Origin of the sequence: Methylotenera sp. (assembly GCF_013141425.1) — a bacterium.
Classification (GTDB): Bacteria; Pseudomonadota; Gammaproteobacteria; order Burkholderiales; family Methylophilaceae; genus Methylotenera.
In genome coordinates, this window is sequence record NZ_JABFRA010000079.1 from 1 (window position 1) to 40,659 (window position 40,659).

A 40,659-nucleotide genomic window follows, 5' to 3' on the forward strand; every position below is an offset into this window, starting at 1 on the left:
TTAATAATCATCTTGATGAGTTAAAAGTCAGTGAGAGTTTGCAATTGCGTGATGTATTGGATAAAACAGTCATTCGCAATCCTTTGCAGGCTACTTTGCAATCGCGCGAGTCTGTCGTTACCGCAAAAAAAACCATCGCTAACGCAATGCTGCCTTTGGCTCCGGCTATTAGTGTTGGCCATCAGAATGATGTGTTGGGCAGTGGCCGTGGCGAGCGTGAATGGCAGGCGGATTTGGAAGTGCCGGTTTGGTTGCCGAATCAACGAAAAAATCGTCTAAAAGTGGCCGATGCAACGCAGTCTAGCTTGAGTGCAAATCGTGAGAGTTTGAAGTTACATGTGGCGGGTTTGCTGCGCGAGGCGGTTTGGGACATTGCTTTGAATAACAATAATGTTGAATTAACTAAAAATAAACTAGAAGTTGCAATGAAATTGCAAAAAGACGTGGAAAGACGTTATCAAGCTGGCGAAACCGCTAAAACTGATGCCATGCTTGCGCAACAGGAAACACTACGTGCTGAAAAGGAGCATTTGCGTGCAGAGGCGGAATTGATGCATGCGCGGCATCGCTATTATTTACTGACGGGTTTGCGCGAAATTCCAGCGAAAATCGAAGAGCCGCAATCGGTTTTAGAGGATTATAGCCAGTCTTCAATTTGGACGGAAGCCCAATCTAAGGTGGGTTTAGCAGAAACTGAGCGCTCCCTAGCGCAAGTAGAGAGTAAAGAAAATCTACAAGTTTTATTCAATGTACGCAGTACCAAAGGTGCATTTGACAATGTGTCGAATGAAAGCATAGGCGTGAAAGTACGTATTCCGTTTGGGGGTGATTCTCGCGCTACACCCATCAAAGCTGCCGCGGAACTTGGGGTGGGTAATGCTCTCACTGAGCGCGAAACACTTAGAAATACGCTTGAAACGATGATGCATGAAGCGGAGCATAATTTAAGTGTAAGTCGTGCCGAATTGATCATTGCCACAAAGCAGTATGAAATTGCGAAAGAAAGCGTACGCCTGGCTGAGAAATCGTTTCAACTCGGCGAATCTGATTTAGTCAGTTTAATGCGTGTGCAAGCACTTACATACGAGGCAGAGCGCGCCTATACAACCAGAAAAATTCAAGTACAGTGGGATATTGCCCGCTACAACCAAGCAGTAGGAGTTCTCCCATGAATGATGTATCAATTAAAGCTACTTTTTCTGTAGCGAGCCTTTTCACGATTATCGCGACTTTCTATGCTACAGCTCAGGCGGCAGAGGTTGCCTTGGCCGATGTTGTGATGACAAAAACCCAGCAACAGAGCTTGGGTGTGACCGTGTCGCCAGTCGGCAAAAACACTATGCTCAATAGCCGCCGTTTTCCAGCGGAGATTGTGGTGCCAGTGAGTCAGGTGCGGGTTGTGAGCGCACCACAGTCTGGTTTGCTCGATCAGCTTTATGTTGCGGCTGGGCAAGATGTGAAAAAAGGTCAAGTCATCGCCCATGTGTCGAGCCCAGAGATTTTGGGTTTGCAGAAAGACTATTTACTTGCCTTAACGCAAAAGAAACTTGCAACAAAAAGCCTAGCGCGGGATGCCGAATTATTTAAGGATGGCATTATTCCGCAACGTAGATATCTTGAAACTGAAAGTACCCACGCGGAGGCTAGTGCATCGTTTGAGCAAAGCAAGCAAGCTTTACGTTTGGCAGGTATGGGCGAGGCGGCAATCAATAAAATTAGCCCAAGCGCAGGTATGAATAGTGGCATTAGCCTTACCGCTCCGATAGAGGGTCAGGTATTAGAGCAACTGGTCACCACAGGCCAACGTGTGGATATGGCCACACCGCTTTACCGCATTGCAAAACTTAACCCACTTTGGCTAGAAATTCATGCGCCACTGGAAGGTCTGCCTTTCGTCAAAATAGGCATGCCAGTACAAATACCAAAATTACAAGCCAGCGGTAAACTGATTGCGGTTATACGCAATGTAAATAAAGCCGACCAAACCTTACATTTACGTGCAGAAATCACCCAAGGTACTGATAAGTTATCACCTGGCCAAATGGTGGAAGCTGAAATCAGTCTAGGGGCTCAAGCACAGCACTTTAGCGTGCCAAAATCAGCACTTGCACGACAAGGTACCGAGGCTTTGGTCTTTGTACAAACTAAAACGGGTTTCCGTCCAGTGACAGTAAAAGTGATTTCTGAACAGGGCGATGAAGCCGTAGTGGATGCGGCCTTTAAAGGCGATGAAAAAATCGCCGTCTCTGGAATCTCCGCTATTAAGGGTACATGGTTAGGTTTAGGTGGCGAATAATGTTAGCTAAACTTATCCAATTTGCGCTTACGCAGCGCTTGCTGATGCTGATTGTTACGCTTGGCTTGGCCGTTGCGGGTGCATTAGCCTATAAATCATTGCCGATTGATGCGTTTCCAGATGTGTCTTCAACGCAAGTCAAAATTATCATCAAAGCACCTGGCATGACGCCAGAAGAAGTAGAAGCCCGTATTACTGCGCCTATTGAAGTGGAAATGCTCGGTATTCCGCATCAAGCTGGTTTACGCTCGGTTGCAAAATATGCCGTGACCGATATCACTGTGGACTTTGAAGATGGCACCGATATTTATTGGGCACGCCAGCAAGTAGCTGAACGCTTAAATGCGGTTTGGGGCAATTTGCCTACCGATATTTCTGGCGGTATGGCACCACTCACCACGCCTTTGGGCGAGATGTTTATGTTCACGGTGGAGAGCGATACACTCAGTCTGCAAGAAAAACGAAGCTTACTGGATTGGGTTATTCGCCCACAATTACGTACCGTGCCAGGTGTGGCGGATGTGAACGCGCTAGGCGGCTATGTACGCAGCTTTGAGATTGTGCCAGACAATGCGCGTATGTACGCCCGAGGTGTGGCGATTGATATGCTGCAACAAGTGCTAGAAAACAATAACCGTAACGGTGGCGCTGGTAGGCTAAACGATGGAGAAGGCTCACTATTGGTGCGTGCTGAAGGTGGATTTAAAACCATTGAGGATGTACAAAACACGATAGTACGCACCGAGCAAGGGATGTCGGTAAAAATTTCCGATGTGGCCGATGTACGCGTTGGCTCGATTACCCGCTATGGCGCCGTAACTAGTAACGGTAAGGGCGAGGCGGTTGAAGGCTTGGTATTAGGTTTGCGTGGTGCCAATGCCCAGCAAGTGGTGGAGGGCGTTAAAGCTAAGTTAGCAGAGATTGCACCTAGCCTGCCTAAAGGTGTAACGACTAACGTCTTTTATAATCGAGGTAGTTTGGTAGAGCGAGCCGTTCATACAGTAACTAAAGCGCTAGAAGAGGCTGTAGTATTGGTGTTGATTTTACTGGTGTTGTTTTTAGGGAATTTTAGAGCAGCACTGACCATAGCCTTTATTTTGCCACTGTCTGCCTTATTCACTTTTTTACTGATGCGTTATTTTGGCCTCTCTGCCAATTTAATGAGCTTGGGTGGTTTGACTATTGCCATTGGTATGCTGGTCGATGCTGCCGTGGTGGTGGTGGAGAATATTGTGTCGCATCTCGCTCACCACAGTGAAGACGCGCAAAAAAAATCGGGTGTTTTGCCTAGATTGCATATTATTTACCGTGCTGTGCGCGAGGTAAGCGTACCAGTGACGGCAGGCATTTTAATTATCATTACCGTATTTTTGCCACTACTTACCTTGCAGGGCCTGGAGGGCAAACTGTTTGCTCCGGTTGCCTTGACCATTATGTTTGCATTGGCGGGTTCACTGTTTTTGTCGTTAACGGTTATTCCGGTATTGGCCTCCTTCTTACTCAAAGAAGTCAGCCACGAAGAACCTTGGCTGGTAAGAAAGGCACTTGGCATTTATGAGCCCGTGCTCAAGTGGTCGTTAAATCATGCAAAAATTATCGTCATCGGCGCATTCGTCATGTTGGCCATTACTGGCTTGGTGTATACGCAAATTGGCAAAACCTTTATGCCAACCATGGACGAAGGCGACATTATTATTGGGGTAGAAAAACTGCCCTCCATCAATTTGCAACAAAGCTTAACCACAGACATGAGCGTGCAACGTGCCATTTTAAGTCAGGTGCCTGAGGTAAAAGGCGTTTATTCGCGCGTGGGTTCTGATGAGCTGGGTTTAGACCCCATGGGTTTAAATCAAACCGATAATTTTCTGATTTTGAAGCCATCAACGGAATGGCGCATGGAAACCAAAGAAGAATTGATTGATGAGTTACGTAAAGTCATGACAGAAATGCCAGGTTTGGCCTATAGCTTTACACAGCCAATCGATATGCGCGTAAACGAGATGATTTTGGGAGTACGTGGTGACTTGGCGATTAAAATATATGGCCCAGATTTAACGGCCCTAGATGCAAAAGCACAGCAAATCGTGCATATTTTAGAATCCGTGAAAGGTAGCCAAGACGTTTATACCCCGCAAAATAGCGGTGTGCAGTACCTGCAAATCAAAATTGACCGTGTCGCGGCTGGGCGTTTAGGTTTAAGCATTACTGAGATAGAATCAATATTACACGCCCAACTTGAAGGCAAATTGATGGGCGTGGTGCAAGAAGGCCAACGACGTACCCCAGTGCTGATTAGAGGCAGTGCAGACTTGCGTACTTCACCCTCGGACTTTGGTAATTTAATGCTTACGCTGGCGAATGGCACAAATGTACCACTCTCAGCCGTGGCTAAAATTGAGCGTGCCGAAGGTCCGGTTAAAGTGGATCGAGAACGAGGTATTCGAATGGTGGTGGTAACCGCCAATATTCGCGATCGCGATTTAGTCAGCTTCGTCGATGAAGTCAAACAGCGTATAAATACAGAAGTTAAATTAGGTGAAGGTTACTCGATTAAATTAGGCGGTCAGTTTGAAAACCAGCAACGCGCGGCGGCACGTTTGGCCATTGTTGTACCTGTGGCGATTGGCTTAATTTTCTTACTGCTCTTCGCTACCTTTGGCTCTATCAAACAAGCTTTGCTGATTTTGTCTAACATTCCATTTGCCATGATTGGCGGTGTGTTTGGTTTGTGGATTTCTGGCGAATACCTTTCGGTACCCGCCTCGGTAGGTTTTATTGCGCTATTGGGGATTGCCGTGCTAAATGGCGTGGTGATGGTTAGCTACTTTAATCTGCTGGAAGCGCAAGGCATGAGTAAATTAGACATCGTGGTCGAAGGCGCAAAACGCCGTTTAAGACCCGTGTTGATGACAGCGAGTATTGCAGCATTCGGCCTAATCCCACTGTTATTTGCAACTGGCCCAGGCTCGGAAATTCAACGGCCCTTAGCGATTGTTGTAATTGGTGGTTTGGTATCCTCAACCGCACTTACTTTAGTGTTGTTGCCCATCTTTTATCGTCGATTTTTTAAGTAGGAGCAAGCGCATGTCAGAAAATTTAGCGCCGCAAGGCCTGTTGATTTTAATTGTACCGCCAGATATTGAAGAGATGTTGGTAGACGTGCTGCTCGAACAAACTGAAATTACCGGATTTACCAGTAATAAAGTACATGGTCACGGCACAGTGCACGGCGAGGGCGCTAAACTGAGCATTATCGAACAAGTGACGGGTAGGCAGGAGCGAGTGCAGTTCATGATGCATGCAAGCGCGGGGAATCTGAAAAATTTAGTGGGGAGTTTAAAAAGTCGGTTTAGAAGTACCGATATCCACTACATTTTGTTGCCGATTTTAGAGTGTTAATGCAAATTCTAGCTACGTGTTTAAACTATTTTGCAGCGAATAAATAGCATGAAATGCTATTTTAATAATGCGCCTTGCTTGTTTTTTTCTAAGGCGAGTGCGGCCAATATTTTTTCATGATTGGCATTTTGAATCAATTCATGTGCGTGTTTCACGGCCACTTCGGCACTTTCAAAATCACCTTCTGCCAAGGCATGCATGCCTTCAAGAAGTGCATCATTGCTAGCTTGTAGACGCTCAGCTTCTTTTTTGCTTAACCGAATTGCAGGTAAACGCCGTAAATAATGCACAAACCTTAAAATATAATGCAGCACTAAAAAACTCAGCACAATGAGTATCAATAGAAAATTGAAAGAAAATTGCCACCTAAAGGGCGGGCGCACAATCAGTACGTAGCCCTGATTATTACTCGCCAGCCACACGACGCTGATGAGCAGTAAAATCATCAATAGCCACCAAAAAAACTTACCTTTAAGCATAATCACATTATCCAACTAGCTTGCACTAGCCTAATCACTTTGTTCTAGGCTTAATTTGTAACGATTAACGGCCGAAATACTTTCGCTCAGCTGCGGCAATTCAATATCAATATTATTTCCAGAAAGTTTTTTCAAGAGTCTAAATGCCTGAATAGCATTGGGATGTTTTGCATCGTAATACTGATTAATCCAACTGGTAATGGTGGCGAGATCGGTCTTATAGCTGGCTTCATCGTGCTGTAATAAAGCCACTCTGGCGGTGAGTAAACGTAGTTTCAGATTTTCACGGAGATAAAAAGCATGGTCAGCCGAAAGTAAGGGTGGTTCAGGCTTGTCGATACGCTCTACGGTGACTAGATTTTTAATGTCCTCCCAAATGGGATAGGCGATTTTTTCTAGGCGGTTTAGCTTGCCTGCATTGTTGGTATTCTGCTGTTCAGCTTTCGCATTCAGCGTAGGCTGGCGTTCACTGATTAAAGGTAACGTTGCGCACAGATTCGCTAAATCTTCCAATTGTTGACTCATATTAACGATGTCAACTTGTGGCAATTTTCGTAAGTTCTCAATTTCTACAGCAATTGTTTCGCGCAATTGATTGGCACGCGGTAAATTAAGCGGTTCTAAGCGTTTATCTGCGGCCTGAAGTGCTAATAAGGCAGATTTCACATTGCCGATTAATTGTAATTGCTGGTTGGCAATGGTTAAAAGCTGTTCAACTTCAGCCACCGCAGTCGCCTCACGATTTTCTGCCAACTGGTCGTAGAGGGTTTGCAACACGTCTTGCTGGTCGCGCGACTCTCCCAATTTTTGCTCTAAAATTATTGTGCGAGCATTGGCTTGCACGCTTCTCTCCTCGGCTTGTTTTGCGAGCGCTAGACTTTGTTGGTTGATAGCTTGTTGATTTTCCAGTTTTTGGCTGAGTGATTTTTCAATTTCGTTAAAGCGCTGGCGCGTACTCACCCATTGCCAGGCGAGTGTGAGGAGAGCAATAACAACCAGTATCAATGCGGTGTTTGAGAAGAGTGAAGACTTACGTCTGTCGGTCACTTCAATCACTTTTTCTTCAGCCATGTTGCACTACCACTTGTGATAAGCATTTGATCATCGCAGCGTCCCCTGGCGCCTCTGTTACCAAAACATTTAAGCCAAATTGTAAAGGCAATTCAGCAATTCTAGGGTGATTTACACACAGTGTTATGTGCCGAAGCCATTCTGATTCTATTGCCAGAGAGAGTAAGTTACGCATCGCTTCACTGCTGCTTACAATCACGGCATCAAGCTGACCTTGCTGCCAAAGTGAGCTTAGTGCTTGCACATCTGTTTGCGGATTGATGCGGCGATAGCATTCTGCAAAAATCACATGGGCACCGCGTAATTTCAAGGTATCGGCTAATACATCACGACCACCTATCCCACGGAAAATGAATACCGTTTTATTCGCCACATCCTGCATTTCGGCTAGAGCTAGCAGAGATTCACTATCGAAACGTGAATGGGGTGTGAGCACGTCGTGTATGCCGTAAAGCGCAAGTTCTTTAGCGGTTTGGTGACCAATGGCCGCAAATTTAAGGTTAGCAGGCACATTGCCGAATTTCTTGATGATTCTAGGCAGTGAATTTACCACTGCGTTAGTGCTGATAAAGAGCGCCCAATCTGCCTGTTCAAGCAGGGTAATGCTTTGTTCAAATGCACTATAATCTTGTAAAGGTGATATGGCTAACAATGGAAAGAGCGTTGGTTTTCCACCGTGAAGCAATATGGCATCGCAAATACTCTCTGCTTGGTCAATTGGTCGCGTGACTGCAATATGTAGATCTTTTAGTAAATCATCTGCCATGAAAGTTTTCTATGTGTGCCAGTGCGCTTCAGCCGTACAAGTGTTATTTGTGTCCATCTAATGCAGCGAGTATTTCGTTTGCACCTTTTGCTAAGAGTTGATTGGCCAATGTCTTACCTAAAGTATCGGCTTGGTTTCGGTGGCCAGTCGCTGTTTCTATCAGCATTTGCTTGCCATCTACACTCGCTACAAAGCCAGTGATGTGAATATTTTCGCCCTGGCAGGTGGCATAAGCACCTAGTGGCACCGTGCAGCTACCAGCAAGCGCGCGGCTCATGGCGCGTTCTGCTTCAACACATACTTGGGTATCGGCATGATTCAACGGTGAAAGAATAGCAACTAAATCTGGGCGGTTAGCATTAATCTCAATCCCTAATGCACCTTGGCCTACGGCTGGAATACTCAGTTCTGGGGAAATTACATTACGAATGCGCACACTTAAGCCAAGCCGAATCAGGCCAGCTGCGGCGAGAATGATGGCCGCATATTGGCCTTCATCCAGTTTACGAAGTCTTGTTTGTAAATTACCGCGTAAGGATTCAATTTTTAAATGTGGTAAACGTGCTTGAAGCTGGCTTTGACGTCGCAAGCTGGAAGTGCCGACAATGCTGCCCGCGGGCAAGTCTTCAAGCGAGTCAAAATCATTTGAAACAAAAGCATCACGCGGATCTTCGCGCTCACCAGTGGCCGTTAATATAAAGCCCTCGGGCAAGTTCATGGGCACATCTTTCATGCTATGTACCGCCAAATCTGCACGACCATCTTCTAAAGCTGTCTCTAATTCTTTTACAAACAAGCCCTTTCCGCCCACCTTGGCCAGTGGGGTATCCAAAATTTGGTCTCCTGTTGTCGTCATGCCTAAAATTTCGACGGTAGTTTGCGGATAAAGCGCTTGCAAACGGCTTTGAATATGTAGCGCTTGCCACATCGCAAGCGGGCTTTCACGTGAGGCGATTACCAGTCTGTCAGGGGCTTTGAAATTGTAAGAAGCGCTTGGTTTGCTAGATGTATTCATGGGATTGAGGTGAAATTTTAATTAAGTAGACGTATTTTATCACAAGCTTTCAAGGGGCTTTAAGTTGTGCGGATTAAGTGTTGTTGACGTCGGCTGACAGCCACGGTTGCATCGGTGTTTTTTAATATGGCCACCCAGTGCTTTTCGCTACTTTTATTACCTTCTTCATCAAATTCTTGGTAACGCTTTTCATAACCGAGAATATAGGCCTTAGCGACCAAGCAATTCCGGTGCAGGCGAATAAAGATGTTGCCGAATTCTTGCTCCAAATTATTGAGCGATTCTTCTAATAAATACTCTTTTTCGGCCGTGTGTACCGTGATGTATTTAAGCTCAGCACGTAAAAAAATCACCTCGGCTATTGGCACTAATAAAATCCGCCCGCGTTCGGTAATGCTAAAGTGTGTTTTTTTTGGGCTTAATGGTGCCAATGCGTCAAGTTGACTAGGCAATAAGGCACGTGCTTTTTGCAGCGCGGTTTGCAAGCGCTCGAGGCGTATTGGCTTTAATAAATAATCAACTGCATTCATATCAAACGCCTGTATGGCATAAGTATCATAAGCCGTAGTAAAAATCACCGCAGGTGACTTGCTTAGTTTTTGTAAGTGCTGCGCCGCTTCAATGCCATCGATACCAGGCATGCGGATGTCCAGTAACACAATGTCTGGCTGATGATCGTTGGCTAAACTCAGGGCTTCTTGTCCATTTTTAGCCTCAGCTACGATATTTACCTGGCTGATTTCGCCTAAAAGTTCGCGTAGTCGATTGCGTGCTGGTGCCTCGTCATCGGCGATTAAGACTTTCAGGGGATTGAGTGTTGGAACAGTCATTTCGTCGTATGTGGTAAGGTAATGTATACTTGGTATTCACCATTTGATAATGTACTTTTTAGCGTAGCTTCTAAGTCAAAATGTAAAGTTAAACGTTCTTTAATATTTTTGAGTGCCATTTGATTGCCAATATGACGCGTATTTTTTAAGCTATAAGGATTACTTAATATTAAATGTATTTCATCGCGTTTGGTATAAATTTGAATAGTAATTTTGCCGCCAGCCGCCAGTGGTTCAATGCCATGGTATACCGCATTTTCTATCAGCGGTTGCAATAGTAATGGCGGTATAAGAGCATCGGGTGGCATGTAGTCAATTTGCCATTCAACGATGAGTCGCTCCTCTAAACGCAATTTTTCAAGCGCCAAATACTGCCTACAGAGTGCAATTTCCTGTGTAAGCGGCACTAAGTCACGATTATCGGCCATCAGCACACGAAATAAGTCTGCCATGTCCTCTAAGGCCGTTTCGGCTTGTTTTGGTTGGCTACGTATCATTGACAACACAGCATTAATGCAGTTGAATAAAAAATGCGGACGTATCCGCGCTTGCAAGGCTTGCAAGCGCGCCTCATCAATTGCCGGTGAATAAGCGCGTTGTTGCAAGTCAAAATAAAACAGGGTGATTGCACTCACAATAAAAACATAAAAAAGTGCACGCGTGCTGCTGGGCAAATTGTTAAATATCATTAACTGAGAAAACAATTCATAAACGCCACTGCAAGCCAATAATATGATCAGCAGCATCGCAAAAATGCCGCGCTTGTAGTTAAGTTTAATTAACAAAGGATAGCTCACATATAATAACAGCAGACTTAATAGCAGCATGGGTTGCGCTACAGCGGAGATGGAGGTGAAAAGCGCCGAAAATTCCAATAAGCTGCTAGTAAGTAGCACCGCCGCAAATGCTAATGCCACGTTGACAATGACTAATATGCGCAAGTTAACGCCTAAATTACGCATATTCGGCAATCGGTTAGATTTTCTCATGGCCAGTTTTTGTGTTGCGCTGCATCGTTGTCATATTGTTTTGCATTATACTTATGTTATATAAGTATATTATTATTAAACAAGATTTTGCTTTTTAGCCAATAAATAGTAAAAAAGACAAATTCCACAAAATTATAAGCAAAACGATTAAACGAGAAATAGACTGTGACACAAAAAGAAAGCGCCCTAAATAAAAAAAATACCAGCTGGTCAGGTCGATTCAATGAACCTGTCGCCGAGTTGGTGAAAAAATATACCGCTTCAGTGAGCTTTGATCAGCGCCTCGCCGTTTACGATATTCAAGGCTCGATTGCACATGCGCAAATGTTGGGCGCGCAAAAAATCATCAGTTTGGAAGATGTCCAATCCATAGAAACTGGTTTGTCAGAAATTCTTAAGGAAATCGAGGCGGGTCAATTTGAGTGGCTACTCGATTTAGAAGACGTTCACTTAAACATTGAAAAGCGCCTGACCGATAAAATCGGCGATGCGGGTAAGCGCTTGCATACCGGCAGAAGCCGTAACGACCAGGTTGCGACCGATGTGAGGTTGTGGTTGCGTGCAACGACCGATGATGTGATTCTGGGTTTAAAAAAGCTACAACTTAGCTTGCTGGATTTAGCTGACGCAAATTTTGATACGGTGATGCCAGGTTTCACCCACCTACAAGTGGCACAGCCCGTTACCTTTGGCCATCATTTAATGGCTTATGTAGAAATGCTAAAGCGAGACACAGAACGATTTGTTGACACTAGAAAGCGTATTAATCGCTTGCCTTTAGGTGCCGCGGCCTTGGCGGGTACAAGCTACCCTATTGACCGCGAATTGGTTGCAAAAAAATTAGCGTTTGATGGCGTGTGTGAAAATTCATTGGATGCAGTTTCTGACCGTGATTTTGCCATTGAATTTACCTTTGCCTCTTCTTTGGTGATGACGCATCTATCAAGATTATCGGAAGAGCTTATTTTATGGAGCTCTCCAAGATTTGCCTTTGTCGATATTGCTGACCGTTTTTGCACGGGTTCATCGATTATGCCGCAAAAGAAAAACCCCGATGTGCCAGAGCTGGTGCGAGGTAAAACGGGCCGTGTTTACGGGCATTTAACCGCATTGCTTACTTTAATGAAAGGCCAGCCGCTCGCTTATAACAAGGATAATCAAGAAGATAAAGAGCCGCTATTTGATACGGCAGACACTCTGCTTGTTACCTTAGAAATTTATGCGGACATGATGCGTGGCATTACGGTGAGTAATGAAAACATGCGCCAAGCAGCCAGTGAAGGTTTTGCAACAGCAACCGATTTGGCTGATTATTTAGTGAAAAAGGGCATGCCATTTAGAGATGCGCATGAGGTGGTGGCTTTGGCAGTGCGTTATGCCGTAGATAAAAAAGTAGATTTAAGTAATTTGCCATTGGTGACGTTACAAGAGTTTGCAGCAGAAATTAGCGACGATGTGTACGCAGTATTAACCTTAGAAGGCTCGCTCAATAGCCGTAATCATATTGGCGGCACTGCGCCAGCACAGGTGAAAGCAGCAATAGCGCGTGCTAGAGCATTAATTAACTAAAATAGTGATGAACCCATTTGATTTTTAGCGATAAAAAATATAAAAAACTGAACCTAGTATTGGCTTTTGCCATTGCTATGCACAGTAATTTATTACTCGCTGAAGATATATTGCAAGAAGCATCGCCCATTTCCAATAGCGCATTACAGGCACCAGAAACTGCATCAGATCAAGAATCCAACAATATTACCTGGCCATTGTTGTCTGGTGAGAGTGTGCAAAGCCTAGCAAAACTGTTTTACCCAAAAAACAAAAGAATGCAGCGCTTGTTTATACGTAAAACTTTGCAGCTTAGCCAAGAGATTCGGCCAAATCTTAACGCTTATACCACGACCAATCAGGCCAGCCTGATTATCATCCCTCATATTAAAACACTGGCGAAGCATAGCGGTAAAATCAAGTCCGCGCGCCCTAAAAAGGCAAGCGTCAGTAAGCAGCCAAAATTGCACATGAGTTATGGCCTGAAGGATGCTGAAAAATACGCACTTAGCCCGCAAATGCAGGCCGATTATGAAGCGTTAGTGAAGAAAAACGAGCAACTCAAGCAAGATTTAGACAAGCTCAATGCGAAATTAGCTCATTTGCAGCAGGTGATGGTTGCGCTAAATGATGAAATAAAGCGTACTCCAATTGCACCCGTAACAACCTCAACCCCCATCGCTGAGGTGCCTGTGCCAACACAAGCACCTGCAGCAGTTGAACCGCCAAAACCAGCAGAATCTTTAGAACAAACGCAAAGCTCGGCGATTCAAACCCCAGCGATTAAAGAGGCGGATGTTAAAGAAATAAATGCACAGGCGTCTAATCCACAGGCCGCTAATGTTTTAGAGTCAGTTAAATCCGCTGCGCCAGAAGCCAAGCCTGCCGAGACTAATATCACAGTTGAGCCATCGGCTTCTTTCAAGCCACCTGTTGCACAAAGTCCAGCACCTAAACCAGCCGTTGTGCAGCTTGCAGTAGAAGACACAGCACAAGAATCAATTATTGCTAAGTATCTATTGGAAATCATTACCTTACTCATTGTGTTGGCTATTGCGCTCGTTATATTTTTGTACAGACGTAAGCAGGCTAAAACTTTCCGCTACTTTAGCTCAGACAGCTTGCAGCCAATGGATAAGAGTGAATTTGTTAGCACTTTTGAACCCGAAGAGGATAAAAAATCTTCAGTAGATGTAGTAGAGTTGACACAAACGCCGAGTGAGTTTTCTGCCAGTGCTATGGAAGGTGATTTAAACACCCTCATGGCAATGAAAAATAAAGAAGAAGGCGACATGGTGTTGGAGCAAGCCAAAATCTACGTCAACATTAATCGCGAGAGAGAAGCGATTATGTTGTTGAAATCGCAAATTCAAGCTGCACCGAAGGCTTCATTGCCCCATTGGTTAGCATTGTTAAACGTCTACCGCAAAACCAATCAAAAAGCCGAGTTTATGGATTATGCAAGGCAACTGCATCAAACCTTTAATGTGATGTTGCCAACATGGGATAGCGGGCCCTTGCCTATGGTAGTAGCCACAAGCCTAGAAGAATTTCCGCATATTATTGAGCAAGTGATTAAACTGTGGGCAGATTGTGACGCTGGTGAAGATCAACTCAAAGCAGCTAAATCTTATCTCAATACGCTATTAACGGATAACCGCGATAGCGAACGTGCAGGCTTCGGCTTAGACGTAATACAAGAGATTATGCTATTGCGAGATTTGCTGGATGTGCGTGAGAGGCTGGCGCGTGAAGAGTAAGTACTTTTGTTTTTAAAATTAAAAAATTATTTCATTATCACTGAAATTCTTCGACAAATAGGTCAAGCAATCTATTTACAACAGGTGCAATAGTCAATATCGCGATGAATACGATAGGCCATGCTGTAAAAAATGCAGTAAACCATTTCACCATAAAGCCAGTATGTCCTTCGAAATGCAAATAAATAATGATGCCAGACACTGTCAATGCGGCGCTTGCTGACATGATTAACGCAAATAAGAACATATGATAACGATAAGTAATTTTAATCGCCATATTTTTTAGCTCTAATCGTAATCAACGAGCCAATACAAGTTCAATCAGCTTACTGGGGTTATCCACAAAAGCAAAATGTCCAGTATTCGCAACAGTGTTGATTTTTACATCACCTAATTCTTTCGCAGTACGCTTACGTTCATCTAAAGTTGACCAATCATGTTGACCATATATGAGTTTAACTGGCGCTTTTACTGTGCTATATAAAGTGCGAGCCTTACTCCATGAATGCCACGCTGCAAAGGTGCTACGTTCAACATAACGGTAACCTTTGCGAAACCCCGTGTTGTTAAATTCGGTAAGTAATTGATTCGGCATCCATTGTCTTATTTGCAATCCGCCACGCAGAATAATGCCAAGCAATAATTTATTTTCAAGCTTAGCGAATACTGCCCCAAGAACAGGGATAGCGAAATGGCCAAGAATAAAGTTTGCAATGAAATTTCCACGACGCACGCCATCAGCATAACGTGTATCGTAGTCGTAAGTATTCGATGCAACTACTGCTTTGATGCGTTCTGGTAATGAGCTGGCAACGGTTAAGGCTAATACCGCCCCAATTGATTCGCCTACCAGAGTCACATTATGCAGATTGTATTTTTCAATAAAGGCAACGATAGCACCGCGGAAGTAAGGCTCATCATAATTGGCATTGGTATCAATTGATGAGTAACCATGACCAGGTAAATCTATTGCATAGACGGTGTAATGCTGCGCTAGCCTGGGAATGGCCTCTTCAAAATAATCTAATTGCGTGCGTATGGTATGTATTAAAATTAATGGCTGACCAACCCCCGCTTTTAAAAAGCGTAGCGTTCTGCCATCGCCTATTTGAAACTTGACCAATACCGCTTAAGACACGCATTTTTATATGCTCCTTCTATGATATTTGTTGGTGTGGTTCGGCTAGAATCTTACCAAGGCAAAGTCTCACCTTCGTGAAAGAAGCCACCACTCGGCCCGTCAGCATCTAAGGTCGCCAAGCGTGCACTTGTTTTGCTACTATCTGCAACTTCCATTGGCGCATTTGCGCCACCAAGCTCAGTTTTCACCCAACCAGGATGGGCTGAATTTACTTTAATATTGGTATCGCGTAGCTCATGCGCTAAATGTATGGTGTAGGAATTAAGCGCAGTTTTAGAGGCGTTGTACGCAAAAGCCTTTGCAGGATTGATGGGTGAATTGGGCATGCTATGCAAAGTTAGCGAACCTAATATGCTTGAGAGATTGACGATTCGACCTGCGCTAGATTTTTTAATCAATGGCAATAGCTTCTGGGTGAGTGCAATGACTGCAAAAAGGTTAGTTTGAAATGTTTTATGTAAGACATCTTCACTGATTAGGCTGCTATTATTGAATCCCATTAGCTGTTCCAAGCTGATGCCAGCATTGTTGACTAAGATATCCAACTTTCCATGATTTTTAGCTATATAGTCAAAAGCGCTATTAGCAGATTCCGCCTGATTTGCGTCGTACTGAATGACTTCTGCTTTATATCCAAGCGATTGAAGTTCATTTACTGCGACTTGGCCTTTTTCTATATCACGCGTTCCAAGAATCACAGTAATTCCGAGCTTGCCTAAACTTCTAGCTGTTTCAAAACCAATGCCACGATTTGCACCTGTAATGAATGCAATCTTTTCTGTTTGTTTTTCCATTTTCCATATTCCTTGAAGTCATAAAATTAAATTTTTATATTCATACCGAACGGTAAATAAATAATAAATGAGTTAAAATAATTTGTCAAATATATTTATACTAAATGGTACAATATTTACTTGTATAGAAAATAAACGCTTATGAATGAATCAGATAAAACAAAAGACCTTGTTAAACCACTTACAAAACCACGTGGTCGTCCATTGGGTTTTAAGCAAGATGAAGCGCTAGACAAAGCATTAGAAGTTTTTTGGTCGCATGGCTATGAGGGGACTTCTATGGCGGAGCTTACTGATGCACTTGGTATCAATAAGCCTAGCATTTATGCGGCTTTTGGAAATAAAGAGGCGTTGTTTCGTAAGGCGTTAGCGCGCTATACAGGGGGACCAGTTGCATTTGTGGGTGAAGCCATGAAAGCACCCACAGCACGCCAAACTGTTGAAAGATTATTAACAGGCGCCGCAGAATTTTTTAGTGACAAAAGTACGCCTAATGGTTGCATGATTGTGCAAGGCGCACTTACCTGCGGGCAGTCTTCACAGACTATTCAGCAAGAATTAATTGCTTACAGAAAAGGTTTTGAAGTAAATCTTTCTAAACGTTTTGAGCTAGCGAAACAACAAGGTGATTTACCACAACATGTAAATTCCCAACAGCTTGCAAAATATATAGCGACAATACATCAAGGCATGTCGATACAGGCAACTAGTGGCGCAACAAGAGAAGAATTACTTGCGATTGTTGAAATTGCACTGAAAAACTGGCCAGAAAGCTAGCAATTAGTTTAGTCACACAAATAACTTATCCAACATTAATGTGTATACTATTTCGCCCACCAATATAACTAATTAATCCAAAAATAATTCCAGCAGTTCATTTAAAAAGCGTTGGCCCAACAGAGTTGGTTGCAATTTGCCATTTTCTACCAGTAACAAACCTTTGCTTTGTGCATTTTTAATCGCCGATTCTAGCACTTGAATATTCAGGCCTGTGCGCTGTTGGAATAATGCGATTGGCACACCGTTAATTAAGCGTAGGGCATTCATAATAAACTCAAAGCCAAGTTCTTCTTGTGAGATGCTCCATTCGCGTTCGATAGCGTTGCCCTGCGAGGCTTTTTCCATATAGGCTCTTGGGTGTTTTGGGCGAGTCTCGCGGGTGATTTTGTTGTGATAGCTAAGCTTGCTATGTGCACCCGCACCGATGCCTAAATAATCGCCAAACTGCCAATAATTAATATTATGTTTTGCTTGTTTTCCCTTTTTTGCAAAGGCGGAAGTCTCGTAATGTATGTAGCCACCCTCTGCTAATAAGGTTTCAATGGCAATTTGCATGTCGCTACTCGTATCATCATCTGGTAGGCTAGGGGGTGTGCGGTAAAATGGCGTATTCGGCTCTAAGGTTAAATGGTAAAAAGATAAATGCGCAGGACCAAATCGTACGGCTGTTTGAGCATCTTGCAAGGCATCTTTTAAAGTTTGATTGGGCAAGCCGTACATGATGTCGCAATTGACTTGCTCGAAGTTGTTCATTGCAAGCTCAACCGCTGCAAAAGCTTGCTCGCTATCGTGAATGCGCCCCAAAGCTTTTAAATAATCCGTATTAAAACTTTGTATGCCGAGTGATAGGCGATTAACCCCAGCTTGTTTGTAGCCGACAAAGTTAGCGGCATCGACGGTGCCAGGATTAGCTTCTAGTGTAATTTCTGCATCAAATTCTAGTGGCGTTAGCATGCGCACCTGACTCAAAATGCGGTCTATCGATTCGGCAGAAAATAAGCTAGGCGTTCCGCCACCAAAAAATACGCTTTTAATTTTTCGCCCCCAAACTTTGGGCGTGGCAAGCTCTAAATCGGTGATGAGCGCATCGACATATGCTGCTTCTGGAATTTCGCCCAATTTATGTCTAATTTCATGTGAATTAAAGTCGCAATAAGGACATTTTTTGACGCACCATGGAATGTGAATGTACAGGGAAAGTGGTGGTGGGTTTGTGAGGCCAGATAAAGTTGCGGTACCTTCAAGAGGCGCAACAGCATTGATGGGCTTTGCGTTTAATATGGCCGCAGCTTTAATTTCAATTATTTTTTTTATAAGGGTTCACCAGTGCATCAACAAGGTGGTGCAGTGCTTCGCGCATCTGTGCCTCACTAACTTCCATCAATAAGCCATCTTCAAACGCATCTTGCGTGATCTGTCTAATCTCATCAAAGTTTTCGGCCATGACTTTAACTTTTTCCGTACACGAAACCACGGTTTTATCGTCGCGCAACCATTTTGGCCAAGCGGCTTTATGAGCGTTACTCATGGCTGAGTCGCTCCAGTTTTTGTAATAATTTTGCCATGGCATGACCGCGATGGCTAATACGGCATTTGATTTCCAGCGGCAATTCGGCAACGGTTTTACCAGTTTTGTCGTCTAAAAAAAGTGGATCGTAACCAAAGCCATCGTTGCCACGGTATTCAGTAAGAATTTCGCCGTGCCATTGCCCTTCTGCGATGATAGGTTCTGGGTCATGCTCATAGCGCACCAGTACCATCACACAGTAGAAATGGGCATGGCGATTTTTTTCACCAACAAGCACATTTAGCAATTTTTGATTGTTAGCTTCATCCTGCTCATCTTTTGGTAGGCTAGGGTCACCTGCGTATCTGGCCGAAAGCACGCCAGGTGTGCCTTGCAGGGCATCTACACACAAACCAGAATCATCGGCAAGCGCTGGCAAACCTGTATGTTTACTGGCATGGCGCGCTTTAGCGAGCGCATTTTCAATGAAAGTACAAAATGGTTCTTCGCACTCTGGTACGCTAAGCGCGCTTTGTGGGATGACTTCAATATCCAATGGCGAAAGAATGTGCTCGATTTCGCGCAACTTGCCTTTATTGCCGGTGGCGATAACGAGCTTGCTAAACATTTAACACCTCATTTTGTTTGGCAATGAGCTGCACAATGCCATGTGCTGCTAAATCTAGCATGGCGTTCATGGCCTCGCGGCTGAATGGTTCGCCTTCTGCTGTGCCTTGAATTTCCACAAACCCACCATCTGCGGTAAGAACGACGTTCATGTCGGTATCGCAGTCGGAATCTTCAATGTAGTCTAAATCCAGCACAGGTGTGCCTTTGTAAACACCTACGGAAATTGCCGCTACGCCTTGTTTTAATGGGCTTTGCGCAAGCTTGCCACTTTTTAGCAAGGTGGAAATTGCATCATGCAAGGCGACATAAGCACCCGTGATGCTGGCGGTGCGGGTGCCGCCATCGGCTTGAATCACGTCACAATCTAAATGAACACTACGTTCACCCAGTTTTTCTAAATCAATAATGGCACGTAATGAGCGACCAATTAAACGTTGAATCTCTTGCGTGCGGCCAGACTGTTTACCCTTTGAAGCTTCTCTATCCATGCGGCTGCCCGTTGAGCGTGGCAACATGCCGTATTCCGCCGTTACCCAACCTTGGCCCTTGCCTTTTAAAAAGCCGGGTACTTTTTCCTCGACACTAGCAGTGCAAAGCACATGCGTATCGCCAAATTTAACCAGCACGGAACCTTCAGCATGCTTGGTGTAATGGCGGATAATTTCTACATCGCGTAATTGGTTATGAGCACGTTGGCTTGGTCTAATGTTGTTACTTGCTGGCATACGGTAAATCCTGTTTTGTGAATGACTAATTTGACTTGGTTTATTTGCGATTGGTTTTTAATAGCGCACGTTGAATTTCTAAGATGGTATTTTCAATCTCATCGTCAGTTAAGTCTACTTCTGTTTGATCATCGGCAGTATTTTGCAGATTAGGGTGTGTAATCGGGTTCATAATGGTGGTGGTAGCGCCCATCGGCATGGTGATGGTAGAAACCGCTAGACCAGTACTTTGTTTATCGCCCCATTGTAAACCGATAGCGCTCATGTTGTCGCCTTGTTCTTGGCTGACTTTATCGGCCTGATTCAGCAATGCCGTAATGCCATCGGTGATGGATGGCTTATTGAGTATGTGTTTGATTTGGTCGTCGGAGACTGCACCCCAAACACCGTCAGTACACAATAAAATGGTATCACCTTCAAGCAGTTCTTGTCGGTCAGAAAGGTCAATCTTGGGTGGAACATCTCCGCCCAAGCAGCTAAACACTTTGTGGCGGTAAGGATGTGTCGACATGTCGCTTTTATTGATCATGCCTTTGTTGTACAAAGATTGCACAATCGAGTGGTCTTCGGTGCGATACAACAAATGGCCATCTCTAAAATGATATAACCGAGAGTCGCCAACATGCGCGCAGTATAGAAAACCGCGTTGTACCACTGCTGCAACAATTGTAGTGCGGGGAGACTCCAACATTTCACGCTCTTGTGTGAGCTGATCAATCATGTCATGTACTTGTTGAATATGCTCAATTAGAAATTTTGCTGGGGAGGATAAAGTCGGCACCGCCAAACGCTGAAATGCGTCCGTCATGGTGGTCACGGCAAGTTGCGCTGCAATTTCTCCATGCCGATGGCCCCCCATGCCATCTGCCACAACCAGCAACAGGGCATCTTTGCTGTATGAGTAGGCGAGTCGATCTTGATTATACTGGCGTGGGCCTTGCAGGCTATTTTGGTAAATAGTAAATTTCATGGTGATTTATTTAAGTTGCGTATGTTTATTCAGGGTCGGTTTATGTGGTGTTTGTTTTGATGGTGTTAGTTTGGTAGAGCTCGATTTTATGGTAATTGGTGTATTCAGTACATCGACAATCTTATTCACCAGCGTGGTTTTTCGCTTAGGTTCTGGCTTGGAATCTAGCAATGATTTTTGCAATGAAAACACGCTTTGCGGACGCTCAAGATAATCAAGACTTAAGCATTTATCGATTATTTCTAAAAGGCTTTGCGAGTAATTATCTTTACCTACCCTCACAGCAGGTATCAGCAAATCATTCTTAATACGCTGATTGGCCGCGGGCGGTGAGGTGCGTGTTAAGCAAGAGTACATGGTGGCCCCAATACTGTAAATATCGCTCCAAGGCCCCAGTAATTTTCTATCGTAATATTGCTCGGGTGAAGCAAAGCCTGGTGTGTAGCTGGGCGAGAATTTAGCCAGATTCTCACTAAGCGCTTGCCTTGCGGAGCCAAAATCGAGCAGCACGGGTGAGCCATCTAAACGTATGTAAATGTTGGCAGGTTTAATATCTAGGTGCAAAAGCTTGTGGGTATGCACCTCACGCAGGCCGTTGGCAAGCTCACTAAAAACGCGGCGGATAAACTGCTCAGAAACTAAAGTCGTTTGGCCTAAAATATATTCTTGTAGTGATTTACCGCGCTCGTACTGCATCACCATATAGACGGTTTCATTGGCGCGAAAAAAATTAAGCACGCGTACGATATTTTTATGGTCAATTTTGGCAAGCGCCAAGCCTTCATCAAAAAAACATTTCAGTCCACGCCTAAACAGCACAACATCATCTGCATTCGGTACCACGGTGGCGCTGTCGGTGCGTAAGGCGATGGAGGTTGGTAAATACTCTTTGATGGCAACGGTATTTTTGTCTTTATCACGCGCCAGATAGACAAAGCTAAACCCACCAGAGCTTAAGACTTTTCTAATTTCATAGTCTTGTAACTGGTAACCAGTGGGCAGTGCAAAATTCTCAGTAACTGACACTTTGTATCGGTTGGTGCTCTATCTGTTAGTTTTAATTGTGCCTCATCAAGCAAACGCTTGCTTCAAAACTTAGAGTGCATTCGGCAATATAGCGCGTAATCGATTGTAATTAAAGTTATTTATACTTTTTATTCATGTTTAATTTTGGCATTAAGTGGCTTGAATTTGATACCATGTAGCTATTCTGTTGGTTTAAATTAGGATTTTATAGCATGACATTCAGCATGACTGGCTTTGCAGCACTGGAACAACCCATCGATAATGCGACACTGATACTGGAGTTGCGAGCAGTAAACAGCCGTTATTTGGATTTGCATTTTAAATTGGATGAAAATTTAAGAAGCTTAGAGCCTACTATTCGTGAATTGATTACGGCACAACTGAGTCGCGGCAAAGTTGAATGTAAACTCAATTTAATTCAACGCGCACAAGCAAATCATGCACTACAGCTTGATGAAACTTTAATGCAACAATTGGCGGCGATGCAGGAAAAAGCACTGTTAAGTTTTCCACATGGTTGTCAATTAAGCATTGCTGATATTTTGCGCTGGCCAGGTGTGGTGATTAACGATGCGATTAGTACCGATAAGCTAGCGGAAGACGTAAAGAAGCTTGTCCAAAATGGTTTGCGTGATTTGAATGCCTCACGGTCACGTGAAGGTGAAAAACTAAAAGCCTTGATTTTGGATAGACTGAGTCAAATTGAAACTCTAGTGATAAAAGTAAAGCCGCTATTGCCAGCACTTACGAAAGAATATCAGATTAAACTTGAAAGCAAGCTGCAAGAAAGTCTGAAAAATATTGACCAAGAACGCATCGCGCAAGAATTGGTCTTGTTCGCACAACGCATTGATGTAGATGAAGAACTGACTCGCTTAACCGCGCATATCTCTGAAGTCAGGCGTATATTAAGCAGTGACGCACCCGCCGGAAAACGACTGGATTTTTTAATGCAAGAGTTGAATCGTGAGGCAAATACCTTAGGCTCAAAATCGGTTTCTGTGCAAACAACGCAGGTGTCAATGGAATTAAAGGTGCTGATTGAGCAAATGCGTGAGCAGATACAAAATGTGGAATAAAATTTAGCAGACTTAATGCGATGGATTCCGCTAAATTTATCGTAAAATAGGCACATGACTATAGGTAACTTATTTATTATCACCGCCGCTTCTGGCGCAGGCAAAACAAGCTTGATAAAAGCTTTGCTGGCCAAAGACGAACATTTAAAACTTTCAATTTCACACACAACGCGCAATCCTCGCCCCAGTGAAGTGAATGGCGTCGATTATCACTTTGTGGACGACGCTACATTTTTAAAAATGCTGGGTGAAGCGCAATTTTTGGAGAGTGCAGAAGTGCACGATGCACGCTATGGTACGTCACACTCAGCCATCAAGGCTCCCTTAGCAGCGGGCTTTGATATTGTATTAGAAATAGATTGGCAAGGCGCCGCCCAAGTGCGTCGATTGTATCCACGGGCAATCAGTATTTTTGTATTGCCGCCTTCTATTGAAGCCTTAGAACGTCGGCTTAACGGCCGAGGTCAGGACAGTGCTGAGGTGATTGCTAAGCGGGTTGCAGCGGCGCGCACTGAAATGCGCCACGTGGCAGAGTTCGATTATGTTACAATCAATGATGATTTTGACGTTGCCTTACAAGACATTAGCGCCATTATTCGCGCGCAACGGCTTGCAAGTTCAGTTCAACTGCAACGTTACGCAGGTTTGATTCAAACACTTACCTAGTAATTTATCTTAAAGCTTACTGTTCAGGGCTTTATTTTAGATACTTTAATGCTTTATACCCAATTTTTGTAAGCCTTTTAATTTTTAGCTAAAACAGGAAACCCTATCATGGCACGAATTACTGTAGATGATTGCTTAGACCAAATCCCAAATCGTTTTCAACTGACACTAGTCGCAGCTTACCGAGCGCGCCAACTGCATAACGGTGCTGAACCACTTATCAATACACAAGGTTTGCGTGACAAGTCAACGGTATTGGCATTACGTGAGATTGCAGCGGGTAAAATTGGCGTAGAAATCTTAAATCGTACGCACTCATAAGTTTTATAAGTCAGATTTTACAAGTTAAATACATCCGTTATTAGATTGTAAGCAGTGAAGGCCCGATGCAAAAAACCGCACCAAATACTCACGCGGATTCACCAAAGCCTAATTCGGCGCAATTAGGCTCGGCCCCTTTGCTACCTGCGGATAGCGAAGAGTCAGCCCTCAGTATTCGTCTTAAGCAATACCTAAAACCTCAGGATGTAGAGCAAGTTTGGAGTGCTTATCGGTTCGCCTTTCAGGCCCATGAGGGTGTCGTACGCAAAACGGGTGAGCCTTACATTTCACATCCGGTCTCAGTAGCCTGTGTATTGGCTGATTTGCATATGGATGTGCCAACTATATTAGCCGCCTTATTGCATGATGTGGTGGAAGATACCGACGTAACAACGCAAGAAATTTCAGAAAAATTTGGTCCGCAAGTGGCCGAACTGGTAGACGGCGTAACCAAGCTGGATAAAATCGAGTTTCAAAGCGCCAGTGTGGCGCAGGCAGAAAATTTCAGAAAAATGCTGCTCGCCATGTCGCAAGATGTGCGCGTCATTTTGGTGAAATTGGCAGACCGTTTGCATAATATGCAAACGCTAGAGGCAATGAAGCCAGAAAAACAAAAACTCATCGCGCAAGAAACGCTAGAAATCTATGCGCCGATTGCTAATCGCCTAGGTTTAAATGATATTTACCAAGCGCTGGAAGATTTAAGTTTTCAATATCTATACCCCATGCGATACCGCGCTATCTCTAAAGCCATATTGGCGGCAAGAGGAAACCGCAAAGAAGTTATCAGCAAAATACTCGATTCAATTAAGCAGCAATTGCTTACCTTGAATATTGAAGCAGAAGTGTCTGGACGCGAAAAGCATCTTTACAGTATTTACAAGAAGATGAGTGGTAAAACGACGACGTTCTCGCAAATTTACGACATTTATGGCTTTAGAGTGGTAGTTAAAGATTTGCCCAGCTGTTATTTGGCTTTGGGTGCATTACATGGGCTTTATAAGCCTATTCCAAGTAAATTCAAAGATTATATTGCTATACCCAAAGCCAATGGCTACCAATCGTTGCATACCACTTTATTTGGTCCGTTCGGTACGCCAATCGAAGTGCAAATTCGCAGCACGGAAATGCACAATATTGCAGATGCTGGCGTGGCTGCGCACTGGTTATACAAATCCAGTGATGCTCAATTAACCGCCTTGCAACAACAAACGCATCAATGGCTGCAGCGCTTGCTAGAAATTCAAAGTGAGAGTTCCGATTCGCTGGATTTTCTTGAGCACCTTAAAATTGATCTGTTTCCAGATGAAGTTTATGTATTCACGCCAAAGGGGACGATTTTGGCTTTGCCTAAAGGAGCCACTGCGGTTGATTTTGCCTATGCGGTGCATTCTGATATTGGCAATAGTTGTGTGGCGGTGCGCATCAATCATGAATTAGCGCCGCTGCGCACAGAGTTGCATAATGGTGACCATGTTGAAATTATCACGGGTTCACTGGCTAAACCTAACCCGGCTTGGTTAAATTACGTAGTGACTGGGCGTGCTAGGGCGCATATTCGCCATTTCTTAAAATCACAAAAATCGATGGAATCGGCACAGCTAGGTGAGCGCATGCTTAATCAGGCTTTGCGTGCTTTGCACGTGGAGCCGAACCAAATTACCGATCAGCAATGGCAAAAACTCATACGCGATTATGGTTTGAAAAAGAAATCAGAAATCTTGACGGATATTGGTTTAGGCAAACGTCAAAATGTAATGGTGGCGCATCAATTGTTAGCGTTGGGTGAGGTGCAAGAAGAACCATCAGAAGGCACGCTAGGCAAGTTCTTTGGCAAAATTTTTGGAAAATCAACCAAGAAACCGTTAGATACCATCACCATCCGCGGTTCAGAGGGCATGGCGGTGCAATTTGCACAATGTTGTAGACCAATTCCGGGCGACCCTATTTTAGGGTTTATCAATAAAGATAAAGGCTTGGTGGTGCACACTCACGATTGCCCCGCAATACGCAAATTCCGCTTAGATCCAGACAAATGGCTGGATGTAGAATGGGAGCCTGAAAATCAGCGTTTGTATAAAACCAATCTAAATTTAACGGTGGCCAATCAGCCTGGCATGCTGGCTAAAATCGCCTCGGGCATTGCCGATGCAGGTTCTAATATTGATAATGTGAGCGTTGAAGAAGAAGACGGTAGCGCCTATGCAAATCTATACTTTACCGTGCAAGTGAGAGACCGCGTGCATTTGGCTGAGTTAATGCGAGGTTTACGTAAGATACCAGATGTGGTGCGCATTAATAGAGCCAAAGGTAATACCACTGGCAATGGCACAAAGAAAACTTCTCAATAAGCTGCAGCTTATCTAGTAATCAGTTTAACTTGTGGCAAATCTCTCTGAAATAAAGTCATTCAGCAAGCCTTTACTTGCAAATCTAAATAAACTGGGTATTCACACTGTTCAGGCTTTGCTTCTGCACCTTCCCCTCCGTTATATAGACGAAACACACATGACTTTGGTACGTGACTTGCGGTTAGGCGAACCTGCGCAGGTAGAGGGTGAAATCATTCATGCAGAAGTCAGTTATAAGCCACGCAAAGCGTTAATTGCCAGACTTGAAGATGCAAGTGGGCAGCTGACATTACGTTTTTTGCATTTTTACCCAAGTCAAATTGCTGCACTTAAAGTGGGTAACAAGTTGCGCGTTTACGGCGAAGTACGCAATGGTTTTTTTGGTTACGAGATGGTGCATCCTACCTGTAAAACAATAGGCGAAAAGACCACGGTCGCTGAAACTTTAACCCCAATCTATCCGACAATTGCAGGGCTTACGCAGGCGAGCTTGCGTAAAGCCATCGCTGTTGCTTTGAATCAAAACATACTGGGTGAAACATTGCCATCAAGTGTGTATCAGCAGTTTCACTTTCCAAGTTTTGCCGCAAGTTTAAAAGCCTTACATAACCCAGCGCCAGATGCTGATTTACAAGGCTTAGAAGATAAAACCACCCCAGAATGGCAACGGCTTGTTTTTGATGAATTGCTTGCCCAGCAACTTTCCATGCGCAAACATTATGCGCGCCGACGCAGTGTTGATGCGCCGCAGTTTCAGCAATCCAAACAGTTAGTTTCTGCCTTACTCAAAAGCCTGCCGTTTGCTTTAACACAAGCGCAGCAAAAAGTTGCCTTAGAAATTCAGAGCGATTTAACACAACCGCATCCTATGCAACGTTTATTGCAGGGTGACGTGGGTAGCGGTAAAACCATCGTCGCGTGTATGGCGGCATTGCAAAGTATCGAAAGCGGCTGGCAAGTGGCGCTGATGGCGCCTACCGAAATTTTGGCAGAACAGCATTTTCGCAAAATGATAAGCTGGCTAAACCCACTGAATATTCAGATTGCCTGGCTCACCGGTAGCCAACCTAAAAAAGACCGGGAAGCCGCTTTGCAATCCATTGCAGATGGAACCGCGCAGCTCGTGGTTGGCACGCACGCCCTTTTTCAAGAAGCGGTGCAGTTTAAAAAACTAGGCTTAGCCATTATTGATGAGCAACATCGCTTTGGTGTGCAGCAACGTTTGGCCTTACGACAAAAAGGTCAGCCAGAGCCGCATCAACTAATGATGACTGCTACGCCGATTCCACGCACTTTATCCATGAGTTATTACGCCGATTTAGATGTTTCGGTAATAGATGAGTTGCCCCCTGGCCGCACACCAATTGTGACCAAGTTAATCTCCGACGTTCGCCGAGATGAAATTCTGCAACGCGTGCGCGAAGCCTGTGCGCTAGGCAACCAAGCCTATTGGGTTTGCCCGTTGATTGAAGAGTCGGAAGCTTTGCAATTAGCAACGGCTAACGACACTTACGCGCTAATGCAAAACGAATTTCCTGAATTAAATATAGGGCTAGTGCATGGCCGCATGAAGCCAGCCGAAAAACAGGCCGTGATGGCAGCCTTCAGCGCGGGTGAAACGCAATTGCTAGTGGCAACCACGGTGATTGAGGTTGGCGTAGACGTGCCCAATGCCAGTTTAATGGTCATAGAACACGCCGAACGCATGGGGCTGAGTCAACTGCATCAGTTACGAGGGCGCGTAGGCCGTGGCGCCGCAAAAAGTACCTGCATCCTACTTTATCAAAACAAGCTTTCAGAAACAGCAAGAGCGCGACTAAAAGTGATTTATGAAAGTAACGATGGCTTCGCTATTGCCCAAGCTGACCTGAACTTACGCGGCCCAGGTGAATTTTTAGGCGTGCGGCAAAGTGGTGTACCGATGCTAAAAATCGCTGACTTGAATCGGGATGTGGATTTGTTGAATGCGGCTAAAAACATGGCAGATAGTTTGATTCAGCAATATCCATCTGCGGTGGAGCAGCATTTACAGCGATGGATGGGCCGTGCCGATGAATTGGTTAAGGTTTAGTGCTAAAAACACCTGCCCTGCGACCCGCATGGATACAAGGTGAATCAAACTCATAGAGTGAGTTTGAGAGAAGGTGCCCTGGGATATTGGCTCGCAGGGCATCTCATTTATGCGATAATTCTCACGTGAAAATCAAACAAAACCCGATAAGCCCACGTCTGCGCTGGCTAAATAAGCCTATTCAAGCAAACCAAGTGCAATCTTGGTTGATTGACAATGGTTCGCTCACGGCACTTTTGCAACATCGTTATAAAAATTTTGCTGTAATACCGCTTGCCGTCAACTACGCTAAACCCATTCAAGATGAAGCGGTTTTGCTGCATCAAGCAAGCTATAAAACCGCTTTAATACGTGAAGTGTTACTCATGGGTGACAATCAGTCAGTCGTGTTTGCGCATAGCGTGCTACCTAGAGCTAGTCTGCGAGGCGCATGGAATGGACTTGGCAGACTAGGCAATAAACCGCTTGGGGCGACATTGTTTGCAAATCCAAAAGTAAAGCGTACGTCATTAAGTTTTAAAAAACTCACGCCAAACCACGCGCTTTACAAACACGCAACCCAGCATTTAACGCAAAAGTCTGAGGTGAAGAAACCCAGTTACTTATGGGCGCGGCGTTCTATTTTCAGTTTAAATTGCGCTAATATTATGGTGACTGAGGTGTTTTTACCTCAACTGCTACTTGAAGATGCGGTGCAAAATTAAACGCCCCGTTATTCTGGCCTAAGCGGGAATGACGAGGGAGAGTTAGGCATTTACTTATGAATATACAAAACATCACTAATAAACTAGATGCCTATGAGCGCTTAATGCGTTTAGATAAGCCAATCGGTATTTTATTGCTGCTATGGCCAACGCTATGGGCGTTACTGATCGCTGGCCACGGCAAGCCCGACTGGATTATTGTCTTAATATTTGTCACAGGCACGGTGTTGATGCGTAGCGCGGGTTGCGTAATGAATGATATTGCAGATAGCAAATTTGATGGCTTAGTGGAACGCACAAAAAATCGCCCCTTAGCAACGCAGGAAGTGAGCAAAAAAGAGGCTTATATTTTGACGCTAGTGCTGAGTTTTGTGGCGTTTGGCTTGGTGTGTACGCTGAATGCGCTGACCATTAAATTATCTTTCATAGCTTTGTTGTTGGCGGCTACTTATCCATTAACCAAACGTTTTTTTGTAATTCCACAGGCCTATTTGGGCATTGCTTTTGGTGCTGGTATTCCCATGGCGTTTGCCGCAATTACAGGGGAAATTCCGACAGAGGCTTGGATTTTGTTGTTGGCGAATGTGTTTTGGGCGATTGCGTATGATACCGAATATGCCATAGTAGACCGTGATGATGATTTAAAGATTGGTATTAAATCTTCAGCGATTACCTTTGGTCGGTTTGATGTATTGGCTGTAATGGCTTGTTATGCCATTACATTATTGTTACTGGCGATTGTAGGCGCTCGGCTCGCATTCAGCTATGCCTATTATGGCGGGCTCATTATTGCCGCAACAATAGCGGCATTTGATTATTATTTGATTCAGACGCGTAATAAAGCTAAATGCTTCCAAGCTTTTTTACACAACACTTGGTTTGGTTTTGTAGTGTTTGCGGGTTTAGCTACACAATATTTAATTCAGTACAATTCTTGATTATTTATCTTTTTTAGGACTTATTTCAGGCAAATCCCACTCAATTTCATTTGATTCAGTTGCCTTGTTAGCGATGGGTTTTGCCTTCGTTTTAGCTTTTGGTTTGCTTTGAACAGAGTTCTCTTTTTGGTCTTTTTTTGTTGTATCTTCAGCCGCCCTCTGTTCGATTGGCGTATTTTCGAACGGAAAATCGAGCGAGAACTCTAGATCTATATTTTTATCAGTCGCTTTTTTTGTAGTGGCATATTCAACTTTTTCAGCAGGAATGCTGAAGTCAATTTCTTGTACTTTAAAGCTGTTATCAAACCCAGTGCTAGCAATTTCAGGGTTGGCAGGCTGTGGCGAAAGATTAAATGCGGGTGCAGTAACTTCGTCATCTTCAATCACGCTGACTTCATAAGCGCTGTCACCTAGATAAGGTGCAGCTTCGATGTCAAAGCTAGCCTTGGTCACCTCTTTTTTAAATGCAACTGGTTGGCTACTTGAGCCTGATGATTCAAGTTTAGGCGCCACTTCAAATTCTAAAGTGTTATCAATCAGGCTATTTTTTTGTACAGTTTCTGCACTGTTAAATTCATCGCTTATGTCAGCCGCATCTACAGGGTCAATGTCAGAAAATAAGGCATCATTAAAAACAGTATTCGCGATCGAGGGATTCGTGACGGTAGGAGAATTGGAAGTTGTTTTATAGACAGAAGGATTTGCGTATTCCAGATTTTTAGCAATATTCTTTAAGAAAAATAAATCTTCAAAAGCCCCTTGGTTCAAGCCTTCTCTAGGTTGCGAGCGTTTGTTGTTAATTAAATCGTTAAGAAAACCTACGGCGTAAGGTGAGCCCCACACGCCTTCTAAACGAGTGATGATATGCGGGTAATCTTCAATGGATGAATCGTCTTTTTCGGAGGTGCTACCAAACTTGGCGGCTTTAATATTGAAGTGCTTGTTGCACTCCACAACAGCCGCATCATATTCAGCTTCTGTGCCTTCGTGAGAGATAAGATTGAGTAATTTAAGCCAGACAGCAGGGGATTCAGCGGGTGAATCACTGAGATGATTTTGCAGTAATTGAATGGCTAGCGCTGGCCGGCCATGCTCAATGAATACATCTGCATCGTCAATAATGCTGACATGCTCTTCTTTTTCAGGAGGCGCGGTGTTTTTGTTTGCAGAAATATCCGATTGACTTGTTACTAGGGAATAACTGGAGTTAGAGAAGGCAGAAGCTTCTTCGGCGTCCTCTTCAAGTAAATTTTCTGAGGTTTTGGAAAATAATTTGGATTGATTGGAATCTGAAGTTGGTTTATCCACATCAAATCGTTTGGTTTCAAACCAGGAGTCTTGATCGTTGGCTCGTCTATTGGTTAATTTGCGGCGTAAGAATTCCGCAGCAATTAAGCTTAAAAGTATACCTAGTCCGATTTCAAAAATTAGCAACCAGTCAGTTTTGGCGTTTTCCGATTTTGCTTTTTCAGCATCTGATAAAAGTTGAGCATTTCGCGTTTGTAATGTGGCAATTTGTTTTTCCAGATGTGACAAACGGTTTGCCATGACGGTGACTTCATCTAGCGCATCAGTCGTAGCTGTAGGCGCAAAATCAGCTTCTGGCCGGGAGAAATCAATTTCAGTAGCAAGGCGTAAAGAGAGGTTCTGTTTATCGGCGTTGGATTTTGCGCTACCACCGGAAATTACTAAAAAAGGTTTATCGCTTGCTGCCTTTTTAATTCCAGTTTGGCTGGTTTTATTTTCCGCGGCATGATTTTCAGAAAGTGCATTGCTGCTTACGTATGCAGCGCTGACATTTTGCTTGCCCGTGTAAGCCTCTAGTAATTTTTTATCGATTGCTGAAAGGCTGGCGGCGTTCTTTTTTTTAGGGCGCTTTTTTGATTTTGGTTTTTCGGGGCTGTTGGCAATTGTTTGCAAATTAGCATTATCATTAACAATACCAGCAGGTTCTTTTGCAGCATTATTAGCATCAATAGTTTTATTTTCGCTACTAGTCAGCGGTGCTGGGTCGAGCAGTAAAACGTATTCACGACTTAAATTAGGTTCGCAGTGAAAAGTTACATTTAAATTAATAATTGGTTCAGCAATCACATCTGAACTGGTAATAGTAAGCTGGTGTTTATCATTAACATGTTTTAGTGTGACTTTTGCTTTTCTCAGCGCAGGCACATCTGCCGTATCTTGGGCACTAAAACAACTGGATTCAATGGGCGGCTCAAGATCAATCACATCAATCGTGACAAGAAAGCGCTCTCCGAGATTGGATTTAAGTTGGGCATCGCCTAAGCCTAAGGCAAAACTTAAGTTTGCATAAAACAAAAATGATAAAAGTACGAAAAATCTCAATTTAATCTTTATTCCAAATGAAGGCCAATTTTAATGCAGAATCTGCTCGATATTTAGGCGTATCTAAAATCAATTATGCAATATAGAAAGAATAACTTTTCATATTATCTTGAATTAACTTTCATTATCCTAGCATAACTCCTGTAAAACTATATACTAATGGCGGTGTAAGCACCCAAAAGGGTTACAATTGTTTACTTGTGTGGCTAGTTCGATAAGGTAAATAAATGTTATTTAACTAAGAATATTAGAAAGCCTAGAACAATAATCTTAATTTTTGATAAATTTCGTCCGTATACGCAACATATTGTTTGACAAAGTACTAAGCTTCAGCATAAAATCCGCCTCTTAATTTTTTTAGCTCACAGTATTGGTAACACGATGAAAACCTTTTCAGCAAAATCACATGAAGTGAAGCGCGATTGGTTTGTGGTTGATGCCACAGACTTAGTTCTAGGCCGTTTAGCTAGCGCAGTTGCACACCGTTTACGCGGTAAACATAAAACTATTTACACACCTCACGTTGATACAGGTGATTATATTGTCGTGATTAACGCCGACAAGTTAAAAGTGACTGGTAACAAAGCTGACGGTAAGCTTTACCACAGTCACTCTGGCTATCCAGGTGGTATCAGCACAACAACGTTCTCTAAGATGCAAGACAAGTTTCCAGGTCGCGCATTAGAGAAAGCTGTAAAAGGTATGTTGCCTAAAGGTCCTTTAGGTTATGCAATGATTAAAAAAATGAAAGTTTATGCTGGCGATAAGCATGAACATGCGGCACAACAACCGCAACCATTGAAAATCTAAGGGTACAAAAGATGATCGGTAAATATAATTATGGTACAGGCCGCCGCAAAAGTTCAGTAGCGCGCGTGTTTTTGAAATCAGGTAAAGGCAACATCGTAGTTAACGACAAGCCCGTTGATGAATATTTTTCACGTGTAACTGCACGTATGATTTTGCGTCAGCCATTAGAATTAACCAATAACCTGACTAGTTTTGATATTTTAGTAAACGTAATTGGTGGTGGTGAATCTGGTCAAGCAGGTGCGGTGCGTCATGGCATTACACGTGCATTGATTGACTTTGATGCAAACTTGAAAAGTGCATTGTCACACGCTGGTTTCGTTACTCGTGATGCACGTGAAGTGGAACGTAAAAAAGTTGGTTTACGTAAAGCGCGTCGCCGTAAGCAATTCTCTAAACGCTAAGCTTTTAATAAGTTTTGGGCGGTTGAGTATGAAAAGGTCGCTTTTGCGGCCTTTTTTGTTTTGGTGTTTGCATGCGGTTTTGTTATGCTAAGTTTGTTATGATGCTCGAATGAGTGATAAAAAATTGACGAATAAAAAATTAAAAGTGGGTATTGTAGGCGGTACTGGTTACACAGGTGTAGAGCTATTGCGTCTGTTGAGTATGCATCCTAATGTTGCGTTAACTGCAATTACCTCTCGCGGTGAAGCGGGTATGCCTGTAGCGGAAATGTTTCCCAGCTTACGTGCTTATGTCGATTTAAATTTTACCGATCCAGCACAGGCAAATCTAACTGTGTGCGATGTTGTATTTTTTGCGACACCACATGGCGTAGCCATGAGTCAAGCGGAAGTATTATTGGCATCTAACGTGAAGGTGATCGATTTAGCCGCCGATTTTCGTTTGCAAGATATAACTATTTTTGAAAAATGGTACAAACTCTCACATAGCTGCCCAGCAATTCTGAGTGATGCGGTTTATGGAATTCCAGAACTTTATCGTGAGCAGATTAAATCCGCAAAAGTGATTGGCAATCCAGGCTGTTACCCAACCACTGTATTGCTCGGCCTGGCGCCACTGTTAGAGGAGGGCTTAATCGATTTTTCTGCACCCATCGTAGCGGATGCTAAATCTGGAGTTTCAGGCGCAGGTAGGAAAGCGGAAGTCGCAACTTTGTTTGCCGAAGCCAGCGACAACATGAAAGCCTATGCTGTAGCTGGACACCGCCATCACCCTGAGATCCATGCCCAGCTAACCAAGCTGGCAGGTACAGAGGTGCAGTTTATATTTGTGCCGCATTTGATACCAATGATACGCGGCATGTTGTCAACGATTTACGTTAAACTGTCTGATAAGGCGAAAGGCCTCGATTTGCAAGCGCTGTATGAGCAGCGTTATCAGCATGAGCGTTTTGTCGATGTGTTACCAGCTGGAGTTTTGCCAGAAACGCGCTCAGTACGCGGTTCGAATCAAATAAGAATTGCGCTTCATAAACAAGGTGATACTGGTTATTTAACCTTAATTGTGGTGCAAGATAACCTTGTGAAAGGCGCAGCCGGGCAAGCGGTTCAAAATATGAACATCATGTTCGATTTTCCAGAAAATACTGGTTTAGAAGTTGTGCCATTGTTACCATAACGTGGTCAATATTTCTTAATGAAGCCCGTAAGAAGAAAAATTCGTAAGCACTTTGGTCTAACTGCAAAACAGGTCGCGGTTCGCTCACAACGTCCTTGGTATTTTCAGTGGATAGTGGCCGCGCTTTTTATTTTGATAGGTTATTTGGCGGCTTATTGGCAATTTACAGGCGGTGAAAATTTAACTGAAAAATTAAAGCAGGCAGCGCTTGAAAATCAGGGATATCAGACCAAGCTTATACAGCAAGAACAGCAAATTAAGATTGAGCAAGCCTCACAGAAAAATCTTAATGAGGAATTAAAGCTGGTGCATGATGAAAATATTAAACTTAAAGAAGATTTATTGTTTTATAAAAACATGGTTGGCAACAAGAATTAAGTGCATTAAGCTAAATTGCATGAAATACATCAAGCAAACTGATTAGGATTGGAAACAAAATGTTTTTTAAGCGAAGTAATCGGATTCAAAATACCATCGATACCCTAATTGGGCTAGAAACCCGATTAGAAGGCGACATTCATTTTTCAGGTGGTTTGCGTGTTGATGGTGCAATACGTGGTAATGTTAGTGAACCAAATGCCAGTCCAAGCACTCTGATATTAAGCGAGCATGGACGTATTGAAGGCGAGGTCAATGCTTCTAAAATAGTCATTAATGGCAAAGTCGTTGGTCCAGTTAGAGCGGGTCAGTTTATCGAATTGCAATCCAAAGCGCGTATTACAGGTGACGTTTACTATAAATCCTTAGAAATGCACACAGGCGCGGTGATAGAGGGTAAATTGGTTTTTTTGGGTGATAACCCTCAAGAATTAGATGAGACAGGCATTCGAGAGCTTGTTAAAGATTAGATTGACCTTGCTGCTACACGGTAGCATAATGATTTTATTAAGAAATTTAGGAGTACGAAATGAATGCTGTAACTGAGATTCAAACTGACGATTTAGAAATTCCTGCGCCCTTAGTGTTTACCGATAATGCGGCTAAAAAAGTGAAAGAGCTGATTGAGGAAGAAGGTTCGCCAGATCTTAAGCTCCGCGTATTTGTAAGCGGTGGCGGTTGCTCGGGCTTTCAATACGGCTTTACTTTTGAAGAAGAAGTGAACGAAGATGATACACAAGTGCAAAAAGATACGGTGACATTGTTGATTGACCCGATGAGTTTGCAGTATTTGATGGGTGCAGAAATTGATTACACCGACAGCTTACAAGGTTCTCAATTCGTGATTCGCAACCCACAAGCCACGACGACTTGTGGTTGCGGTTCTTCCTTCTCCGTTTAGTTTCTATTGAGTAATTAAAAAGCCAAGCGTCTGCTTGGCTTTTTTGTTTTATCTAGCATGCTTTATCGCTTATCTATTTCCACAAAATCCCGTCTTAGCTCACCTTTGTAGAGTTGTCTTGGTCGGCCTATTTTGTGCTCTTCATCGGAAATCATTTCAGACCATTGTGCAATCCAACCAGCAGTTCTAGCTAAAGCAAAAATAGCTGTAAACATTGAGTTTGGAATGCCCATTGCGCGCATTACGATACCGCTGTAGAAGTCCACGTTCGGATAAAGTTTACGAGAAACAAAGTACTCGTCTTCAAGGGCAATTTTTTCTAGTTCCATTGCAAGTTTAAACATTGGGTCATCGTGCAGGCCAAGTACATCGAGAACTTCGTGACAAGTAGAGCGCATAATCTTCGCTCGAGGATCCATGTTTCGATAGACGCGATGTCCAAAACCCATCAAACGGAAACTGTCCGTTTTATCTTTAGCACGCTTAATAAATTCGCCAATTCGGGAAACGTCACCGATTTCTTCCAACATTTTGAGTGTAGCCTCGTTGGCTCCGCCATGTGCAGGGCCCCATAAAGAGGCGATGCCTGCAGAAATGCAAGCGTACGGATTGGCACCGCTTGAACCTACCAAACGGACAGTACTGGTTGAAGCATTCTGTTCATGGTCGGCATGCAATATTAAAATGCGTTCAAACGCTTTGGCTAGTACTGGGTTAGGTACATAAGTTTCGCAAGGTGTCGCAAACATCATGTGCATGAAGTTTTCAGCATAGTTCAGATGATTTTGCGGGTACATAAAGGGCTGCCCCAAGTTATATTTATAACTCCAAGCTGCAATAGTAGGTACTTTTGCTAATAAACGATGTGCAGAAATCTCACGATGTTTGGCATCACGAATGTCCATCGCATCAAAATAGAAGGCTGAAAGTGAACCCACGACACCAACCATAACGGCCATTGGATGTGCATCGCGTCTAAATCCTCGAAAAATATTACTCAGCTGGTCATGCAACATGGTGCTGCCGTTGATAGTATCCGTAAATTGTTGAGTTTGCTTAGCGTTAGGTAGCTCACCATGCAGCAACAGATAAGAAACCTCCATGAAGTTACAGTGTTCAGCTAGCTGCTCAATCGGGTAACCGCGATAATATAACAGGCCTTTTTCGCCATCGATAAACGTGATGTTAGAGTTACAGGCAGCTGTAGATAAGAAGCCAGGGTCGTAAGTGAATATATTGTGTTTGCTAAGGTTGCGTATATCAATTACATCATTGCCAAGACTGCCAGTCAGAATCGGCAATTCAATGGATGTTGCACCGTTATCAAATGAAAGGGTGGCTTTCGTTGGTTTTGTCATGTTGGCGCCTTGTAGATTAGTCTAAATTTAAATTAATTATACTTTATTGATCTGCATAATTGCTTAATCAAATGTAGCTAAATCACAAGAAGATTCGCATCAGTAAATGCTAATGTTGATAGATGGCACCTAATATCCGTGTGCCTTTGGCACCAGTGACTTCAGGTAGATTAGCTGGTTGTTGATTAACACATTGCTTAGCAAGCCATGCAAATGCAACAGCTTCCAACCAATCTACACCTATACCAAGCTCATCCGAAGTAGAAAGTTTGGTTGTACCAAGCAACTGCTGTAAATCATTTATAAGTAGCGTATTATGCGCCCCACCACCACATAGATAAACTTCGTCAGTAGCCCCACAAGTTTTAAGTGCGCCGTAAATGCTATGCGCTGTTAGGGCAACTAAAGTGCGCGCGACATCTTGCGGGTGTAAATGTGGATAGAGCAAATGTTGTTTTAGCCAGAAGTCATTAAACAAATCCCGCCCCGTGCTTTTCGGGGGCGCTAGCAAAAAGTAAGGTTCAGCCAGCATGTTAAATAACAAGCTATCCAACACTATTCCTGTGGCTGCCCATGCACCGCCCGCATCGTAATTTTGATTTTTATGCTGTTTTATCCAAGCGTCTAGTAACATATTGCCAGGCCCAGAATCAAAACCTAGTACTGTACCATTGCTTGCCAAATAGGTGATATTTGCAATGCCACCAATATTAATGATTGCACGACTAACTTGCGGGTCGGCAAAAACAGCTTGATGAAAAGCGGGTACCAAAGGCGCACCTTGCCCGCCAGCCGCAATGTCACGACTTCTAAAGTCGGCTATCACGCTAATACCAGTAAGTTCAGCAAGTAAGGCAGGATTGCCAATTTGCAATGTGAAGCCTAATTCAGGTCGATGTCGGATGGTTTGCCCATGACAACCAATAGCAGAGACCGCATTTGGAGCTAATTTAGCGATGGCTAGCAATTGATTCACAGCATCTGCATATAACCTCGCAAGTCTAATACCAGTCAAGGCGGTAACTTCGAGCTCGTTTTCTGTGGGGTGTTGTAGCGCTAAAATTTGTGCGCGTAAATCAGAGGGATATGCTAGAAAATACGTATGTAGCACATGTGGTTTTTGTGCACTATCTAAAGCTTCCTGGTCAAATGAGACAAGTGCAACATCCACACCATCAAGGCTGGTGCCAGACATCAGCCCGATGTAAAGTGCGCCAGCCATGGTTTTGAACTTAAGTTTTGAACTTTTTTAGCTTGATTTGGCTAGTGTTTATTCTAGTGCAGCAATATTGCTATTACCGAGTAATTTAATTTGGGCGGTTAGTTGACTGCTAACTGCGTCAAACGCCACTTTATCTTGCCCAGTAATCGGGAAGGATTTTGGCAAGGCGACGGTCATGGGGTCTCTGTGCACGCCGTTCACCAAAAACTCATAATGCAAATGTGGCCCAGTAGACATACCTGTGGTGCCCACGTAGCCTATAATATCGCCCTGAACCACCTTATCTCCCCGACTTAAGCCCGCCGCAAAGCGTGATAAATGGCCATATACCGTGCTTATGCCGCTGTCGTGTTTGAGTACGACGACATTGCCATAGCCACCTTTTACGCCAACAAAATCCACTTTGGCATCCCCCGAAGCTTTTACTCGTGTGCCTGTTGGTGCGGCAAAATCTGTCCCTTTATGTGCTTTTAAGCGTTGTAAAATCGGGTGGAATCGACCTGAACTAAAGCTTGAACTAATGCGTGAAAACTCAAGTGGCGAGCGCAAAAACGATTTATGCAGGCTTTTTCCATCAGGCGTGTAATATTGCATTTTTCCAGATTCATCGCGGTAACCAATGGCTTGGTAGATCTTGCCGTTATTGACGAATTCGGCGGCCAATACATCACCAGTCTTCAATAATTCGCCCTGATTATAGTTGCCCTCATAAATTACACTCAAGTGGTCGCCACGGCGTAAATCTTTGGTGAAATCAATTTCACTTTCAAACATTTCTGCTATTTGTACTGCAATGTAATCTGGAATATTGGCCGCATCAGTAGCGCCAAATAAGGAACTGCTAATTTCTGCCGACTTTAATATCGGGCGACTCTCAAATTTCTGTACGATCTTGCTTGCTTCATATCCTGTAGCAGTTTGTTTGATAGCAATAAATTGATCAGAATCCAATTGGTATTTCAGCGAGATTAAATTACCCTCGTTATCTGTCTGCGCTTCAATGTTGCGGCTCGGCCTTAACGAGCTGGTGATTTCACTAGCAACACTATCAGTATGTATAAAGTTAATGGCTTCACGATTATGAATATTCAAGCGTGATAAAACAGTATTAAAAGTATCGTCACGGCGGACGTGTTCTTTGTACCAGAAGTTCTGTTCAGCAATAGTGGTTGTGGAATCAGCAGCTTGCGGCAAGGTAATTTCTTCCACCACTGCGGCAGTCTGAATTGTGCCAATCATAGTTTGTGGCGCTAGACCAAAAGCGGTGTAGATGCCAAACAAAGGCAAACAGGAAATTGCTAAAATCCAGCGCAATTTAAGCTTACGCTCAGTTTTATGAGCGATTTGCGCTAAAATAGCATTTTGCTCAGAAGCCTTTTTCAAGCTCTCTTTAGCAAAATAATTAAAACTAGCGTTATGTTGATTAGTCTCGTTAATATCCACGGGCTGACCTCTATAAAGTTTAGTACGGTTGTGGATAATAACAGAAAACTCAATCAGAACAAGTAAATAAACTGTAATTATTAATGTTTTTAGTAATGATTTAAGGATAAAAACCAAGTGAATATCGACATTAATCAACAACTCGCATTGATAAAACGTGGAGCAGATGAGCTATTAATTGAAGCAGAATTAGTAGAAAAGCTCAAGAAGGGCGTGCCGCTTAGAATTAAGGCAGGTTTTGACCCAACTGCGCCCGACTTGCATTTGGGGCATACTGTGCTGATTAATAAACTTCGCCAATTTCAGGAGCTTGGGCACCACGTATTGTTTTTAATTGGCGATTTTACCGGCATGATTGGTGACCCAACAGGCAAAAGTGCTACACGTCCGCCGCTGACGGCGGAGCAAGTGCAAGAAAATGCAAAGTCATACACCGCACAAGTATTTAAGATCCTCAAGCCAGAACAAACTGAAGTGGTATTTAACTCTAAATGGCTCACAGAGTTGGGCGCCGCAGGCATGCTCAAGCTGGCGGCCAGTCATACGGTAGCGCGCATGTTGGAGCGTGATGATTTTTCAAAAAGATATAAAAGTAATCAGCCAATTGCCATTCACGAGTTTTTATATCCCTTATTACAAGGATACGATTCAGTTGCACTAAAAGCCGATGTTGAACTTGGTGGTACTGACCAGAAATTTAACTTGCTCATGGGGCGCGAGCTACAAAAACAAGCGGGCATACCACAACAGTGCGTGCTCAC

At 43.6% G+C, this 40,659-nt stretch carries 40 protein-coding genes; 21 read left to right on the forward strand and 19 right to left on the reverse strand.

The window, feature by feature from the left end; genetic code table 11:
• The 4 genes from HOO90_RS07150 to HOO90_RS07165 form a co-directional block, all read left to right on the forward strand.
• A partial coding sequence (locus HOO90_RS07150; protein ID WP_292841451.1) for a TolC family protein occupies positions 1-1,172 on the forward strand: 1,172 nt, incomplete at its 5' end.
• Entirely contained in the window at positions 1,169-2,296 is a 1,128-nt protein-coding gene (locus tag HOO90_RS07155; RefSeq protein WP_292841454.1) for an efflux RND transporter periplasmic adaptor subunit, read from the forward strand. The genes HOO90_RS07150 and HOO90_RS07155, both read left to right, overlap by 4 nt.
• A complete protein-coding gene (locus tag HOO90_RS07160) occupies positions 2,296-5,370 on the forward strand; it encodes a CusA/CzcA family heavy metal efflux RND transporter (protein WP_292841457.1) in 3,075 nt (1,024 codons plus the stop codon). The genes HOO90_RS07155 and HOO90_RS07160 overlap by 1 nt, the downstream gene beginning before the upstream one ends.
• 10 nt (positions 5,371-5,380) lie before the next feature.
• Complete coding sequence (locus HOO90_RS07165) at positions 5,381-5,695, forward strand: DUF3240 family protein (RefSeq protein ID WP_292841460.1); 315 nt, start codon at positions 5,381-5,383, stop codon at positions 5,693-5,695.
• A 56-nt stretch (positions 5,696-5,751) separates the two neighbouring features.
• Here the strand turns inward: HOO90_RS07165 and HOO90_RS07170 are convergent, their stop codons facing one another.
• Genes HOO90_RS07170 through HOO90_RS07195 form a run of 6 tightly spaced genes read right to left on the reverse strand, consistent with a single transcriptional unit; the run spans position 5,752 to position 10,845 of the window.
• Positions 5,752-6,174, reverse strand: a complete 423-nt coding sequence (locus tag HOO90_RS07170) for a heme biosynthesis HemY N-terminal domain-containing protein (RefSeq protein ID WP_292841463.1) — start codon at positions 6,172-6,174, stop codon at positions 5,752-5,754.
• Between the two features lie 30 nt (positions 6,175-6,204).
• The gene (locus tag HOO90_RS07175) at positions 6,205-7,245 is read right to left on the reverse strand and encodes a uroporphyrinogen-III C-methyltransferase (RefSeq protein ID WP_292841466.1); all 1,041 of its coding nucleotides are present in this window, start codon (positions 7,243-7,245) and stop codon (positions 6,205-6,207) included.
• Positions 7,238-8,011 carry a uroporphyrinogen-III synthase gene (locus tag HOO90_RS07180; RefSeq protein WP_292841469.1) on the reverse strand — a complete coding sequence of 258 codons (774 nt, stop codon included), beginning with the start codon at positions 8,009-8,011 and terminating at the stop codon, positions 7,238-7,240. Before HOO90_RS07180 ends, HOO90_RS07175 begins: the two co-directional genes overlap by 8 nt.
• A 43-nt stretch (positions 8,012-8,054) precedes the next feature.
• The gene (gene hemC, locus HOO90_RS07185; RefSeq protein WP_292841472.1) at positions 8,055-9,026 is read right to left on the reverse strand and encodes a hydroxymethylbilane synthase; all 972 of its coding nucleotides are present in this window, start codon (positions 9,024-9,026) and stop codon (positions 8,055-8,057) included.
• Positions 9,027-9,085: 59 nt separating this feature from the next.
• Positions 9,086-9,856 carry a LytTR family DNA-binding domain-containing protein gene (locus HOO90_RS07190; RefSeq protein ID WP_292841475.1) on the reverse strand — a complete coding sequence of 257 codons (771 nt, stop codon included), beginning with the start codon at positions 9,854-9,856 and terminating at the stop codon, positions 9,086-9,088.
• Positions 9,853-10,845: a histidine kinase gene (locus tag HOO90_RS07195; protein WP_292841478.1), complete on the reverse strand. Its 993-nt coding sequence runs from the start codon at positions 10,843-10,845 to the stop codon at positions 9,853-9,855. The genes HOO90_RS07190 and HOO90_RS07195 overlap by 4 nt, the downstream gene beginning before the upstream one ends.
• 165 nt (positions 10,846-11,010) lie before the next feature.
• Between HOO90_RS07195 and argH the strand changes: the two genes are divergently transcribed.
• Entirely contained in the window at positions 11,011-12,414 is a 1,404-nt protein-coding gene (argH, locus tag HOO90_RS07200) for an argininosuccinate lyase (RefSeq protein WP_292841480.1), read from the forward strand.
• A 77-nt stretch (positions 12,415-12,491) separates the two neighbouring features.
• Positions 12,492-14,153, forward strand: coding sequence for a hypothetical protein (locus HOO90_RS07205; protein WP_292841483.1), 1,662 nt, complete (start codon positions 12,492-12,494; stop codon positions 14,151-14,153).
• Positions 14,154-14,190: 37 nt separating this feature from the next.
• Here HOO90_RS07205 and HOO90_RS07210 read toward each other — a convergent pair whose 3' ends face one another.
• The 3 genes from HOO90_RS07210 to HOO90_RS07220 all read right to left on the reverse strand — a co-directional run bounded on the left by HOO90_RS07210 (position 14,191) and on the right by HOO90_RS07220 (position 16,088).
• Positions 14,191-14,430, reverse strand: a complete 240-nt coding sequence (locus HOO90_RS07210; RefSeq protein ID WP_292841486.1) for a DUF2798 domain-containing protein — start codon at positions 14,428-14,430, stop codon at positions 14,191-14,193.
• 21 nt (positions 14,431-14,451) lie between these two features.
• The gene (locus HOO90_RS07215) at positions 14,452-15,276 is read right to left on the reverse strand and encodes an alpha/beta hydrolase (protein ID WP_292841489.1); all 825 of its coding nucleotides are present in this window, start codon (positions 15,274-15,276) and stop codon (positions 14,452-14,454) included.
• Positions 15,277-15,344: 68 nt separating this feature from the next.
• A complete protein-coding gene (locus HOO90_RS07220; RefSeq protein WP_292841492.1) occupies positions 15,345-16,088 on the reverse strand; it encodes an SDR family oxidoreductase in 744 nt (247 codons plus the stop codon).
• Positions 16,089-16,229: 141 nt separating this feature from the next.
• On the opposite strand from HOO90_RS07220, the gene HOO90_RS07225 reads away from it, so the two are divergent.
• On the forward strand, positions 16,230-16,865 hold the full coding sequence (locus HOO90_RS07225) for a TetR/AcrR family transcriptional regulator (RefSeq protein ID WP_292841495.1): 636 nt from the start codon (positions 16,230-16,232) through the stop codon (positions 16,863-16,865).
• Positions 16,866-16,937: 72 nt separating this feature from the next.
• Here HOO90_RS07225 and hemW read toward each other — a convergent pair whose 3' ends face one another.
• Genes hemW through HOO90_RS07255 form a run of 6 tightly spaced genes read right to left on the reverse strand, consistent with a single transcriptional unit; the run spans position 16,938 to position 21,726 of the window.
• Positions 16,938-18,149, reverse strand: a complete 1,212-nt coding sequence (gene hemW / locus HOO90_RS07230) for a radical SAM family heme chaperone HemW (RefSeq protein ID WP_292841563.1) — start codon at positions 18,147-18,149, stop codon at positions 16,938-16,940.
• Positions 18,150-18,165: 16 nt separating this feature from the next.
• Positions 18,166-18,396: a hypothetical protein gene (locus tag HOO90_RS07235; protein ID WP_292841498.1), complete on the reverse strand. Its 231-nt coding sequence runs from the start codon at positions 18,394-18,396 to the stop codon at positions 18,166-18,168.
• Positions 18,389-19,003, reverse strand: coding sequence for an RdgB/HAM1 family non-canonical purine NTP pyrophosphatase (gene rdgB, locus HOO90_RS07240; RefSeq protein ID WP_292841501.1), 615 nt, complete (start codon positions 19,001-19,003; stop codon positions 18,389-18,391). Before rdgB ends, HOO90_RS07235 begins: the two co-directional genes overlap by 8 nt.
• Positions 18,996-19,730: a ribonuclease PH gene (rph, locus tag HOO90_RS07245; protein ID WP_292841504.1), complete on the reverse strand. Its 735-nt coding sequence runs from the start codon at positions 19,728-19,730 to the stop codon at positions 18,996-18,998. The genes rdgB and rph overlap by 8 nt, the downstream gene beginning before the upstream one ends.
• Positions 19,731-19,770: 40 nt before the next feature.
• Complete coding sequence (locus tag HOO90_RS07250; RefSeq protein ID WP_292841507.1) at positions 19,771-20,700, reverse strand: protein phosphatase 2C domain-containing protein; 930 nt, start codon at positions 20,698-20,700, stop codon at positions 19,771-19,773.
• Between the two features lie 6 nt (positions 20,701-20,706).
• Positions 20,707-21,726, reverse strand: coding sequence for a serine/threonine-protein kinase (locus tag HOO90_RS07255; RefSeq protein WP_292841509.1), 1,020 nt, complete (start codon positions 21,724-21,726; stop codon positions 20,707-20,709).
• A gap of 212 nt (positions 21,727-21,938) precedes the next feature.
• Between HOO90_RS07255 and HOO90_RS07260 the strand changes: the two genes are divergently transcribed.
• From HOO90_RS07260 to ubiA, 7 genes are all read left to right on the forward strand, one after another.
• A complete protein-coding gene (locus HOO90_RS07260; RefSeq protein WP_292841511.1) occupies positions 21,939-22,805 on the forward strand; it encodes a YicC/YloC family endoribonuclease in 867 nt (288 codons plus the stop codon).
• 54 nt (positions 22,806-22,859) lie between these two features.
• Positions 22,860-23,471: a guanylate kinase gene (gmk, locus tag HOO90_RS07265; protein WP_292841514.1), complete on the forward strand. Its 612-nt coding sequence runs from the start codon at positions 22,860-22,862 to the stop codon at positions 23,469-23,471.
• 108 nt (positions 23,472-23,579) lie between these two features.
• On the forward strand, positions 23,580-23,792 hold the full coding sequence (gene rpoZ / locus HOO90_RS07270) for a DNA-directed RNA polymerase subunit omega (RefSeq protein ID WP_292841517.1): 213 nt from the start codon (positions 23,580-23,582) through the stop codon (positions 23,790-23,792).
• A 65-nt stretch (positions 23,793-23,857) separates the two neighbouring features.
• Positions 23,858-26,143 carry a bifunctional (p)ppGpp synthetase/guanosine-3',5'-bis(diphosphate) 3'-pyrophosphohydrolase gene (locus tag HOO90_RS07275; protein WP_292841520.1) on the forward strand — a complete coding sequence of 762 codons (2,286 nt, stop codon included), beginning with the start codon at positions 23,858-23,860 and terminating at the stop codon, positions 26,141-26,143.
• A gap of 31 nt (positions 26,144-26,174) precedes the next feature.
• Complete coding sequence (gene recG / locus HOO90_RS07280; RefSeq protein WP_292841523.1) at positions 26,175-28,214, forward strand: ATP-dependent DNA helicase RecG; 2,040 nt, start codon at positions 26,175-26,177, stop codon at positions 28,212-28,214.
• A gap of 125 nt (positions 28,215-28,339) precedes the next feature.
• The gene (locus tag HOO90_RS07285; protein WP_292841526.1) at positions 28,340-28,918 is read left to right on the forward strand and encodes a chorismate lyase; all 579 of its coding nucleotides are present in this window, start codon (positions 28,340-28,342) and stop codon (positions 28,916-28,918) included.
• A 56-nt stretch (positions 28,919-28,974) separates the two neighbouring features.
• On the forward strand, positions 28,975-29,856 hold the full coding sequence (gene ubiA / locus HOO90_RS07290) for a 4-hydroxybenzoate octaprenyltransferase (RefSeq protein WP_292841528.1): 882 nt from the start codon (positions 28,975-28,977) through the stop codon (positions 29,854-29,856).
• Here the strand turns inward: ubiA and HOO90_RS07295 are convergent, their stop codons facing one another.
• Positions 29,857-32,205 carry a hypothetical protein gene (locus tag HOO90_RS07295; RefSeq protein WP_292841531.1) on the reverse strand — a complete coding sequence of 783 codons (2,349 nt, stop codon included), beginning with the start codon at positions 32,203-32,205 and terminating at the stop codon, positions 29,857-29,859.
• A gap of 381 nt (positions 32,206-32,586) precedes the next feature.
• Between HOO90_RS07295 and rplM the strand changes: the two genes are divergently transcribed.
• The 6 genes from rplM to erpA all read left to right on the forward strand — a co-directional run bounded on the left by rplM (position 32,587) and on the right by erpA (position 35,875).
• The gene (gene rplM, locus HOO90_RS07300) at positions 32,587-33,015 is read left to right on the forward strand and encodes a 50S ribosomal protein L13 (RefSeq protein ID WP_292841534.1); all 429 of its coding nucleotides are present in this window, start codon (positions 32,587-32,589) and stop codon (positions 33,013-33,015) included.
• Positions 33,016-33,026: 11 nt separating this feature from the next.
• Positions 33,027-33,419: a 30S ribosomal protein S9 gene (gene rpsI, locus HOO90_RS07305; RefSeq protein WP_292841537.1), complete on the forward strand. Its 393-nt coding sequence runs from the start codon at positions 33,027-33,029 to the stop codon at positions 33,417-33,419.
• Between the two features lie 109 nt (positions 33,420-33,528).
• On the forward strand, positions 33,529-34,596 hold the full coding sequence (gene argC / locus HOO90_RS07310; RefSeq protein ID WP_292841540.1) for an N-acetyl-gamma-glutamyl-phosphate reductase: 1,068 nt from the start codon (positions 33,529-33,531) through the stop codon (positions 34,594-34,596).
• A gap of 18 nt (positions 34,597-34,614) precedes the next feature.
• A complete protein-coding gene (locus tag HOO90_RS07315) occupies positions 34,615-34,974 on the forward strand; it encodes a hypothetical protein (protein ID WP_292841543.1) in 360 nt (119 codons plus the stop codon).
• Positions 34,975-35,033: 59 nt separating this feature from the next.
• Positions 35,034-35,444 (forward strand): polymer-forming cytoskeletal protein, encoded by a 411-nt coding sequence (locus HOO90_RS07320; protein WP_292841546.1) that lies wholly within the window; start codon positions 35,034-35,036, stop codon positions 35,442-35,444.
• A 59-nt stretch (positions 35,445-35,503) separates the two neighbouring features.
• Positions 35,504-35,875, forward strand: coding sequence for an iron-sulfur cluster insertion protein ErpA (gene erpA / locus HOO90_RS07325; RefSeq protein ID WP_292841548.1), 372 nt, complete (start codon positions 35,504-35,506; stop codon positions 35,873-35,875).
• Positions 35,876-35,937: 62 nt separating this feature from the next.
• Here erpA and gltA read toward each other — a convergent pair whose 3' ends face one another.
• The 3 genes from gltA to HOO90_RS07340 all read right to left on the reverse strand — a co-directional run bounded on the left by gltA (position 35,938) and on the right by HOO90_RS07340 (position 39,898).
• Complete coding sequence (gene gltA, locus HOO90_RS07330) at positions 35,938-37,233, reverse strand: citrate synthase (protein ID WP_292841551.1); 1,296 nt, start codon at positions 37,231-37,233, stop codon at positions 35,938-35,940.
• A gap of 109 nt (positions 37,234-37,342) precedes the next feature.
• Positions 37,343-38,455, reverse strand: a complete 1,113-nt coding sequence (locus HOO90_RS07335) for an anhydro-N-acetylmuramic acid kinase (RefSeq protein WP_292841554.1) — start codon at positions 38,453-38,455, stop codon at positions 37,343-37,345.
• A 48-nt stretch (positions 38,456-38,503) separates the two neighbouring features.
• The gene (locus HOO90_RS07340) at positions 38,504-39,898 is read right to left on the reverse strand and encodes a M23 family metallopeptidase (protein ID WP_292841557.1); all 1,395 of its coding nucleotides are present in this window, start codon (positions 39,896-39,898) and stop codon (positions 38,504-38,506) included.
• A gap of 117 nt (positions 39,899-40,015) precedes the next feature.
• On the opposite strand from HOO90_RS07340, the gene tyrS reads away from it, so the two are divergent.
• On the forward strand, positions 40,016-40,659 hold a 644-nt coding region (tyrS, locus tag HOO90_RS07345; protein WP_292841560.1), incomplete at its 3' end, for a tyrosine--tRNA ligase.

What these genes read in the sequence shown, in the direction of transcription:
- HOO90_RS07315 (WP_292841543.1), top strand. Translation starts at nt 34,615, where the DNA reads ATGAAGCCCGTAAGAAGAAAAATTCGTAAGCACTTTGGTCTAACTGCA.
- HOO90_RS07260 (WP_292841511.1), top strand. Translation starts at nt 21,939, where the DNA reads ATGACATTCAGCATGACTGGCTTTGCAGCACTGGAACAACCCATCGAT.
- HOO90_RS07275 (WP_292841520.1), top strand. Translation starts at nt 23,858, where the DNA reads ATGCAAAAAACCGCACCAAATACTCACGCGGATTCACCAAAGCCTAAT.
- HOO90_RS07190 (WP_292841475.1), bottom strand. Translation starts at nt 9,856, where the DNA reads ATGACTGTTCCAACACTCAATCCCCTGAAAGTCTTAATCGCCGATGAC.
- rpoZ (WP_292841517.1), top strand. Translation starts at nt 23,580, where the DNA reads ATGGCACGAATTACTGTAGATGATTGCTTAGACCAAATCCCAAATCGT.
- rplM (WP_292841534.1), top strand. Translation starts at nt 32,587, where the DNA reads ATGAAAACCTTTTCAGCAAAATCACATGAAGTGAAGCGCGATTGGTTT.
- HOO90_RS07235 (WP_292841498.1), bottom strand. Translation starts at nt 18,396, where the DNA reads ATGAGTAACGCTCATAAAGCCGCTTGGCCAAAATGGTTGCGCGACGAT.
- HOO90_RS07195 (WP_292841478.1), bottom strand. Translation starts at nt 10,845, where the DNA reads ATGAGAAAATCTAACCGATTGCCGAATATGCGTAATTTAGGCGTTAAC.
- gmk (WP_292841514.1), top strand. Translation starts at nt 22,860, where the DNA reads ATGACTATAGGTAACTTATTTATTATCACCGCCGCTTCTGGCGCAGGC.
- HOO90_RS07175 (WP_292841466.1), bottom strand. Translation starts at nt 7,245, where the DNA reads ATGGCTGAAGAAAAAGTGATTGAAGTGACCGACAGACGTAAGTCTTCA.
- HOO90_RS07335 (WP_292841554.1), bottom strand. Translation starts at nt 38,455, where the DNA reads ATGGCTGGCGCACTTTACATCGGGCTGATGTCTGGCACCAGCCTTGAT.
- erpA (WP_292841548.1), top strand. Translation starts at nt 35,504, where the DNA reads ATGAATGCTGTAACTGAGATTCAAACTGACGATTTAGAAATTCCTGCG.
- HOO90_RS07210 (WP_292841486.1), bottom strand. Translation starts at nt 14,430, where the DNA reads ATGGCGATTAAAATTACTTATCGTTATCATATGTTCTTATTTGCGTTA.
- rpsI (WP_292841537.1), top strand. Translation starts at nt 33,027, where the DNA reads ATGATCGGTAAATATAATTATGGTACAGGCCGCCGCAAAAGTTCAGTA.
- HOO90_RS07170 (WP_292841463.1), bottom strand. Translation starts at nt 6,174, where the DNA reads ATGCTTAAAGGTAAGTTTTTTTGGTGGCTATTGATGATTTTACTGCTC.
- argC (WP_292841540.1), top strand. Translation starts at nt 33,529, where the DNA reads ATGAGTGATAAAAAATTGACGAATAAAAAATTAAAAGTGGGTATTGTA.
- HOO90_RS07160 (WP_292841457.1), top strand. Translation starts at nt 2,296, where the DNA reads ATGTTAGCTAAACTTATCCAATTTGCGCTTACGCAGCGCTTGCTGATG.
- HOO90_RS07220 (WP_292841492.1), bottom strand. Translation starts at nt 16,088, where the DNA reads ATGGAAAAACAAACAGAAAAGATTGCATTCATTACAGGTGCAAATCGT.
- HOO90_RS07180 (WP_292841469.1), bottom strand. Translation starts at nt 8,011, where the DNA reads ATGGCAGATGATTTACTAAAAGATCTACATATTGCAGTCACGCGACCA.
- HOO90_RS07205 (WP_292841483.1), top strand. Translation starts at nt 12,492, where the DNA reads ATGCACAGTAATTTATTACTCGCTGAAGATATATTGCAAGAAGCATCG.
- HOO90_RS07320 (WP_292841546.1), top strand. Translation starts at nt 35,034, where the DNA reads ATGTTTTTTAAGCGAAGTAATCGGATTCAAAATACCATCGATACCCTA.
- gltA (WP_292841551.1), bottom strand. Translation starts at nt 37,233, where the DNA reads ATGACAAAACCAACGAAAGCCACCCTTTCATTTGATAACGGTGCAACA.
- ubiA (WP_292841528.1), top strand. Translation starts at nt 28,975, where the DNA reads ATGAATATACAAAACATCACTAATAAACTAGATGCCTATGAGCGCTTA.
- hemC (WP_292841472.1), bottom strand. Translation starts at nt 9,026, where the DNA reads ATGAATACATCTAGCAAACCAAGCGCTTCTTACAATTTCAAAGCCCCT.
- rph (WP_292841504.1), bottom strand. Translation starts at nt 19,730, where the DNA reads ATGCCAGCAAGTAACAACATTAGACCAAGCCAACGTGCTCATAACCAA.
- HOO90_RS07225 (WP_292841495.1), top strand. Translation starts at nt 16,230, where the DNA reads ATGAATGAATCAGATAAAACAAAAGACCTTGTTAAACCACTTACAAAA.
- HOO90_RS07250 (WP_292841507.1), bottom strand. Translation starts at nt 20,700, where the DNA reads ATGAAATTTACTATTTACCAAAATAGCCTGCAAGGCCCACGCCAGTAT.
- HOO90_RS07165 (WP_292841460.1), top strand. Translation starts at nt 5,381, where the DNA reads ATGTCAGAAAATTTAGCGCCGCAAGGCCTGTTGATTTTAATTGTACCG.
- HOO90_RS07155 (WP_292841454.1), top strand. Translation starts at nt 1,169, where the DNA reads ATGAATGATGTATCAATTAAAGCTACTTTTTCTGTAGCGAGCCTTTTC.
- rdgB (WP_292841501.1), bottom strand. Translation starts at nt 19,003, where the DNA reads ATGTTTAGCAAGCTCGTTATCGCCACCGGCAATAAAGGCAAGTTGCGC.